Origin of the sequence: Streptomyces sp. NPDC002138 (genome assembly GCF_040296485.1) — a bacterium.
GTDB lineage: Bacteria > Actinomycetota > Actinomycetes > Streptomycetales > Streptomycetaceae > Streptomyces.
On record NZ_JBEOXE010000011.1, the window covers coordinates 113,598 to 168,448 of the forward strand.

Below are 54,851 nucleotides of genomic sequence, written 5' to 3' on the forward strand. Positions count from 1 at the left end.
CATGACCGACGAGCACATCCGGCTCGCCTACGGCCGCCACGACTCCTTCGCGCTCGCCGAGGAGCTGTACGCCCGGGTGCCCCGGTCCTTCCCCGAACCCGCCGAGACCCCCGACCCCTGGAAGGTCTCCCTCACCGCCTGCCTGCTGCGCGGGCTGATCTTCGCCCTGCCCGGGCTCGCCTACATCCTGGGCGCGCCGCTGCTGGAGGGGCCGCCCGACCGGCTCGGGCTGCCCGCCGGGACCCTGACCCTGCTCGCCGGGGCCCTGATCGGCTGGGTCTGGGACCAGACCCTGTCCCACCGCGCCTACTCCTGGCTGGGCCTCGGCGACCGGGCGGCCGCCGGGCGGACCCTGCTGGTCGGCGCCCCGGCGGGCGCCCTGCTGGGCAGCGCGGCGGCGCTGGCCGTGCCCGGTGGGCCCGCCTTCTCCTACGCCTTCGCCGCCGGGCAGGCCGTCTACGTCGGGGCCGCGACGGTCCTGCTCGTCCTGGGCCGGGAGCGGCTGCTGCTCTGCGCCCTGCTGCCGATGGCGGCGGGCGCGGTGGTGTCGCTGACCGTGGGGCTGGCGACCCCGGCCCGGGTGGTCCTGCTCGCACTGTCGCTGCTGGCGGCCTGCGCCCTCGCCCTGCGGGAACTGCCGCTGGCCGAGGGGGTACGGGCGACCGCGCGCCGGGTCCGCGGCTGGGCGCGGCGGGGCTCCGGCGAGGGGATGGTGCGCTGGCGGATGCTGCGGGGCGCCGAGGAGGAGTTCGCGCCGCGCGGGCCCCGGCTCGCGGACTCGGTGCCCTTCGGGGTGTTCGGCCTGGGCACCGGCCTGCTCGTGCTCTACGCCGCCCTCGGCGAGGTGCTCGCGGGCGGCCCCGCCGAGGCGGTCGCGGCCCCCTCGGCGGTGGCCCTCACCCTCAGCATGGGCCCCGCCGAATGGCTGCTCCACCGCTTCCGCAGCGGCTCCCTGGCGGGGCTGCGGGCCGCCCGCTCGCCCCGGGCGTTCGGGGGGCGGATGCTGGTGACCCTGGCCGAGTGCCTGGCCTCGTACCTGGCGGTGCTCCTCGCCCTGGGCGTCGCCGGGACCCTGCTGTGGACCGGGGCGCCCGGGCTCACCGGGGTCCGGGTGGCGACCCTGCTGCTGCTCGGCACCGTGATGTGGACCGGGCTGCTGCTGCAGTCCTTCGGCGCGGTGCGGGCCGCCGCCGCGGTGTGCGCGGCGGCCGCCGCCGCGCAGAGCCTGGCCCTGCTGACCGGCTTCGGGCAGCCCCGGCTGGTCCAGCTGGTGGTGGCGGGGGCGGCGGCGGCCGCGCTGGCCGCGCTGGTCTGCGTACTCCTCGGCCGTGCGACGGCGCACCGCTGACCCGCCCCGCGCAGGCGCGGGCCCGAGACGACCGATGCGCTGACACGACCGAAGAGAAGTGAAGGAAGCCATGCTGCTGGTGCCCTTGTACGAGCATCCCGCCGACCGGCCGGAGGCCTGGGAGACCCTGATCCGCGCCGCCGGGCGGCTGCACTCGGTGGTGCTCAATCCCGACAGCGGCCCGGGCGCCGCTCCCGACGAGCGGTTCGCCGCCGTCGCGGAGCGGCTGCGCGCGGCGGGCGTGCCCGTCCTGGGCTACGCCGACACCGACTACGGGCGGCGCCCGCACGCGGCCGTCGTCCAGGACCTGCTGCGCCACCGCGACTGGTACGGCACCGACGGCGCCTTCCTCGACCAGGTCTCCGCCGACGGGGACCAGCTGGCCCACTACCGGCGGCTCGCCGTCGCCTCCCGGGCCGCGGGCGCCCGTACGCTCGTACTCAACCACGGGGTGCACCCGCATCCCGGCTACGCCGAACTCGCCGATCTGCTGGTCACCTTCGAGGGCCCGTGGGACGCCTACCGGGACGCGGCGGCGGTCCCGCCGTGGACCGCCGACCATCCCGCGCAGCGGTTCTGCCACCTGGTGTACGCGGTCCCGCCGGGCGCTCCGACGGCCGAACTGGCCGCGCAGCGCGGGGCGGCGGTGCACTGCGCGGTCCCGGGCACCGGGGCGCACCCGTGGGGGACCCTGCCGTACGCACTGGAGGCCGCCGGATGAGGAGAACGCCCGTACGGGGCCGGCTGCTGTGGGTGGTGCCGCTGCTGCTCCTCGCGGCCTGTACGGCGGGCCCGGACGACGACGGCGACGACGCCCCGGGCCCGGGTCCGGCGCCCACCCGGGCGCCGGGGGAGCGCTGGCAGCCGAAGCCGGGCACCGGCTGGCAGTGGCAGCTCACCGGCAAGCTGGACACCTCGGTGGACGCGGCCGTGTACGACGTGGACGGGTTCACCACGAGCAAGGAGCAGGTCGCGGGCCTGAAGGAGGACGGCCGGGAGGTGATCTGCTACCTGTCGACCGGCGCGTGGGAGGACTTCCGGCCGGACGCGGGGGACTTCCCGAAGGACATGCTCGGCAAGGGCAACGGCTGGGACGGGGAGCGCTGGCTGGACATCAGGCGCCTGACCGAGCTGGAGCCGCTGATCGCGAAGCGCTTCGACATGTGCCGGGACAAGGGCTTCGACGCGGTGGAGCCGGACAACATGGACGGCTACCGCAACACCTCGGGCTTCCCGCTGACCGCCGACGACCAGCTGCGCTACAACCGGCTGATCGCGAAGCTGGCGCACGACCGGGGGCTGGCGGTGGGCCTCAAGAACGACCTGGACCAGATCCCGCAGCTGGTCGGCGACTTCGACTTCGCGGTCAACGAGCAGTGCGCGCAGTACGCGGAGTGCGAGCGGCTGACGCCCTTCGTCGCGGCGGGCAAGGCGGTCTTCCACGTGGAGTACGAGCTCCCGCTCGGCCGGTTCTGCGCCCGCTCCAAGGAGCTGGGGCTCAGCTCGCTGCAGAAGAAGTACGAGCTGGACGCCTGGCGCAAGGCCTGTTGAGGGGCGCGGGGCCGGGCCGGGGGCTACACCGGCAGGATGACGTGCACCCGGTAGCCGCCCCCGTACCGGGGCCCGGCGAAGCAGGAGCCGCCCAGGGCGCCCGCCCGCTCGCGCATGCCCAGCAGCCCGTGGCCGCCGCCCGGGTCGACGGGCGGGGGCGAGGGGTCCGCGCCGGAGCCGCCGTCGTCGAGCACGGTGACCTCGGCCGACGAGCCGACCCGGACCACGCTGACCTCGGCGCGGGCTCCGGGACCGGCGTGCTTGCGCACGTTCGTCAGCGCTTCCTGGATCACCCGGTACGCGGCCAGGTCCACGGCGGCGGGCAGGGCCGCCCCGGGCTCCGGACCCAGCTGGACGATGACGTCCACCGGCAGCCCGGCGTGACGGAAGGTGTCCACCAGCGCGTCCAGGACGGCGAGTCCCGGCGCCGGTTCGGTCGGGGCCTCCGGGTCACCGGACTGGCGCAGCAGCCCGACGGTGGCCCGCAGTTCGTTGAGCGCGGAGCGGCTGGCCTCGCGGACGTGCGCGAGGGCCTCCTTGGCCTGGTCGGGTCGCTTGTCCATGACGTGCGCCGCCACCCCCGCCTGCACGTTGACCAGGGCGATGTGGTGCGCGACCACGTCGTGCAGGTCGCGGGCGATCCGCAGCCGCTCCTCGGCGACCCGGCGCCGGGCCTCCTCCTCGCGGGTCCGCTCCGCGCGCTCGGCCCGCTCGCGGATCGCGTCGATGAAGGCGCGGCGGCTGCGGACGGCGTCCCCGGCGGCCGCGGCCATCCCGGTCCAGGCGAACAGCCCGAGGTTCTCCTGCGCGTACCAGGGCAGCGGCCCGGCGAGCATCGCGACCCCGGTCAGCCCGGCCATGGTGAGCAGGCCGACGCGCCAGGTCGTCGGCCGGTCGGTGCGCGCGGCCAGCGAGTACAGGGCGACCACGGCGCCCATCGCGACGGGCGCCCGGGGCTCGCCGGTGAGCAGCTCGGTCAGGGTGAGCGCACTGGTCACGGCGAGCACCGCGAGCGGGTGGCGCCGGCGCAGCACCAGGACGGCCGCCGTGAGGACCATCAGCACCAGCGACAGCAGATGGGGCGTCCGGGTGCCGAAGGTGGGCTGCCCGTGCGGCCCGTGCGGGTCGGCGAACGAGCCGAGGACCATGGCGACGAACACCCCGAGGGCCAGCAGGGCATCGGTGGCGAGCGGGTGCGCGCGCATCCAGTGCCGGGTACCGGCCAGGGGCGGCCCGAAGGGTGTGGTCACGGGAACCTACGGTACGGCCTGCGGCCCGCCCGGCGAGGAGCGGGCGGGCGGGGCCCCGGGCGGCGGCGGCCTGCGTCCCGGCGGGACGCGGCGGCGGTCCGATCCCCACGTGGCGCGGACCAGGCACACCGCCATGACGGCGGCGATGGCCGCCAGGTGCTCCTTGCCCGCCAGGTTGTTCTTCACGATCACCTCGATGATCATGACGGCGATCACCAGGCCCCCGGTGACGTACGCCCGGTAGCGCCAGCACACGAAGACGGCGAGCCCCACGACCGCCGCCGACGGCCCGGTGTCGTTGACCACCCGGTCCGTCAGCGGCAGCCCGAAGGGGTGCTCGGGGCTCAGCGAGAGCCCGATCCGCGCGTACGTCGTACCGGCCAGCGTGGCCACGTACCCGATCAGCAGCGTCCGCCACCAGCCGATGCAGATCTCCGCGATCCCGAACACCAGCAGCATCTGGAGCAGCGCGCCCCACACCGGCAGGTCCAGGGCGGGCACGAACAGCGACAGCGGGGTCCGGATCAGGGCCAGCCAGAACGGGTCGGCGGCCTTCACCGACCCGAGGTCCTGCACCGGCTGGAAGCCCCAGGACTGGTTCTGCACGATCTGGAAGACCGTGGTCAGGACGACCGCGCCGAGCGACATCGGGACCGCCCGCCACCCCTTGGCGGCGAGCGTGTCCCGGACGGTCCAGTACAGGGGCCCCCACTCACGGCGGGCGAACCGCCTCAGTGAGGCTGTGGTCAACGGTGCGTCTCCAGGTGTCTGCGGTGCAGCCACTTCGGCAGACCGGGAGCCTCCAGGAAGCCCTCGGCGCGGCCCGCCGCGATACCGATCCGCAGCAGGTCCGAACTCTTCTCGAAGAGCATGAACCGCGGTTCCCAGATCGGCCGGTATTTGGCGTTGGCCCGGTAGAGGGACTCGATCTGCCACCACCGCGAGAAGAAGCTGAGCAGCGAGCGCCACATCCGCAGCACCGGACCCGCGCCGAGCTTGGAGCCCCGCTCGAAGACGGATCGGAACATCGCGAAGTTCAGCGAGACCTGCGTGACCCCGATCTCCTTGGCCCGCTCCAGGAGTTCGATGACCATGAACTCCATCAGGCCGTTCTCGGAATCCCGGTCACGGCGCATCAGGTCGAGCGACAGGCCCTTGGGCCCCCACGGTACGAACGACAGCACCGCCCGCAGCTCGCCCGTGCCGTCGGTGCACTCCAGCATCACGCACTGACCGTCCGCCGGATCACCCAGCCGGCCCAGCGCCATCGAGAAGCCGCGCTCGGTCGCGCCGTCGCGCCAGTCGTCCGCCCGCCGCAGCAGGACGTCCATCTCCGCGGCCGGAATGTCCGCGTGCCGCCGGATCCGCACCTCGTACCCGGCCCGCTTGACCCGGTTGTAGGCCTGCCGGACGGTCCGCATCGCGCGGCCCTCCAGCGTGAACTCGTCGGTCTCCACGATCGCCTCGTCGCCCAGCTCCAGGGCGTCCAGGCCGTGCCGGGCGTAGATCGTGCCCGCCTCCTCGCTCGCGCCCGTCACCGCGGGCACCCAGCCGTGCTCCCGGGCCTCGGCCAGCCACGGCTCGATCGCCCCGGGCCACGCCTCGGGGTCGCCGATCGGGTCGCCGGAGGCCAGCGAGACCCCGCCGATCACCCGGTAGGTGACCGCGGCCTTGCCGGTGGGGGACCAGATCACGCTCTTCTCGCGGCGCAGCGCGAAATAGCCCAGCGAATCGCGGTCGCCCTGCTTGGCGAGGAGCGCGCGCAGCCGCTCCTCGTCCGCCTCGGTGAGCGGGTCCACGGCCCGGCGGGAGCGGAAGGCGGCGAACAGCACCGCCAGCAGCAGCACCGTCGACATCACGTTGATGAAGACGTCCACCCAGGCGGGCGTGGTGATCCCGCTCAGCGCCTGGTCGTCGGGCGCGAGCGTGACCAGCCGCATCACGCCGTAGCGCCAGCGGGTCAGGAACGTCACCCCGGACTGGTCCGGAGCGTTGTTGGTCGCGCCCACCAGCAGCGCGGCGATCAGCGAGGCCGCCAGCAGGCCGACGGCCCCGACCACGGTCGCCAGCTTCGGGTTCGAGCGGTCACCGCGCGCGTAGAACTCCTTGCGGCCCAGCAGCAGCGCCCCGACGAACGAGGCGGTCAGGACCAGCGAGATCCAGTTCTGCGTGTGCGCGCGGAACTCGGGATAGTACGAGGTGCACGTCACCAGGACGAAGGCGATCAGCAGCAGCCCGCTGAGCACCACGTTGAGGATCCACGCGGCCCGCTTGCGGCGGCCCATCGTCACCGCGAGCATCAGCGAGAACAGGCCGGACGCGAAACCGGCCGTGAGCAGGTACGGCGTGTAGAAGTCGGCGGTGTTGTGGTCGCGCAGGTCCTGCCCGAGCGAAAGCCACACCGCGCTGAGGAAGTTGATGAAGGTGACGGCGCGCAGGTACCACACCGCGAACGCGGCGCTGCGCCGCGAACGGGCGCTTCCCCGGCCGGTTTCCCGGCCCCCCGTCTTGCCGGCGTCGCCGGACTCTTTCCTGCCGCTCGGATCGCCGACGGGTGCCCGGTCGGTGCTCCGGTCGGTCTCTGCGCTGGTCAAACGGACCTCTCCCATGAAAAGCGATGATGTGGGGCCCGCCTTCCCCCGGAGAGCAGGAAGACCCCGGGCCTGGTCAGGGCGCCAAGGGTCCCCGACCCACTACTCCGGCGACGGGCCGGTCGATGCCGTCGTCCGTTCCGGGAGGTCCGCCGCGAGCGCGGCGGCCGCCTGGACCAGCGGGAGGGCGAGCAACGCCCCGGTTCCTTCTCCCACTGTGACGCCGTGGTCCAGCACCGGGTTGAGTGCCATCCGGTCGAGCGCCTTCGCCTGCCCCGGTTCGCCGCTCGCCTGGCCCGCCAGCCACCAGTCCGGGGCCCGGAAGGCGGCCCGTTGGGCCACCAGACCGCACGCCGCCGAGACGATCCCGTCAAGGATCACCGGCGTACGGCGCACCGCGCACTGGAGCAGGAAACCGGTCATGGCGGCGACGTCCGGCCCGCCGACCGCGGCCAGCAGCGCCACCTGGTCGCCGAGGACCGGGCGGGCGCGGCGCAGCGCGTCGCGGATCGCGGCGCACTTGCGCATCCAGGTCAGGTCGTCGATGGGCGCGCCACCGCGGCCGGTGACCACGGAGGCGTCCGTGCCGCACAGGGCGGCGACGAGGGTGGCGGCGACGGTGGTCCCGCCGACGCTGAGATCACCGAGGACGACGAGGTCCGTACCGGAGTCCGCCTCCTCGTCCGCGATCGCCATGCCCAGGCGGACGGCGTCCCGCGCCTCCTCGGGCGTCATCGCGTCCTCGGTGTCGATGCGGCCGCTGCCCCGGCGGATCCGGTGCTTGACCACGTCCTCGGGCAGCAGCCCCGGATCGCAGTCCAGACCCGCGTCCACGACCCGCAGCCCCGCGCCGAAGCGGGCGGCCAGGATCGACACCGGGCGCTCGCCGTCGAGCACGGACCGTACGAGGAGGTGGGCGGAGCCGGCGGGGCGCGCGGACACGCCCTCGGCCGCGATCCCGTGGTCGGAGGCGAAGAGGACCACGCGGGGCCGCTCGATCGGCGCGACCGGAACGCGGCCCTGCGCGGCGGCGAGCCAGTCGGCCAGCTCGTCGAGCCGCCCGAGCGCCCCGGCGGGCACGGCCAGCCGTTCGCGGCGATCCTCGGCGTCACGCCGGACGCCCCCGTCGGGGCGCTCGATCAGATCGGAGAAGTCGTCGAGATTCAGCGTGGTCATCTGCCGAAGAGTACCCGTGCCCGCCCGCCGGTTCATGCCCTGCCCGTCGGCCCCGGCGCGGCCCTGAGGGAGCGTCATTCCTTGAGGGTCACCGGCTGGCCCGACACCACCAGCAGGACGTGCTCGCACTCCGCCGCCACCGCCGCGTTCAACCGGCCCAGCTCGTCGCGGAAGCGCCGCCCCGACGCGGTCGCCGGGACGATGCCCGCGCCCACCTCGTTGCTGACGAGCACCACCCGCCGCCGGGTCGAGCGGACGGCCGCCACCAGCGCCGCCGTGCGCCGGCGCAGCTCCTTGCGGCCGCCGCCTTCCCACGTCTCGTCGTCCCACGCCCCGGACCGGTCCATCGCGTCGGTGAGCCACAGCGCCAGACAGTCGATCAGCAGGGCCGGGCCCTGCGGGCCCTCGTCGAGCAGCTCCACCAGGTCGCAGGTCTCCACGGTCCGCCAGGTACCGGGCCGGCGCTCCCGGTGCAGCCCGACCCGCGCCGCCCACTCCGGATCGCCCTCGCGGGTGCCGCTCGTGGCGACGTAGAGCACCTCGGGGAATCCGGCGAGACGCCGCTCCGCCTCCAGGGACTTGCCGGACCGGGCCCCGCCCAGCACCAGGGTGCGCCGCGGCAGGTCCGGTACCGCGTGGTACTCGCCCACCACCAGCGTGGTCCCGTCCGGCACCACCCGCGCACCGACGGCCGCGCACCGGCGCGCCAGCTCCCGGCCGGGCGGGACGTCGTGGTCGAGGTGGACGGCGATCACATCGGTGGCCGGGCCGACCGCGCCGCTCGCCCGCAGCCGGGCCAGTGCCTCGGGCCGCCCCGGCACGTCGAGCAGGACCATGTCGTACGGCCGCTCCGAGACGCCGTTCGTCCCGGCCGGGGCCCCGCCGGGCGGCAGGTACAGCAGCCGGTCGCCGTCGGGCCCGGTCACCTCGTACCCGGTGCCCGGCGCGTCCATCGCCACCGCCCGCACCCGGTGGCCGCTGATCACCGACAGCTGCCGCCCGTCCGGCACCCGGCCCGCGGCGGGCAGCCCCGGCGGGAGCTCCACGGCGGGGCCGTCGTGCGGGTGGGTCAGCAGCACCTGGCGCACCCCGCCCAGGGAATGCCCGGACCGGGCGGCGGCCAGGACGGCCCCGGGGGTGAGATCGAGCAGCAGCGCCCCGTCGACGAGCAGCGCGGTGGCGGCCCGCGCCCGGGTGCCCACGGAGACGGCGCAGGCCGCACAGGGACAGCCGGGGCGGGGCAGTCCTTCGGGTGTGCCGGTGCCCAGCAGAGTCAGTTCCACACAGATGATCCTCCCGCGTCCGCGCGAGTGGTGCGCGCCCGGCTAGTCTGCGGGCAGACTCACGGGGAGTACCCGGACGCGTACCGGCCGGGTACAGGACGAGCAACGGAGGCGGACATGGCGTGGACGTGGCGGTTCGAGGCGGCCGATGGCAGCGAGTCGACCCCGGCGGTGGTCCCGGAGGAGTTCACGACGCAGGGCGACGCGGAGTCCTGGATCGGTGAGTACTGGAAGGAACTGCTCGAGGGCGGTACGGAGCGGGTGAAGCTGTCCGACGACGGCGGCACCGAGCTGTACACGATGAGCCTGAGCGAGGCCCAGCAGGCCTGAGGCCGGCGGGTCCGCGGCCGGCCGGTCTCCGGGGGGCAGCCCCCGGAAGCCGGTCCCGCATCGCAGCCCGTGACCTCAGCCCCGGACCCCGCACAGGTGCAGCAGCGCGGCGACCCCGCGGTAGGGGTCGGTGCGCCCGGCCCGGTCCTCGGCGGCCAGCAGCTGCTCCAGCTCCGCCTCGGGGGGCAGCACCTCGCCCGCCTCGCTGCCGTCGGTGAAGACCCGTACGCCGTACCAGGCCTGCAGCGGCGCGCCGATCCCGGACAGGGTCGCGGTCAGCGTGGAGAGCCGGTCCGCCCGTACGTCCAGGCCCAGCCGGTTCGTGTAGGCGACCCGGTCGAAGGCGGCCAGCGCGGCCGGCCAGTCCCCGCCGAGCGCGGGGCGCATCGCGAGGGCGTCGCCGTTGCGCACGAGCAAGGACAACAGTCCGCCGTGCGCCAGCATCCGGGCCAGCCCGGCGAGCATGCCGTCCGGCTCCGGTACGTACATCAGCACGCCGTGGCAGAGCACCACGTCGAAGCTGCCCGGCACGAAGTGCGCGCCGGTCTCCCGGCCGTCGCCCTCCATCAGCCGGACCCGGTCGCGGATCCCGGCCGGCTCGGCGGCGAGCGCCTCGTGGGCCACGGCCAGCATGCCGGGGTCCTGCTCCAGACCGGTCACCATGTGCCCGGCCCGGGCCAGGCGCAGGGCCTGGGTGCCCTGGCCCATGCCGACGTCGAGGACGCGCAGCCGCTGCCCGACCGGGAAGCGGTGCGCGATCTGCTCGTCGACCTGACGGCCCACGAGTTCCTGGCGGACCGCGTTACGCAGGCCGCCCAAGCCCTCCAGCCACAGCCGGGCACCGCCCGCGAAGCTGTCGCCCGCGGCTGCGGGCGGCGCTCCGGTCAGGGCCGTTCCCCACGCTTGACCTGCGGCTTCGGCAGGCGGAGCCGGCGCATCTGGAGCGTGCGCATCAGGCCGTAGGCGACGGCGCCGCGCTTGGGCTCGTCCGGGAAGCGGGTGTTCAGCGCCTTGCGCAGGCGGATGAACAGGCCGATGGAGTCGACGATGATCAGCACGATCACGCCGAGCCACAGGAGCAGGGCGATGTTCTGGATCGACGGGACCCGGACCATGCTCAGCACCAGGATGATCACCGCGAGGGGCAGGAACATCTCGGCGACGGAGAAGCGGGAGTCCACGAAATCGCGGGCGAACCTGCGGACCGGGCCCTTGTCACGGGCGGGCAGGTAGCGCTCGTCGCCACTGGCGAGGGCCTCTCGCTGCTTGGTCATCTCGATCCGGCGGCGTTCACGGGCGCGCTTGGCATCCTCCTTGCGATTGCCGGTCGAGGCCACCACGGCCTTGCGCTGCGACTGGGCCACAGCACGCTTCGGCGTCGGGCGGCCCTTCGGGGCCTGCGGGTCACGGGTCTGCGAGAGGTCGGCGCTCACCTTGTCGGTGGCGGCGGCCTTCTCTTCCTTGGAGGAGCGGCTACCAAACACAAAACCCAAGCCTACGTGGTCGCGGCCACGGCCCCCACCCCGGCGGGGAACGATCCCGCAACGGCGGGCGTCTTTACCGGTGACGGGTCCGCCCCGTCACGGGTGTGGGCGCCCGCCTCCCGGGGGACCACCTACTCCTCCAGCCTGACGGGCCGGGGGAGAGGTCGTCCTGGAGGAGGAGCGCATCCGTACCCGAACAGTGCGGTAATAGAGGCAGGGCCCGTACTGTGGGTCTTGTAGGTGACCACGAGCCGAAGTCCTTCAGAAGGGGGCGCGCGAAGCCCATGAGCGGTGTCATGAAGCGTATGGGGATGATCTTCCGCGCGAAGGCGAACAAGGCCCTTGACAAGGCCGAGGACCCGCGCGAGACCCTGGACTACTCGTACCAGAAGCAGCTCGAACTGCTCCAGAAGGTCCGCCGCGGAGTCGCCGACGTGGCGACCTCCCGCAAGCGCCTGGAGCTCCAGCTGAACCAGCTGCAGGGCCAGTCCGCCAAGCTGGAGGACCAGGGCCGCAAGGCCCTCGCGCTCGGCCGTGAGGACCTGGCCCGCGAGGCCCTGTCCCGCCGCGCCTCGCTCCAGCAGCAGGTCAGCGACCTGGAAGTGCAGCACCAGACCCTCCAGGGCGAAGAGGAGAAGCTGACCCTCGCGGCGCAGCGCCTCCAGGCCAAGGTGGACGCCTTCCGCACCAAGAAGGAGACCATCAAGGCCACCTACACCGCGGCCCAGGCGCAGACCCGGATCGCGGAGTCCTTCTCTGGCATCTCCGAGGAGATGAGCGACGTCGGCCTCGCCATCCAGCGGGCCGAGGACAAGACCGCCCAGCTCCAGGCGCGCGCGGGCGCGATCGACGAGCTGCTTGCCTCCGGCGCCCTGGACGACCAGAGCGGCCTCGGCACCCGGGACGACATCCAGGTCGAGCTGGACCGCCTCTCCGGCGGCACGAACGTGGAGCTGGAGCTCGCCCGGATGAAGCAGGAGCTGGCCGGCGGCCCGTCCGCGCAGCAGCAGGCCCTCGAGGGCGGCGGCGCGGGCACCTCCCAGCCTTCGCAGACCCAGCACCGGTTCGACAAGCAGTAGAACGGGGCCCGTCATGATTGTCCGCATCATGGGGGAAGGCCAGGTCCGGCTCGACGACGCGCACGTCGCCGAGCTGAACACGCTGGACGACGAGCTGCTCGCGGAGATGGAAGCGGGCGACGAGGAAGGCTTCCGGCGGACGCTGGGGGGCCTCCTCGACGCCGTACGCCGTCTGGGCAGCCCGCTTCCGGACGAGGAGCTGGAGCCCTCCGAGCTGATCCTGCCCGCGCCGGACGCGAGTCTCGACGAGGTCCGGCAGATGCTCAGCGACGACGGGCTGATCCCGGGCTGAGCGCCCGGCCTCCGGCCCGCGGCTCCCTGGAGCGCGGGCCGGAGCCCGGGGAGCGCGGGGCGCGCGGCCTCAGAGCTTGGTGTCCTTGGCCTTCTTGATCCTGGCGCGCACGGCCCTGGTCGCCTTTCCGCCCGCCACCTCGGGGTCCGGGGTCCCGCCGATGAAGTTCTCGAACCGGCGGCGCGGCGCGGCCCAGCGCCGGTCGTGATGGAACGCCCGCAGTCCGGCCTTCGCCCGGGCGTGCGGGCGGTTCGCGTAGAACCTGCGCGCGTACGGCGAACCGGGCCGGGCCAGCCGGACCGCGCCGATCAGTGCCACGAACGGGATGACCGTCCCGAGCAGCGCGGTGCGCGGTTTCCCCTTCCACAGGGCGATCAGGGCCAGGAAGAAGTTCGTGGCCGTGTTCATCACGACCAGCCCCCGGTTCTGCCGCTCGGGGCCGGTCAGCTCGTTGACCCCGAACGGCAGGAACCCGCCGAGCACCAGCGCCACCAGAGCCGCCGTCAGCACCACGACCTCCACGCTCTTGCGGCCCTGCTCGCTCCAGTACACGTCGTCCAGGTGCAGGACCAGCGCGAACTCGTCCAGCACCAGACCGGCGCCCAGCCCGAACAGCACCGCCGAGATCAGCGCGCCCACGCTGTGCCGGCCGCTGCCGACCGCGCCGAAGCCGCCGATGATCGTCAGCACCACGCCCGGCACCACGTGGTGGACGTGCATGCCGCCCGGGGTGATGTTCTTGAAGGGGCCCCGGCCCGCCCGGATCAGCCGCGTGATCGTCCGCGTGACCAGGAAGGACAGTACGAAAGAGAGCAGGGCGAGGAGCAGCGGGAGCTTCCCCGGTTCCAGGATGTTGCGGTACCACCAGTGACCCATGACACGAGCTCCCCATTTGGCATGTAATGGGTAATTTACCGTCAGCAGTGGGCGCGTACCGTTCGGTACCGTTCGCGCGGTGACCGATCCGCTCCCCGATCCGCTTCCGGGTCTGCCCCCGCGCCCGCCCGACGAACGCGCCTCGCTCCGCGACGGCCTGCGCTTCGCCTTCGGCACGCTCACCGTGCTGCCCGCCCGCATCACCCGCTGGGACCGCCCGGCCGCCCGGACCGGGATGGCCTGCGCTCCGCTGGCCGGTCTGGTCGTCGGGCTGTGCGCGGCCGCACTGGGCTGCCTGCTCCTCCTCCTCGGGGCCGGGCCCCTGTTGGCCGCCGTCGCCACCGTCGCCGTGCCCGCCGCGCTCACCCGCGGGCTGCACCTCGACGGGCTGGCCGACACCGCCGACGGCCTGGGCAGTGCCAAGCCCGCCGACACCGCGCTGCGCATCATGAAGCAGTCCGACATCGGGCCCTTCGGGGTCATCTCCCTGGTCCTGGTCCTGCTCCTGCAGGCCGCCGCGCTCGCGCAGGCCTACGCCGACAGCTGGGCCCGCGGCGCCCTCGCCGTGGTGGTCGCCGCCGTCGCCGCCCGGGCCGCCCTGACCCTGGCCTCCCGCGACGGGGTCCCCCCGGCCCGGCACGAGGGTCTCGGCGCGGCCGTCGCGGGCGTGGTCCCGGTGCGGGCCGCCGCCCTGGTCGCCGCGCTCACCGCGGCCGCCGCCGGAGCGGCCGCCCTGCCGCTGGGGCCGGGCGCCGCCGCGCACCACGCCTTGGCGGTCCTGGCCGCGCTCGGCGCCGCCGAACTCCTGCTGCGCCGGTGCGTGCACCGCTTCGACGGGGTCACCGGGGACGTCTTCGGAGCGCTGGCCGAGGTCGCGGCGACCACGGCGCTGGTGGTCCTCGTGCTGGGCTGACCGCGGGCCGGGCGCCGGGCGCCGGGCCCGGCCCGGCGGACCGCCGGGCGCGCCCGGCGACGTACGCTCTCTTCCCGTGGACCACACGATGAGCGACCCGCAGCCCCCCGCCGCGCCCATCCGGGTGCTCCTCGCCGACGACCAGGCCCTGCTGCGCAGCGCCTTCAAGGTGCTCGTCGACTCGGAGCCCGACATGGAGGTCGTGGGGGAGGCCGCCGACGGGGCACAGGCCTACGCGCTCGCCCGCGAGCGGCGCGCCGACGTGGTCCTCATGGACATCCGGATGCCCGGCACCGACGGCCTCGCCGCGACCCGGATGATCAGCGCCGACCCCGAACTCTCGGGCGTGCGCGTGGTGATGCTGACGACCTTCGAGGTCGACGAGTACGTCGCCGCGGCCCTGCGGGCGGGTGCCTCCGGGTTCCTCGGCAAGGGCGCCGAGCCGGACGAGCTGCTGAACGCCATCCGGATCGCCGTCGCGGGCGAGGCCCTGCTCTCCCCGGCCGCCACCAAGGGCCTCATCGCCACCTTCCTGGCCCAGGGCGGCGGCGCGGGCCCGGCCCCCGCGGCCGGCGCGCACGCCGAACGGCTCGCCGCGCTGACCGGCCGCGAGCGCGAGGTGCTCGGCCTGGTCGCGGGCGGCCTGTCCAACGACGAGATCGGCGGCCGCCTGGAGGTCAGCCCGCTCACCGTCAAGACCCACGTGAACCGGGCGATGGCCAAGCTCGGCGCCCGCGACCGGGCGCAATTGGTGGTCATCGCGTACGAATCGGGCCTGGTGCGGCCCCGGTCCGAGGAGCGTGGCGCCCGGACCGAGTAGCCGCGCGTACTGCGAACGCGGTACGCGCCGGACAAGGACGGGACCTGCGGGCGACGTGCGGGCCCACCGGCCCGGGACAGGGTGAGGCAGCCCTCGCTCACGTCTGCAGAGAGATCTCATCCATGTCCTGGCTGTCCCGCTTCAGCCTTGCCCAACGGGCGCTGATCGGCCTCGTGTCGATCGTCGCGCTCCTGTTCGGTGCCATAGCCATCCCGCAGCTCAAGCAGCAACTGCTGCCCTCCATCGAGCTGCCGATGGTGTCCATCCTCGCGCCGTACCAGGGCGCCTCGCCCGACGTGGTCGAGAAGCAGGTCATCGAGCCCATCGAAGCCACCCTCAAGGGCGTCGACGGCATCACCGGCATCACCTCCACGGCCAGCGAGGGCAACGCCCTCATCATGGCCAAGTTCGACTTCGGCGACAGCGGCACCAAGCAGCTCGTCGCCGACGTCCAGCAGGCCGTCAACCGGGCCCGCGTCCGGCTGCCCGCCGAGGTCGACCCCCAGGTCGTGGCCGGTTCCACCGACGACATGCCGACGGTCGTCCTCGCCGCCACTTCCTCCGACAGGGACCAGCAGGCCCTCGCCGACCAGCTGGAACGCACCGTCGTCCCCGTGCTGGAGGACATCAAGGGCGTCGGCCAGGTCAGCGTGAACGGCGTCCAGGACCTCCAGGTCGCCATCACCCCCGACCAGGCCAAGCTGGCGGCCGCGGGCCTGGATACGGCCACCCTCGCCAAGGGCCTGGAAGCGGGCGGGGCCGCCGTCCCCGCCGGTTCCTTCGACGAGGAGGGCAAGAACCGCACCGTCCGCGTCGGCGCCGGCTACACCTCCCTCGCCCAGCTGGAGGACCTGCGCCTGAGCCCCGGACCCGGCAGGCAGCCGGTCCGCCTCGGTGACGTCGCCACCGTCAAGCAGGTGCCAGCCAAGGCAGTCTCCATCACCCGCACCAACGGCAAGCCCAGCCTGGCCGTCGTCGTCACGATGGACAAGGACGGCAGCTCCGTCGCCATCTCCGACGCCGTCAAGGACAAGCTGCCGGCGCTCACCGCCTCGCTCGGCTCCGGCGCGGGCCTGACCATGGTCAGCGACCAGGGCCCGGCCGTCGCCACCGCCATCTCCAGCCTCACCACCGAGGGCCTGCTCGGCCTCGTCTTCGCGGTGATCGTGATCCTGGTCTTCCTCGCCTCGATCCGCTCGACGCTGGTCACCGCGGTCTCCATCCCGCTGTCCATCGTGCTCGCCCTGATCGTGCTGTGGACCCGCGACCTGTCGCTGAACATGCTGACGCTGGGCGCGCTCACCATCGCCATCGGCCGCGTCGTCGACGACTCGATCGTGGTCCTGGAGAACATCAAGCGCCACCTCTCCTACGGTGAGGAGCGCGAGGCCGCGATCATCACCGCGGTCAAGGAAGTCGCCGGAGCGGTCACCTCCTCGACCCTGACCACCGTCGCCGTGTTCCTGCCGATCGGCCTGGTCGGCGGCATGATCGGCGAGCTGTTCAGCTCCTTCTCGCTGACCGTGACGGCGGCCCTGCTGGCGTCGCTGCTGGTCTCCCTGACCGTCGTACCGGTCCTGTCGTACTGGTTCCTCAGCGCCCCCAAGGGCGTGGACGGCGCCCCCGTCGACGCGGCCGCGGTCCGCCGCGCCGCCGAGGAGAAGGAGTCGCACAGCCGCCTCCAGACCTTCTACGTCCGGGTGCTGCGCTTCGTCGCCCGCCGCCGGCTGGCCACCGTGGCCGTCGCCTGTGTGCTCCTGGTCGCCACCTTCGCGATGGCCCCGCTGCTGAAGACGAACTTCTTCGACAAGGGGGAGCAGGACGTCCTGACCATCAAGCAGTCCCTGGCCCCCGGCACCTCCCTGGCCGCGTCCGACGAGGCGAGCCGCAAGGTGGAGGCCGTCCTCGCCTCGACCGACGGCGTCAAGGACTACCAGGTCACCGTCGGCTCCTCCGGCTTCATGGCGGCCTTCGGCGGCGGTACGGGCACCAACCAGGCCTCCTACCAGGTGACCCTGAAGCACGCCAAGGACGGCGAGAGCGTCCAGAAGCGCCTCGAGGAGCGCCTGACCGCGCTCCCCGGCATCGGCCGCACCACCGTCTCGGCGGGCGCCGCCTTCGGCAGCCAGGACCTCAGCGTCGTCGTGAAGTCGGGCGACGCCGAAGTCCTCGCCAAGGCCGCCGAGCAGGTCCGCGCCGAGGTCGCCACGATCAAGGGCGTCACCGACGTCCAGAGCGACCTGTCCCAGTCCGTCCCGCGGATCTCGGTCACCGCCACCGCCAAGGCCGCCGACGCGGGCCTGAACCAGGCCGCGCTCGGCGCGATCGTCGCCCAGGCCGTCCACGGCACCCCGGCGGGCAAGGCCGTCCTCGGCAACGCCGAGCGCGACATCGTCATCGTCTCCGCGCAGCCCGCCGCGACCCTGGCGCAGCTCCAGGCGCTGCCCGTCGGCCCGGTCAAGCTCGGCGACATCGCCGACGTGAAGGTGGTCCCCGGCCCGGTCGCGATGACCCGGATCGACGGCGCCCGCGCCGCCACCATCACGGCCCGGCCGACCGGTGACAACACCGGCGCGGTCAGCACCGAACTCAGCACCAAGCTCAAGGCGCTGCACCTGCCCGCGGGCGCCACCGCCACCATCGGCGGTGTCAGCTCCGACCAGGACGACGCCTTCGGCTCGCTCGGCCTGGCCATGCTCGCGGCCGTCGCGATCGTGTTCATGCTGCTGGTCGCGACCTTCCGCTCGCTCGTCCAGCCGCTGATCCTGCTGGTCTCCGTACCCTTCGCGGCGACCGGCGCGCTCGGCCTGCTCCTCATCACCGGTACCCCGATGGGCGTCCCGGCGATGATCGGCATGCTGATGCTCATCGGCATCGTGGTGACCAACGCGATCGTCCTGATCGACCTGGTCAACCAGTACCGCGCCCAGGGCCTGGGCGTCGTCGAAGCCGTCGTCGAGGGCGGCCGCCACCGGCTCCGCCCGATCCTGATGACGGCGCTGGCGACGATCTTCGCGCTGCTCCCGATGGCGCTCGGCGTCACCGGCGGGGGCGGCTTCATCTCGCAGCCGCTCGCGGTCGTGGTCATCGGCGGCCTGATCAGCTCGACGCTGCTGACCCTGCTCCTGGTCCCGGCCATCTACACGATGGTGGAACTCCGCAAGGAGCGCCGCGCGGCCAAGCGCGCCGCGAAGCGCGCGTCCCGCCTGACGGCGGTCCGCCCGCCCGCCTCCGCGCAGGACGAGAACCAGGTCCCGGTCTGACCGCCTGACCGCCTGACCGGACGGCCGTCCGGCCGTCCGGAACGGCCGAAGGGGCGCTCCTCTGACGAGGGGCGCCCCTTCGGCGTGTACGGCGGTGTGCTGCGGTGCCGTACGGACGGCTACGGCAGGGCGAGCATGCGCTCCAGGGCGAGCTTCGCGAAGCTCTCGGTCTCCTTGTCGACCTGGATCCGGTTGACCAGGTTGCCCTCGGCCAGGGACTCCAGGGTCCACACCAGGTGGGGGAGGTCGATGCGGTTCATCGTCGAGCAGAAGCAGACCGTCTTGTCGAGGAAGACGACTTCCTTGTCCTCGGCGGCGAAACGGTTCGCCAGGCGGCGGACCAGGTTCAGCTCGGTACCGATGGCCCACTTGGAACCGGCCGGGGCCGCCTCCAGCGCCTTGATGATGTACTCCGTCGAGCCGACGTAGTCCGCCGCCGCCACGACCTCGTGCTTGCACTCCGGGTGGACCAGGACGTTCACGCCGGGGATGCGGGCGCGCACGTCGTTGACCGAGTCCACCGAGAAGCGGCCGTGCACCGAGCAGTGCCCGCGCCACAGGATCATCTTGGCGTTCCGCAGCTGCTCGACGGTCAGGCCGCCGTTCGGCTTGTGCGGGTTGTACAGGACGCAGTCGTCCAGGGACATGCCCATGTCGCGGACGGCGGTGTTGCGGCCGAGGTGCTGGTCCGGCAGGAAGAGCACCTTCTCGCCCTGCTCGAAGGCCCAGTCCAGGGCCCGCTTCGCGTTGGACGACGTACAGATCGTGCCGCCGTGCTTGCCGGTGAAGGCCTTGATGTCGGCGGAGGAGTTCATGTACGAGACGGGCACCGTGATGTCGGCGATGCCGGCCTCGGTCAGCACGTCCCAGCACTCCGCGACCTGCTCGGCGGTGGCCATGTCGGCCATGGAGCAGCCCGCGGCGAGGTCCGGCAGGACGACCTTCTGGTCGTCCGTGGTCAGGATGTCCGCGGACTCGGCCATGAAGTGGACGCCGCAGAAGACGATGTACTCCGCCTCCGGCTTGGCGGCCGCGTCCTTGGCCAGCTTGAAGGAGTCACCGGTGACGTCGGCGAACTCGATGACCTCGTCACGCTGGTAGTGGTGGCCGAGGATGAAGACCTTGTCCCCGAGCTTCTCCTTGGCCGCGCGGGCGCGGGCCACCAGGTTCGGGTCCGAGGGCGAGGGCAGGTCGCCGGGACACTCCACCCCGCGCTCGCTCTTGGGGTCGGCCTCGCGGCCGAGCAGCAGCAGGGCAAGGGGCGTCGGCTGGACGTCCAAAGGCTGGGCGGTGGTCACGACACGCACCCTTTCTGTTCTGCGACAAGGGACTTCTGAAGCTTCGGAAGCGAGACGTCCGAAGAGATCACGGCGACTTCTCGTCTATTTGACGTTATCTATCATAACCGCTTCACGTCACTTTGACGATGCCGATAGTGTCGATGTGACGCATTCGCCCGGCCGCCACGGGACCCGCCGCCCGGGCGGCGCCGACGGGGTCCGCCCCCGCGCGCCGGTGTGCGAGCATGAATATCTGGAACAAGCGCCGGACCCGGAATGAATCGGAGGCCGCGCTCGTTGCCACCGACGGCAAGAGTCCGACGTTTCCCTGGCCCCCGCCGGGAAGCCGCCCACTTCGGGAGTGAATGCAGATGTCCGTTCAGGACGAAAAGACCACTGTGAGCGACGGCATCCTCCTGTCCGACGCCGCCGCCGAGAAGGTCAGGACCCTGCTGGAGCAGGAAGGCCGCGAGGACCTGGCGCTCCGCGTCGCCGTCCAGCCCGGTGGCTGCTCCGGCCTGCGCTACCAGCTCTTCTTCGACGAGCGCTCCCTCGACGGTGACGTCGTGAAGGACTTCGACGGTGTGAAGGTCGTCACGGACCGGATGAGCTCCCCGTACCTGCACGGTGCGTCGATCGACTTCGTGGACACCATCGAGAAGCAGGGCTTCACGATCGACAACCCGAACGCCACGGGCTCCTGCGCCTGCGGCGACTCGTTCAGCTAAACCCTGAGCTGTGACAGAGGGGCCCGGCCGTCGGATCGACGGCCGGGCCCCTCTGTCATGTCCGGCGTGCGCGAGCAGCGCCCGGCGTCAGGCGCCTACTGCCGGGGCAGCGGCTTGCCCGTGGTCGCGTCGACCACCTTCCGGGCGCCGAGCGGCTGCTCCAGCGTCACCGTCACGGTCATCTCCTTGGCGAGCATGATGCAGGCCCCGCCCGGGTTCGTCGGCGTGTCGGTGATCTTCACCGTCACCGCCTCGGCGCTCTCCCGGGCCTCGGCGGCGTACGTGCTGCACGCCCCGCCCCAGAAGTTCACGGTCAGCTTCCGGTCCGCCCCGGAGTACGAGAACCCCGGCACCGTACGCCCCGGCTTCGGGGCGGGGGCGCCGTCCCGTGCGGCGGGCTGGGCCACCGTGTGGCCGGCTCCGCCCCCGGTGCCCGCCACCTCGAAGAGCCAGGCGGGCACCAGCCCGCGGTTGCCGTCCACGGTGCCCGGGGCCAGCCCCAGCACCGCCGAGCGGACCGTCTCCGTCCGCGGCGGCTTCATCGGGCGCGGCTCGGGATTGCACGGCGGGACGTCGGTCGGCCCGACGGGGGAGTCCGGCTCCAGCGGTACGGACGTGGCGCACCCGCTCGGTCCGGTGCCCGTACCGCTCCCGCCGCCCGACGCGGCGTTCAGCCGGTCCAGGGCCTCCTTCGCCCCGACCACCGGCTGCTCGGCGGACCGTACCGGCGTCTTCAGCTCGCCGCCCGCGGCCACCGCCTGCCCGTCCGGGCCCACGCTCACGGTGGTCGTCCAGCCCTGGGTGGGCAGCCCGCCGACCACCGGGTCCGCGGTCACCACCCGCACCGAGCCCTGGACCTGCCGGGCGTCCAGCTTCGCGCCGTCCTGGCCCGCCGCGGCGAGCAGCGGAGCCGCCGCGGCCTTCGCCGCCTCCTCGCCGACGGGCGTGCCGGAGGCGGTTGTGCCGGTGCCCGGGGCCGCGCCGGAATCCGTACCCGGGGCCACGCCGGGCGCGGGCGCCTGGCCGGCGCCCGGGGCCTGCGCGCCGTCTCCGGGGAGGGTGGCGGGCCCGCAGGTGTCCTTGCCGCGCTCGCAGTTGTCCGAGCCGCCCGCCAGGTGCCGGGTGAAGGTCCAGGTCCCGGGCGCCTTGAGGGTCACCTGGAGGTGCGGCCCCGACGGGTCCCCGGCCACGCCCGCCTGCCACAGGTCGCCCACGAGCCGCGGGGCGCCCTCGATGCCGAGGGCCTTCGCCAGCCGGGCCACCTCGGCCTCGGTCACGTCGGCGCCCGCCGCGAACGCGGGCGCGCCGGCCGGGCCCTGGGGGAGGGGGCCTTCGGCCCGGTAGGTCACCCCTGAACCGTTCGGGTCCGGTTCTCCCGGCGCGATGCCCCGGGCGGGGGGCGCGGAGGACCCGGGGGAGGCCGCGCGTGCCGCGTCGTGCGCGGAGATCGCCGCCTTCGAGCCCGCGCCGGTGCTGCCGTTGGCGGTGGACGCCCAGTACGCCGTACCGCCCCCGGCGAGCAGCACCGCGGCCGCGACCGAGGCCACGGCCCAGCGCGGGCGCCGTCGGCGGACTGAGTCGCCCTGCTGCGTGGCCTCGACCGCGGCCGGGTCGTCGGCCGGTTCGGTCCTGTCGGTCGGGCCGGAATCCTCGGTGGTCACCGCATCGCTCCTTTGCCTGCCTCGCCGTGCGTGATGCGAGTGGGACGGAACAGGAGCGGAACCGGTTCCCCTGGGTTCCCGGAAGGATCAGTACCCGTACTGCGCGGTGGAGGCGATGAGCCGCGCCGAGGCGGGCGGCACGCTCACTCCGTGGATCTGCGAGGGCGCCACCCGGGCGGGGCGGGGGCCCGCCGGGACCGACCAGTGCGGCGCCATGCGGGCGCAGTCGCCGAGGAGCCGGGCGAATCCTGGCTGACGCGAGACTTCCGCGGTCCGCTCGAGCGCGGTGTACTGCGGGTACCCGAAGCCATCGGTATAGGTCATGGGGGCACCGTAAGCAGCGGAATCGATGCGAAGAAAGACCTACTACGGGGTAGTTTCGGTCGGTCGGCCATTCGCCGGTTACCGGGTAGCTTTGACTGTCCCCTTGCCGCCCCTCGCAGGAGCATCCACGCCGTGCGCATCGCAGTCACCGGCTCCATCGCCACCGACCACCTCATGACCTTCCCCGGCCGCTTCGCCGACCAGCTGGTCGCGGACCAGCTGCACACGGTCTCCCTCTCCTTCCTCGTCGACAACCTCGACGTACGGCGGGGCGGGGTCGGCCCGAACATCTGCTTCGGAATGGGGCAGCTCGGCAGCCGCCCGGTCCTCGTCGGCGCCGCCGGCTACGACTTCGACGAATACCGTGCCTGGCTCGACCGGCACGGTGTGGACACCGCGTCCGTACGGATCTCCGAGGTGCTGCACACCGCGCGCTTCGTGTGCACCACGGACGTCGACCACAACCAGATCGGCTCCTTCTACACCGGCGCCATGAGCGAGGCCCGGCTGATCGAGCTGAAGGCCGTCGCCGACCGCGTGGGCGGTCTGGACCTCGTCCTGATCGGGGCCGACGACCCCGAGGCGATGCTGCGCCACACCGAGGAGTGCCGGACGCGGGGGATCCCCTTCGCCGCCGACTTCTCGCAGCAGATCGCCCGCATGGACGGCGAGAACATCCGCACCCTCATGGAGGGCGCGACCTACCTCTTCTCGAACGAGTACGAGAAGGGCCTCATCGAGTCGAAGTCCGGCTGGACCGACGCGGAGATCCTGGCCAAGGTCGGGACCCGGGTCACCACGCTGGGGTCGAACGGCGTGAAGATCGAGCGCGTCGGGCACGACCCGATCGTGGTCGGCTGCCCCGAGGAGAACGCGAAGGTCGACCCGACGGGTGTCGGTGACGCCTTCCGTGCCGGGTTCCTGACGGGGCTCGGCTGGGGCGTCGGGCTGGAGCGGGCGGCGCAGGTCGGCTGCATGCTGGCGACGCTGGTCATCGAGACGCTGGGCACGCAGGAGTACACCCTGGCCCGCGCCCACTTCATGGAGCGCTTCGCGAAGGCCTACGGCCCGGAGGCCGCCACCGAGGTCCAGGCCCACCTGTCGTAACCCGGCCGGGCGGGCTGGGTTTGCCCCGGGCACATCCAGCCCCGCCGGCGTTCGAGGCGCCGCCGGGGGCAGCGCGCAGCGCTCCCCGGCGGGCCCCGGGGCGGGGTCACCGCAGGCGCCGCACCGTGTAGGCGATGCCGGCGCCGCCGGGGCCAGAGGCTTCGCCCACGTACTCCTGCCCCCGCATCCCGCACCACGCCGGGATGTCCAGCCGCGCCACCTCGTCGTCCGACAGGACCGTGACCGTCCCGCCGACCGCCACGCCCCCGATCGCGTTCCCCAGCTCGATCACCGGCTGCGGGCACCGCAACCCGAGCGCGTCGACGACGAGCGAGTCGGCCGACCCCGCCGGCTGCGCGGACGGCGCCACCCCCAGCCGCTCCCGCACCCCGGCCACCACCCCCGGCAGTACCTCCAGGAAGCCGTTCACGTCCTGCGCCGTCGTCCCCACCGGCAGGGAGACCCGTACGTTCCCCTCCGACAGCACTCCCATCGCCTTCAGCACATGGCTCGGGGTGAGCGTCGAGCTCGTGCACGAGGACCCGGACGACACCGAGAACCCGGCCCGGTCCAGCTCGTGCAGCAGGATCTCCCCGTCGACGTAGAGACAGGAGAAGGTGACCAGGTGCGGCAGCCTGCGCACCGGATCGCCGACCACCTCCACGTCCGGGACCAGCCGCGCCACCCGCCGCCGGATCCGGTCCACCAGCACCCGCAACCGCTCCGACTCGGCCGCCGCGTCCGCCCGTACGGCCCTCAGCGAGGCCGCGGCCGCCACGATGGCCGGGATGTTCTCGAAGCCGGGCGAGCGGCCCGACTCCCGCTCCCCGCCCGGGCCTTGGGGCGCGAACCGGACCCCCTTGCGGACGGCCAGCAGGCCGACCCCCGCCGGACCGCCCCACTTGTGCGCGCTCGCGGTCAGCAGCGACCACCCTTCCGGCGCGGGCCCCCACGGCAACGACTGCGCCGCGTCGACGAGCAGCGGCACCCCCGCGGCCCGGCACCGCTCGGCCACCTCCGGCACCGGCTGGACCGTCCCCACCTCGTGGTTGGCGGACTGCAGGGCGGCCAGCGCGGTGTCCGGACGCAGCGCGCGTTCGAACACCTCCGGGTCCACCGCGCCGCCGCGGTCGACCGGTACCTCGGTGAAGCCGCCCCCGCGTGACTCGACTGCCGCCGCCGAATGGAGGACAGAACTGTGTTCGACGGCGGACACCACCAGGTGCGTTCCGACGCGCCGACGGCCCGCCAGGGCACCCTCGACGCCCGCGTGAACGGCGTGCGTCCCCGAAGGAGTGAAGACGAGTTCGTCCGGCCGGCACCCCACCGCCTCGGCCGCCGCCTCCCGCGCCGCGTCCAGCAGCAGCCGCGCCCGCCTGCCCTCCCGGTAGAGCCGGGCGGGATCGGCCCAGCCCTCGTCCAGCGCGGCCATCAGGGCCTGCCGGGCGACCGGGTGCAGCGGAGCGGCGGAGGCGACGTCGAAGTACGGCATCCGCCCACGCTATCCGCAGGGCCCGAGAGAGCGGACGTCCCCCGAGGTCAGGGCCCGTCAGATAACCACCGGACACCGCCATTCAGGGGCAGACGGGCCTTCCCCCGTACGGCGGATCCACCCCTTCGGGGGCAGTGGCGGCGCGTTGGGCACCCTCCCCGCGCGACCCCAAATTGCGTCCAGTAGGGTTTGGTCCGCATAAACATCCAAACCCCTGCCTGCGTCAGGGCCGGCGACCGACCCGAACACGGCCGCGGCCGACCGCGCGGGCCGAGACTCTCGGGAAGGCGCTACGTGAGTCCCTACGGCTCCGACCGCTCGCCGCGGCGCCCGATGCGGCGGAAGCTGCTGCAGGCGCTGACTGCGGGCGTGGTCCTGGCGACCGCCACTGGTTGCTCGTATTCATATAAGAACTTCCCCAACCTCGGTATGCCGGACCCGGTCACCAAAGAGGCGCCGATCATCCTCTCCCTGTGGCAGGGGTCGTGGGCGGCCGCTCTCATCACGGGCGTCCTGGTCTGGGGTCTGATCATCTGGAGCGTCATCTTCCACCGGCGCAGCCGGACGAAGATCGAGGTTCCGCCGCAGACCCGGTACAACATGCCGATCGAGGCGCTGTACACCGTGGTGCCGCTCATCATCGTCTCGGTGCTGTTCTACTTCACCGCGCGTGACGAGTCGAAGCTGCTGTCCCTCTCCGCGAAGCCGGCGCACACGATCAACGTGATCGGCTTCCAGTGGAGCTGGGGCTTCAACTACGTCGAGAACGTCGACGGCGACGCGGCGACCCCCAAGGCGGGCGTGGTTCCCAAGGAACTGGCCTCCCTCCCGGACCGCTACACCAAGGACTTCCCGGCCGGTGCCGAGGGCGTCTACGACAAGGGCGTCCCGGGTTCGCGCAACCCGGACACCAAGAACCCGGGTCCGACCCTCTGGCTGCCCAAGGGCGAGAAGGTCCGCTTCGTCCTGTCGTCGAACGACGTCATCCACTCCTTCTGGGTGGTCCCCTTCCTGTTCAAGCAGGACGTCATTCCGGGCCACACCAACGTCTTCGAGGTCACTCCGACCGAAGAGGGCACCTTCATGGGCAAGTGCGCCGAGCTCTGCGGCGTCGACCACTCCCGGATGCTCTTCAACGTCAAGGTCGTCTCCCCCGAGGAGTACCGCAAGCACCTCAAGGGCCTTGCGGAACAGGGGCAGACCGGTTACCTCCCGGCCGGCATCAAGCAGACCGACCCGGCCCGTAACGCTGAGGTGAACAAACTGTGAGCATCCTCAATCAGCCTCAGGGTGCCGCCGCCGACTCGTATGAGAACGAGCTGCCGGTACGGCGCAAGCAGCCGGGCAATGTCGTCGTGAAGTGGATGACCACCACCGACCACAAGACCATCGGCACGATGTACCTGGTCACGTCGTTCGTGTTCTTCCTCATCGGCGGGGTCATGGCGCTCTTCATGCGCGCCGAGCTGGCCCGTCCGGGCACGCAGATCATGTCGAACGAGCAGTTCAACCAGGCGTTCACCATGCATGGCACGATCATGCTGCTGATGTTCGCCACCCCGCTGTTCGCGGGCTTCGCGAACTGGATCATGCCGCTGCAGATCGGCGCGCCCGACGTGGCGTTCCCGCGGCTGAACATGTTCGCGTACTGGCTGTACCTCTTCGGCTCGTCCATCGCGGTGGCCGGCTTCGTCACCCCCTCGGGTGCGGCCGACTTCGGCTGGTTCGCCTACTCCCCGCTGTCGGACGCCGTCCGCTCGCCGGGCATCGGCGCCGACATGTGGATCATGGGTCTGGCCTTCTCCGGCTTCGGCACGATCCTCGGTTCGGTCAACTTCATCACCACGATCATCTGCATGCGCGCGCCCGGCATGACGATGTTCCGCATGCCGATCTTCACCTGGAACGTGCTGCTGACCGGTGTTCTGGTCCTGCTCGCCTTCCCGGTGCTGGCCGCCGCGCTCTTCGCGCTGGAGGCCGACCGGAAGTTCGGTGCGCATGTGTTCGACGCGGCCAATGGCGGCGCATTGCTGTGGCAACACCTCTTCTGGTTCTTCGGACACCCAGAGGTGTACATCATCGCCTTGCCCTTCTTCGGCATCATTTCCGAGGTCATCCCGGTCTTCTCGCGCAAGCCGATGTTCGGTTACATCGGTCTCATCGCCGCGACGATCTCGATCGCCGGCCTCTCGGTGACCGTGTGGGCCCACCACATGTACGTCACCGGTGGTGTGCTGCTGCCGTTCTTCTCGTTCATGACCTTCCTGATCGCGGTCCCGACCGGTGTGAAGTTCTTCAACTGGATCGGCACCATGTGGAAGGGCTCGCTGTCCTTCGAGACCCCGATGCTCTGGACGATCGGCTTCCTGGTCACCTTCACCTTCGGTGGTCTGACCGGCGTCATCCTGGCCTCGCCCCCGATGGACTTCCACGTCTCCGACTCGTACTTCGTCGTCGCGCACTTCCACTACGTCGTCTTCGGCACCGTGGTCTTCGCGATGTTCGCCGGCTTCCACTTCTGGTGGCCGAAGTTCACGGGCAAGATGCTGGACGAGCGCCTGGGCAAGATCACCTTCTGGACGCTGTTCATCGGCTTCCACGGCACGTTCCTGGTGCAGCACTGGCTGGGTGCCGAGGGCATGCCGCGTCGTTACGCGGACTACCTCGCCGCCGACGGATTCACCGCGCTGAACACGATCTCGACGATCAGCTCGTTCCTGCTCGGCCTGTCGATCCTCCCCTTCCTGTACAACGTCTGGAAGACGGCGAAGTACGGCGAGAAGATCGAGGTCGACGACCCGTGGGGCTACGGCCGCTCGCTCGAGTGGGCCACGTCCTGCCCGCCGCCGCGGCACAACTTCCTCACCCTGCCGCGGATCCGTTCCGAGTCCCCGGCGTTCGACCTGCACCACCCGGAGATCGCGGCCCTCGACCACCTGACGGACCACGGCGTGGCCCCCCAGGCGGTCACCGGCGGCAAGGAGGCCGGCAAGTGAAGATCCAGGGCAGGATGTTCCTCTGGCTCTCCCTGTTCATTCTGATCATGGCCGTCGTGTACGGCGTCTGGTCGAAGGAACCGGTCGGAACCACCGCTCTCTTCCTGGCCTTCGGCCTGAGCGTCATGATCGGCTACTACCTGGCCTTCACGGCCCGGCGCGTGGACGAGATGGCCCAGGACAACCTGGAGGCCGACGTCGCGGACGAGGCCGGCGAGCTGGGATTCTTCTCCCCGCACAGCTGGCAGCCGCTGTCCCTGGCCATCGGTGGCGCCTTCGCCTTCATGGGCGTCATCTTCGGCTGGTGGCTGATGTACTTCTCCGCGCCGCTGATCCTGATCGGTCTGTGGGGCTGGGTGTACGAGTACTACCGGGGCGAGAACGCCAACCAGTAGGACGGCACCGCGCGTGACCCACTTGGGGCCCGGACACCTCGTCAAGAGGAGTCCGGGCCCCTCGTTTGCAGTCACCCCGCGCGCCGTAATGGACATATCTTCTTAGCGTGGTCTCATGAACCACTCACCGCGTCTTTGGACGGTAATCGGCTGCTCCCTGCTGGTCGCGTCCCTCGGGGCCGGCGCCACCGCATGCGGGTCGGCCGACGACAACCCGCTGTCAGCCCGCCCCTACGACGCGGGCGACGAGGTCGCCTTCAACCAAGCGTCGGGCGGCCGCCCCGTCGACCCCGACCGGCCGCTCGAGGTCACCGCCAAGAAGGGCGACGGCCGGATCACCGACGTGAGCGCCGTCGACGTCCACGGCCGCCGCCTCGCGGGTGAACTCTCCGCCAAGGGCGACCGCTGGCACAGCACCGCGCCGATGGCCGCGGGCGTGCGGTACACGGTCACCGTCGGCACGGAGGACGAACGCGGCGCGCAGGGGCAGCGCACGATGACCTTCGAGACCACACCGGCCAAGAAGGTCCTCCACGTCGAATTCGGCCCGGAGGCGGGCAAATACGGCGTCGGACAGCCCCTGACCGCCGAGCTCACCGAACCGGTCAAGGACAAGGCGGCCCGCGCCGTCGTCGAACGGGGCCTGATCGTGGAGTCCTCCGAGAACGTCCAGGGCGCCTGGCACTGGGTGGACGACAAGAAGCTCCACTTCCGGCCCAAGGAGTACTGGCCCGCCAACTCCACCGTCTCCGTACGGAGCAACCTGGAGGGGGTCAAGATCGGCGACGGCCTCTACGGCGCCGCGGCCAAGTCGCTCAAGCTGGAGATCGGCGACCGCGTCGAGGTCACCACCGACGCCTCCTCGCACTACCTGACGTTCAAGCGCAACGGAGAAGTGATCAACACCATTCCGGTCACCACCGGGAAGCCCGGCTTCTCCACCCGCAACGGCGTCAAGGTGGTGCTGGGCAAGCAGTACTTCGTCCAGATGCGCGGCGACACCGTCGGCATCGGCGGCAGCGAGTACTACAACCTCCCCGTGTACTACGCCACACGGGTGACATGGAGCGGTGAATACGTGCACGCCGCGCCGTGGTCGGTCGGCTCCCAGGGCTACGAGAACGTCAGTCACGGCTGCACCGGCATGAGCACCGGCAACGCCGCCTGGTTCTACGAGAACATCAGCGAGGGCGACATCGTCAAGGTGATCAACAGCATCGGCGACGACATGGACGCCTTCGGCAACGGCTACGGCGACTGGAACCTGGACTGGAAGGAATGGCGCGAGGGCAGCGCCCTGCTCAAGGGCACCCAGGACGGGCGCAGTCCCGTCGACGCCGCCCGTCTGCGTCCGCAGGTCTGAGGCGCCGTCGGATCCGACACGCCCGGCCCCGCCGCGGAAACGGCACAGCGGCCCCTGGAAGCCCGTACGACGGCTCCAGGGGCCGCTCCGTGACGTCCGGGAGCCTTCAGGCGTTCAGGGACAGCCGCGTCCGCAGTACGTCGGCCAGCGCCTCGGGGAAGTCCACCGGGTCCACCGGCAGGGTCACCGCCCGGTCGGCGCGGCTCCAGGTGGCCAGCCAGGCGTCCTGCGGGCGCCCGATCAGCAGCAGCACCGGGGGGCACTGGAAGATCTCGTCCTTGATCTGCCGGCACACACCCATGCCCCCGGCCGGTACGGCCTCGCCGTCCAGCACGCAGGCGTCGATGCCGCCCGCGTCGAGCTCCTTCAGGACGGCGTCCATGGTGGCGCACTCAAGGAATTCCACCGGCGGCAGGTCCGCTGCGGGCCTGCGCCCGGACGCCAGCCGCACCTGCTCCCGGGTGTTGGCGTCATCGCTGTAGAGCAGAACCCGCGCAGTCGCCCGCATTTCGTTCCTCCACGTGTCACATGAATCACGTTGATGATGTCGCGGATGCTACTCCGTCCGACACCCTGTCAACATCGGTTCGCAGGGGCCTCTGATGGGCCGTTCGGGCCTTGCACACGCCCCGGACACTCCGAACGGCACCCCCCGGGGTGAGGGCGGGATAAGCGACCGACATAATGTCGGTCGTGGCGACAGCAACGACAGTAGATACCGGGCACACGCACCCGACGGTCAACAGGCCGAACCTCGTCAGCGTCGGAACGATCATCTGGTTGAGTTCCGAGCTGATGTTCTTCGCGGCCCTCTTCGCGATGTACTTCACCCTGCGATCGGTGATGGGCGCCGAGCATTGGGCAGAACAGGCCGAGGCCTTGAACCTGCCCTTCTCGGCGACGAACACCACCGTCCTGGTGCTTTCCTCGCTCACCTGCCAGCTCGGCGTATTCGCCGCCGAGCGCGGTGACGTGAAGAAGCTCAGGACGTGGTTCATCATCACGTTCGTCATGGGTGCGATCTTCATTGGCGGCCAGGTGTTCGAGTACACCGAGCTGGTCAAGAAGGACGGCCTGAGTCTCTCGTCAGACCCGTACGGCTCGGTGTTCTACCTGACCACCGGCTTCCACGGTCTGCACGTGACGGGCGGCCTCATCGCCTTCCTTCTGGTCCTCGGCCGGACGTACGCGGCCAAGAGGTTCACCCACGAACAGGCCACGTCGGCCATCGTCGTGTCCTACTACTGGCACTTCGTCGATGTTGTCTGGATCGGCCTCTTCGCGACGATCTACCTGATCAAGTAGCGAACACGTCGCCGGGCCCGACCCGGCACTCCATCCAGACACACCGACGCAGAAGATCCTGACACCGGGGTAATCCGTGAAAAAGCTCTCCGCACGACGACGCCATCCGCTGGCGGCGGTCGTCGTTCTACTCTTCGCCCTGGCGGTCACGGGGGGGCTGTACGCCGCCTTCGCGCCCGCGGGCAACGCGCAGGCCGACGAAACCTCCCAGTCCCTCGCCATCGAGGAGGGCAAGAAGCTCTACGCCGTGGGCTGCGCAAGCTGCCACGGAACCGGCGGTCAGGGTTCCTCTGACGGCCCGAGCCTGGTGGGTGTCGGCTCCGCGGCCGTCGACTTCCAGGTGAGCACGGGCCGCATGCCGGCCCAGCAGCCCGGCGCTCAGGTGCCGAAGAAGCCCGTCATCTACACCCAGGCGCAGACCGACCAGCTGGCCGCGTTCATCGCGTCCCTCGGTGCCGGTCCGATCACGCCGGCCGAGAAGCAGTACGACCCGGCCGGTGCCGACATCGCCAAGGGTGGCGAACTGTTCCGCAACAACTGCGCGCAGTGCCACAACTTCACCGGTGAGGGCGGCGCGCTGACGCACGGCAAGTACGCCCCGAACCTCGAGGGCGTCGAGCCGAAGCACATCTACGAGGCCATGCTCACCGGCCCGCAGAACATGCCCTCCTTCCCGGACAGCACCATGCCGGAGAAGCAGAAGAAGGACATCATCGCGTACCTCCAGAACGTGAACGGCGAGAAGTCGAACAGCCCCGGCGGTCTGAAGCTCGGTGGCCTCGGCCCCGTGTCCGAGGGTCTCTTCGGCTGGATCTTCGGACTGGGTGCGCTGATCGCTGTCGCCGTCTGGGTCGCGGCCCACACCGCTAAGGCCAAGAAGTCATGAGTAGCCAAGACATTCCCGAAGAGAAGCACCTGCCGAGCGAGCAGGGCGACACGCACCACGGTGGCGTGGCACTGGCGGACGACCCGTTCGCCGACCCGGGCCTGCCGGCCCACAAGCCCCGTATCCAGGACATCGACGAGCGGGCGGCCAAGCGCAGCGAGCGCACGGTCGCGATGCTGTTCACGCTGTCGATGCTGGCCACGATCGGCTTCATCGCCTCGTACGTGACCCTGCCGGTCGACAAGATCGTGTTCATCTTCCCCATCGGGAAGGTGAGCGCGCTCAACTTCGCGCTCGGCATGACCCTGGGCACGGCGCTCTTCTGCATCGGCGCGGGCGCGGTCCACTGGGCCCGCACCCTGATGTCCGATGTCGAGGTCGCCGCTGAGCGTCACGAGATCGCCGCTCCGCCGGAGGTCAAGGCGCAGGTCCTGCAGGACTTCGCCGACGGCGCCAAGGAGTCGGCCATCGGCCGTCGTCCCCTGATCCGCAACACGATGCTGGGCGCGCTGGCCATGCTGCCGCTGTCCGCCGTCGTGATCCTGCGCGACCTGGGTCCGCTGCCCGAGACGAAGCTCCGCAAGACCCTGTGGGCCAAGGGCAAGCTGCTCATCAACGACAACACCAACGAGCCGCTGCGTCCCGAGGACGTCGTCGTCGGTTCGCTGACCTTCGCCCGGCCGGAAGGCCTGGAGGAGGACCAGCACGACTTCCAGACGCAGATCGCCAAGGCTGCCCTGATGATCGTCCGCCTCAAGCCGGAGGACATCAAGGACAAGCAGGAGCTGGAGTGGTCCCACGACGGGATCGTGGCCTACTCGAAGATCTGCACCCACGTCGGCTGCCCGATCAGCCTGTACGAGCAGCAGACGCACCACGTGCTCTGCCCGTGCCACCAGTCCACCTTCGACCTCTCCGACGGCGCCCGTGTCATCTTCGGCCCGGCCGGTCACGCGCTTCCGCAGCTGCGGATCGGCGTGAATGACGAAGGCTTCCTCGAGGCGCATGGCGACTTCGAAGAGCCCGTCGGTCCTGCATTCTGGGAGCGCGGATGAGCACTGCCACTGAAACGACGGAGCGCAAAGCGCCTGCCGGCGAGCGCGTAGCCGACTGGGCGGACAGCCGCCTGGGCATCTACGGCCTGGCCAAGGCGAACATGCGCAAGATCTTCCCGGACCACTGGTCCTTCATGCTCGGTGAGATCTGCCTCTACAGCTTCATCATCATCATCCTCACGGGTGTGTACCTGACGCTGTTCTTCCACCCGAGCATGAACGAGGTCGTGTACCACGGCTCGTACGTGCCGATGCAGGGCGTCCAGATGTCCGAGGCCTTCGCCTCGACCCTGGACATCAGCTTCGACGTGCGCGGCGGTCTGCTGATCCGCCAGATCCACCACTGGGCGGCGCTGATCTTCGTCGCCGCGATGGTCGTGCACATGATGCGCGTGTTCTTCACCGGTGCGTTCCGCAAGCCGCGTGAGGTCAACTGGGTCTTCGGCTTCCTGCTGCTGTTCCTCGGCATGTTCACCGGTTTCACCGGTTACTCGCTGCCGGACGACCTGCTCTCGGGTACCGGCGTGCGCTTCATGCAGGGCGCCATCCTGTCCGTCCCGGTCGTCGGCACGTACCTGTCGATGTTCCTGTTCGGCGGGGAGTTCCCGGGCGGCGACTTCGTCTCCCGGTTCTACTCGGTGCACATCCTGCTGCTGCCCGGCATCATGATGGGCCTGCTGGTGGCCCACCTGATCCTGGTCTTCTACCACAAGCACACCCAGTTCGCGGGCCCCGGCAAGACGAACAAGAACGTCGTCGGCATGCCGCTGCTGCCGGTCTACATGGCCAAGGCCGGAGGCTTCTTCTTCCTGGTCTTCGGTGTCATCGCGGCCATCGCGGCGATCGCCTCGATCAACCCGATCTGGGCCATCGGCCCGTACCGCCCGGACCACGTGTCCACCGGTGCGCAGCCCGACTGGTACATGGGTATGCCCGAGGGCCTCATCCGTGCGATGCCGGGCTGGGAGATCAACCTCTGGGGTCACACGCTCGTCCTGGGCGTGTTCATCCCGCTGCTGCTCTTCCCGCTGGTGCTCTCGTCGATCGCGGTCTACCCGTTCATCGAGGCCTGGGTCACCGGCGACAAGCGCGAGCACCACATCCTGGACCGCCCGCGCAACGTCCCGACCCGCACGGCGTTCGGTGTCGCCTGGATCGCGGAGTACATCGTGCTCCTCATCGGCGGCGGCAACGACATGTTCGCCCAGTACTTCCACCTGTCGATCAACTCGATCACCTGGTTCGTCCGGATCGGCTTCTTCGTCGTCCCGGTCCTCGCCTTCATCGCCACCAAGCGCGTCTGCCTCGGCCTCCAGCGCCGGGACCGCGACAAGGTGCTGCACGGTCGCGAGACCGGCATCATCAAGCGCCTGCCGCACGGTGAGTTCGTCGAGGTCCACGAGCCGCTCTCGCAGGGCCAGCTGCACACGCTGACCTCGTACGAGCAGTACAAGCCGATCGAGATCGGCCCGACGGTCGACGAGAACGGTGTCGAGCGCAAGGTGAAGGCCCTGGAGAAGCTCCGCGCGAAGCTGAGCAAGGGCTTCTACGGCGAGAACAACCAGATCCCGAAGCCCACGGCGGAGGAGTACAAGGAGATCCAGAGCGGCCACGGCCACCACTGACTCCGCATGACGGACTGATTTCGGTCAGTTCGAGCGTCGCCACGGCAAGAGCCCCGTCCAGTCACTGGACGGGGCTCTTTGCCGTCCCCCGCGCCTGGATAGGCTGGGACCTCACCCATCGACTGTGGACCATCAGGAGCGGACCATGAACGTTGTGACCCCGGCAGGCGGCGACAGCGTGGCGGCCCGCACCTGGCCGGCCGTACTGGACGCCCTGCTGGCCGGCCGTGACCTCGGCGCGGACGACACGGCGTGGGCGATGGACCGGATCATGCACGGCGAGGCGACCGACGCCCAGATCGCGGGCTTCGTGGTCGCCCTGCGGGCCAAGGGCGAGACCGTCGCGGAGATCACCGGCCTCGTGCGGACCATGTACGAACACGCCAACCTCATCGAGGTCCCCGGCCGCACGGTCGACATCGTCGGCACCGGCGGAGACGGCGCCAAGACGGTCAACATCTCCACGATGTCCTCGATCGTGGTGGCCGGTACGGGCGCCAAGGTGGTCAAGCACGGCAACCGCGCCGCGTCCTCCTCCAGCGGCGCCTCGGACGTCCTGGAGAAGCTCGGCGTCAACCTCGAACTGACCCCCGCGCGGGTGGTCGAGGTGGCCGAGGAGGCGGGCATCACCTTCTGCTTCGCCGTCAAGTTCCACCCGGCGCTGCGGTACGTCGCCCACGCCCGCAAAGAGCTGGGCATCCGGACCGTCTTCAACGCCCTGGGCCCCCTCACCAACCCGGCGAAGGTACGGTCCCAGGCGACCGGTGTCGCCGACCCGCGGATGGCCCCCATCGTGGCGGGCGTGCTCGCCGAGCGCGGCTCCTCCGCGCTGGTCTTCCGGGGCGACGACGGCTTCGACGAGCTGACCACGACGGCGACCTCCCGGGTCTGGTGGGTGCGCGACGGCAAGGTCGCCGAGCAGGGCTTCGACCCGCGCGACATCGGCATCCCGCTGGTCGACGTCTCCGCGCTGCGGGGCGCGGACCCCGCGTACAACGCGGACGTGGCCCGCCGCCTGCTGGCGGGGGAGACCGGCCCGGTCCGCGACGCCGTCCTGCTGAACTCGGCGGCGGCGCTGGTGGCCCTGGACCCGGGCAGCGGCACGCTGGAGGAGCAGCTGGCGGAGGGCATCACCCGCGCGGCGCAGTCGATCGACTCGGGCGCGGCGCTGGCCGCGCTGGACCGCTGGGTGAAGGCCAGCAACGCGTAGCGGTGGGCGTCGGTTTTGCGTCAGGCCCCGGTTCCGACATGCGGACCGGGGCTTGTGCGTGCCGGATCATGTGGCAGGATGCTGACCAGGTCACGAGTGACAGCGTTTAGGCCCCGGCTTGCTGTCCGGCAACCCTCCTTCCGTGGCGGGGTGCCCCGGGTGATGACCAGGCCGTAGGCAGCGAGGCTTACGGCAAGCGCGGATCCCTCGATTCCAGGGGTCCTGGTCTCTCGAGGAGTCTTTTCCGTGAGCAAGCGAATGCGATAGGGCGAGTCCGCCCCTTCTTCACCCCCGGAACAGGGTCCTGTCCGCGTACCTCCGTACCGCCGACGCACCTTTCGTCCCCCGGGGCCTTCCCGTACCCCGCCGCATCCGGCCGTGTACGGGCCACCAGAAGCCATTCAGCCCTGCCTGCCGGGAGATACCGCCATGTCCGCTTCCCTGAACGCCGCCACCGCCACCGCTGCCGACGCCTCCGGCGACGCCGCCTGTGACATCGCCTGCGTCGAGCCGCTCCAGGTGCTCGGCCGGGACGTCACCGTGCCGCTCGTCACCGGCGGCGAGGTCACCTACGCGGCCCTCGACTACGCCGCCAGCGCCCCGGCGCTCCAGCGGGTCTGGGACGACGTGGCCGTGTACGCCCCGTACTACGGCAGCGTGCACCGCGGGGCCGGGTACCTCTCGCAGCTCTCCACCGACCTCTTCGAGCAGAGCCGGGTCACGGTCGCGGAGTTCCTCGACTGCCGGCCCGCCGACCAGGTGGTCTTCACCCGGTCCACGACCGACTCGCTGAACCTCCTCGGCCAGGTGCTCCCGGCCGACTGCCAGGTCTTCGTCTTCGAGACCGAGCACCACGCCTCGCTGCTGCCGTGGCGGGGTGCGCGGGTCACCTACCTCAACGCCCCGCGCACCCCGGGCGAGGCCGTCGCCACGCTGGAGCGCGCGCTGGCCGACCGGGAGCCCTACGGTCCGGCGCTGGTGTGCGTGACCGGGGCGTCCAACGTCACCGGTGAACTGTGGCCGGTCAAGGAGCTCGCCGCCGCCGCGCACGCCCACGGCGCGCGGATCGTCCTGGACGCCGCCCAGCTCGCTCCGCACCACCCCGTGTCCGTCCAGGACCTGGACGTCGACTGGGTCGCCTTCTCCGGGCACAAGCTGTACGCGCCCTTCGGCTCCGGCGTCCTCGCCGGGCGGGCCGACTGGCTGCAGGAGGCGGACCCGTACCTCGCGGGCGGCGGCGCCTCCCGCAAGGTGGCCCGGCGCGAGGACGGCGGCGTGGACGTCGAGTGGCACACCACCGCGGCGCGCCACGAGGCCGGTTCGCCGAACGTCATCGGCGTCTACTCCATCGCCTCCGCCTGCCGCGCGCTGACCGAGGCCGGGTTCGACGCGCTGGTCGCTCGCGAGCGGCACCTGATCGCGAAGGTCCGCGAGGGCCTGGCGGAGGTGCCCGCGGTGCGGATCCTGTCGCTCTTCGGCGACGACGCGCCGCGCGTGGGCGTCATCTCGTTCGTGGTGGACGGCTGGAACAGCTCGCACTTCGCCGCGGCGCTGTCGGCCGAATACGGCATTGGCGTCCGGGACGGGCTGTTCTGCGCACACCCGCTGGTGCGGACGCTGCTGGGCAGTGAGCCGCAGGCCCAGGGGGAGTGCGGGGCGCCGGAGGCGGAGCCGGGTGAGCGGTCGCTGAACGCGATCCGCGTCAGCTTCGGGGCCGGTACGCCCGACGAGCACGTGGAGCGGTTCGTGGGGGCCGTGCGGGAGCTGGTGGCCCAGGGGGCGCAGTGGACGTACCGCACGGAAGAGGGCCGCTGCGTCCCGGCCGTCTGATCCCGTGGGGGCGGGTGAGGTATGCCCCCTGGCCCGGGGTGGGCGGGTTCCGGCCGGGCCGGTGCCCCGCACGAGCGTCTCCTCGGCTCGCGGGCAGCGGCCCGTCGGAGATTGCGGCAGGGCCCAGCCGAAACCCGCCGCGGGGCCATGGAACCCGGGGTGACTGCTCGCTCCCGGGCGTCCTCGTCCCGCCGGAGGCCTTCGCGGGGGTCCGGCGTCAGGGTGGGGGAGTCGGGCACCGGAGGAGGGTCCCCGCAAGGCCGAGCGGTCACCCCTGGACGCACGTCTCCGACCCCCCGCGGCCGCGAGCCGAGGAGACACTCCGCAGGGGCCCGGCTCCACCACCCTGACACCTCCGGCCCCCGGGTCAGGGAACCCACCCCAGCCCCGCCGGCGTTTGAGGCGAACCCACCGACCCGGGGCAGGGGTCGGGCCTCGGCCCGGTCCGGCTCGCCGCCAGGCGCTAGGCGTCCAGGCCGATCGCGAACGCCGCCTCCAGGTCGTGCTGGGAGTACGTGCGGAACGCCACGTGGGTGTCCGTCGCCTCCACGCCCGGGATCTTGCTGATGCGGCCGGGGATGATGTCCGCGAGGTTCTCGTGGCGGGGCACCCGGACGAGGGCGATCAGGTCGTACGTCCCCGTGACGGAGTAGACCTCGCTGACGTTCTCCAGCGCGGCGATCGACTCGGCGATCTCGGGGATGCGGTCCACGCTGGTCTTGATGAGCACGATCGCGGTGATCACGGCTGGCTGTCTCCCTCGGTGGCCGTCGCTGGTCGCCTCACTCTAGTCGTACGCCGATATCGCACCCACGCGTAGAGGAACCCGGCCGAGAACCCCACCACGTGGGCCAGGTACGCCACCCCCGGCCCGCTCCCCGCGCGCTGGGCCGCCAGCCACTGCAGGCCGAACCAGAACAGCAGCACGATCCAGGCCGGGAAGCGCAGCGGCACGAAGAACAGGAACGGGAAGAGGCTCGTCACCCGGGCCTTGGGGAAGAGGTACAGGAAGGCCCCCAGGACGGCCGAGATGGCCCCGGAGGCGCCGACCAGGGTCTGGTCGGAGGAGGGGTTGGCCGCCGCGTAGGCGGCCAGGGCGAGGTAGCCGGTGGCGACGTAGAAGACGAGGAACCGCGCCCGGCCCATCCGTTCCTCGGTCATCGCCCCGAAGACGTACAGGAAGAGGCAGTTGCCCAGCAGGTGCAGCCAGCCGCCGTGCACGAAGAGCGCCGTCAGCGGCGTGAGCGCGGCGCGGCGGGTGCCGGAGAAGAGCTCGTCCGGGACCACGCCCCAGTGCCGGAAGTACGCCGTCCCGGCCGCCACCAGCCGCTCGCCCGTCCCGTAGACGGGGTTCAGCCCGGAGGCGGGGCCGAGGACGAAGACCACCGCGCAGGCCGCGATCAGCGCGTACGTCACCACCGGTCCGCGGGCGGTCTCGCGGACGGTCCGCCACCGTTCGGTCATGGGACAGAGCATGGCGTAACCGGAGCGACCGGGGCAGCTCGCCCCGCCGCGTCCCGCATGGAGGACAGGGCCCACGGGAGGGTGACGTCAGGCCGTAGGGTTACGTCCTGAGGCCCCGCCGAGAGGCGCGGGCCGCTTTAATTGAAACAGTGACGAAGGAGTGAGCGGCCTGATGACGGTTCCCCTGCCGACCGAGACGACCCGGTGGCGCTGCACGCTGTGCGGCAACCTCACGCGGTTCGACGTCACCCGCTCGTCGAAGGTCGTGGAGTACGTCCACCTGGACCTCGCCGGGGAGCCCAAGGTCGAGGAGCGCGAGGTGGTCAATGAGACCATCGAGTCGGTCCGCTGCCGCTGGTGCAACGCGGTGGACCAGATCGAACTCGTGGACCGGCCGGGCACGGACTCCTGAGGGAGCCGGTGCCCGCGGTCGAGAAGTAACGGTAGGGGTGACGGACTGTGGAGCCAGCAAGCGGCGCTGAGCCGGCCGACGCGGCGGGCGATGCCGCGGAGGTGCTCGACCGCCCGCTGCCCGAAGGCGTGCGGCGCCGGGTGGTCGCGCTGGTCTCGGACGCCTTCGGCGGGCTGACGGTCGCCGATCTTCCGGGCCAGTTGCGCCAGTACGCCCGCTTCACCCCCACCCGGCGGGCCAAGTTCGCGGGCAACGCCATGGCGGCGGCCGTCGAGACGGACGCCGTCTTCCGCGGCCGGGTCGCCGAGAAGCTGCGCGAGGCCCAGCCGGAGCTGTCCGCCGCGCTGGAGTCCGGCGCGCCCCCGGCCGCCGCGGACCCGCTGGACGTGGCGGCCTCCGCGTACGTCCTGCGGCCCGCGGGCTGGGTCAAGCTCGTGGCCGCGGCCGGCGAGGAGGCGCAGCGCGCCGACGCCGAGCGGGTCGGCGAGGAGACCCAGCGCGAGTTGGAGCGGCTGCGCGAGGAGCTGGCGCACCTGCGCGAGCAGCAGCGCACCGGCGGCGAGCAGGTGCGTACGGAGCTGGAGGCGTCCCGCAAGGAAGCGGAATCGCTTCAGCGCAAGCTGCGCAGCGCGCTGAACGACGTCAAGCGCGGCGAGGCGGCCCTGCGCAAGGTGATCGCCGAGATCGACGGGATCCGCAGCGAGACCGGCGCCCGGGTGGTGGCGGCCGAGAGCGAGTCCCGGCGGCTCAAGTCCCGGCTGGCGGAGGTGGAATCGGCGCTGGAGACCTCGCGCCGGGCCACCCGCGAGGGCCGCAGCATCGAGGACATGCGGCTGCGGCTGCTGCTGGACACGGTGCTCGACGCCGCCCAGGGGCTGCGCCGGGAGCTGGCGCTGCCGCCGGTCTCGACGCGCCCGGCGGACACGGTGGAGGCGGTGGAGCCGGGCCGGATGACCCCGAAGGACATCGCGGCGCGGGCGCTGTCGGAGACCGATCCGGCGCTGCTGGACCAGCTGCTGGCGCTGCCTCAGGCCCATCTGGTGGTGGACGGCTACAACGTCACCAAGACCGGCTATCCGACCATGCCGCTGGAGAAGCAGCGGCTGCGGCTGCTGGGCGGGCTGTCGATGCTGGCCGCCCAGAGCGGCGCGGAGATGACCTGCGTCTTCGACGGGGCCGAGCTGGCCGCGCCGGTGCTGCTGGCGCCGCCGCGCGGCGTGCGGGTGCTGTTCTCCAAGGCGGGCGTCACGGCGGACGAGCTGATCCGGCAGCTGGTGCGCGCGGAGCCGCCCGGGCGGCCGGTGGTCGTGGTCTCCACCGACCGTGAGGTGGCCGACGGGGTGGCCAAGGCGGGGGCGAGGCCGGTTACGTCGGCCTTGTTGCTGAAGCGGCTTTCGCGCGTTTCGTAACTCCTGGGCCGGATCGGCCGATTGTCGGAATTTTCGGAACGTACCGTCAAGTGACCGCTACGGGCCGTGTGCTGTAGGTAAAGAAGCGGGTCGGTGACCGATTTTTTTGTCGTCAGGATTTGAACTGATCACGGCAAGGTCACTAGGGTCGGCCCAAACCTTCGTGCGATGGATCACTCATTCGGGGTGCCGGGCGAAGGGGCTGCCGAGTGTGCGTACTCAGGCGGTTCTAGGAAGAAGGAGCTCGCCCCCGTGGCGTCCCACCGTCGACCCAAGCAGCCGAGCCGCCTTCGCGTGACCGTCCTGACGGCCACCGCCACCGCGGCCGTCGTCCTCTCCGCCAACGGCGCCTCCGCCGCCCCGCAGCCGACCAAGGACGAGGCCAAGGCCAAGGTCGACGCGCTGTACGAGGAGTCCGAGCAGGCCACCGAGAAGTACAACGGGGCCAAGGAGCGCCAGGAGAAGCTGGAGAAGGAGATCAGCCAGATCCAGGACCAGGTGGCGAAGGGGCAGGACGAGCTCAACACCCTGCGCGGCGCCCTCGGTTCGATGGCGAGCGCCCAGTACCGCACCGGCGGCATCGACAACTCGCTGGCGCTCTTCCTCTCCGCGAACCCGGACGACTACCTCGACAAGGCCTCCACGATGGAGCAGCTGAGCGACAAGCAGGTCGCGGCCGTCCAGAAGATCCAGGCGAAGCAGCGCAGCCTGGCGCAGAAGCGCCAGGAGGCCTCGGGCAAGCTCACCGACCTCGACGCCACCCGCAAGGAACTGGACGAGAAGAAGAAGACCTCCCAGAGCAAGCTGGCCGAGGCGCAGGCGGTCCTCAACTCCCTGTCGGCCGACCAGCGCTCGCAGCTCAGCGCCGACGAGAAGCGCGCCAGCGGCGGCGACGCCGACAAGGCGACCGCCGGCGGCGGAGCGAAGGGTTCGGGCCGGGCCGGACAGGCCCTCGAATACGCCAAGCAGCAGCTCGGCGACGCCTACCACATGGGCGACACGGGCATGGACTCGTGGGACTGCTCGGGTCTGGTCCAGTGGGCCTACGGCCAGGCCGGCGTGGACCTCCCGCGCGTCACCTACGACCAGGCGAACGCGGGCCGGCACCTGACCCTGAGCGAACTGCAGCCGGGCGACCTGATCCTGTTCTACGACGACCTGCACCACGTCGGCCTGTACGCGGGCAACGGAATGACCCTGCACGCCTCCAACCCGCGCGGCGGCGTCAAGTACGAGGCCGTCCGCAACATGCCCTTCCAGTTCGGCGTCCGGGTCGGTGGCTGACCCGTCCTCACGGGCGCGCCGTACACCGCCCATCCGGGCGAATTAACCGCCCCCGCTCGGCCCCCTCGCCCCGCCGGTGACCTGCGTCTCCGGCGGGGCGTCACTGTGTGTGCCCGCCGACGGTCGTTGGCCGGTGCGTGGTCACGCCGCTACTGTCTGCCAGCGCGGAACCCGGCACACGGCCGTCCACGGGGGGCGGACCCGGGCCCCGCGCAAGCGGAAGGGAGCGGCTCAACGTGGCATCCCATCGCCGGCCCGCGCCTACGGGGCACGACCGGAACACCAGGGTCACCGTCCTGACCGCCGCCGCCGCGGCCACCGCGGCGGTCGCCATGACGGGCGTACCGGCCACCGCGGCCCCCGCAGAACCGCCCGGCGGCGCCCGGGCCCAGGTGGACCGGCTGTTCGAGGAGGCCGAGCAGGCCACCGAGCGGTTCAACGCGGCGGGGGAGCGCAGCGCGAAGCTGCGCGGCGAGGTCCTGCGCGCCCAGGACGCCGTCGCCCGCGGCCAGGACCGGATCAACACCATGCGCGGGGTGCTCGGCAGCTTCGCCGGGGCCCAGTACAAGTCCGGCGGTCTCGACCCGGCCGTCGAGCTGATGCTCTCCGAGGACCCCGACGAGTACCTCGACAAGGCCAGCGCCCTCGACCGGCTGACCGGCCGCCAGACCCGGCAGCTCGCCGAACTGCGCGAGGAGCAGCGCAAGCTGGACCAGGAGCGGCACGAGGCCTCGCGCAAGCTCGCCGAACTCGACGAGCTGCGGGCCGACACCGCCCGCCAGAAGCGCTCCGTCACCGCGAAGCTCGCCGCCGCCCGGCGGCTGCTCAACGCGATGCCGACGGAGGAGCGGGTCTCCTTCGAGCGGGCCTCGCGCTCCGGCGGCCGCGCCGACGCGCTGCCCGAACTCCCCGGCTCCGGCGGCGCCTCCTCGGGTCGCGCCGCGACCGCCGTGATGGCGGCCCGGGCCGCGGTCGGGCGCCCGTACGTCTGGGGGGCCACCGGGCCCTCCGGCTTCGACTGCTCCGGGCTCATGGTGTGGTCCTACCGGCAGGCGGGCGTCTCCCTGCCGCGCACCTCGCAGGAGCAGCGGCACGCGGGCCGCAGGGTCTCCCTCTCCGAGGCCCGGCCGGGGGACCTGGTGACCTACCGCTCGGACGCCAGCCACGTCGGCATGTACGTCGGCAACGGCCAGGTGGTGCACGCCCCGTACCCGGGGGCCGCGGTGCGCTACGACCCCGTCGGGATGATGCCGGTGTCCTCGGTGACCCGGCCCTGAGGCCGCCGGCGTCCGCGGTGACCCACCGGGCCTGAGGGCGCCGGTGGTCCGCGCGCGTACGATCACCGGATGGTCCGGGGTCCCGTGCGCGCGCTGTTCCTGCTGCTGGCCGCCGTGCTGCTGGCCGGCGGGGCCGCCGGCTGTGGCGGCCCCGGGGCGGCCGCGCGGCCCGACGCCGCCGAGCGGGCCGTCCGGGAGGCGGTGGCCCGGTGGTCGGCCCGGCCGCCCGCGGCGCTGGCCGCCGTCCCGCTGGAGGGCTGGACGTACGGGGTCACCTCGGTACGCCGCGACGGCGCCCGGGCCGTGGTCGGCGCGGAGCTGCGCTACCGGCTCACCGGCTACGACGCCGCTCCGGCGGTCTCGGCCCGCACCCTCTCGCTGAGCGAGGACGGCGACGGCTGGCACGTCACCGGTGACCGGCCCGCGCCCGGAGCGCTGCCGCAGCTGTGGGACCAGGGGCCGGTGAGCGTGGTGCGCGGGGACCACGCCTTGGTGCTGGGCGGCCGGGGGCGGTCCCGGGAGAGCCTGGAGGAGGTCGCGGTGGTGGCCGGGCGGGCCGTCCCCGAGGTGAGCGCGGCCTGGCCGCGGCCGTGGGCGGGCCGCGTGGTGGTGGTCGTCCCCGCCGACCTGGACGCGATGGCGGCGCTGCTGGGGCGGCCCGCCGACTCCTACCGGGGGCTGGCGGCGGTGACCACCGGGCTGGTCGGCGTCTCCCCGGCCCCGGCGGACCGGGTGGTGGTCAACCCGCAGGCGTACGAGGGCCTGAGCGAGCTGGGCCGCCAGGTGGTCCTCACCCACGAGAGCACCCACGTCGCCACCCGCTCCGCGACCACCGCCTCGACCCCGCTGTGGCTCTCCGAGGGCTTCGCGGACTGGGCGGCGTACCGCTCGGCCGGGCGCACCCCGGCACAGGCCGCCCCGGCGCTGCGCCGGGCCGTGGGCCGGGGTGAACTTCCGTCCGCGCTCCCCCCGAACGAGGCGTTCACCTTCGGGGGTGACGCGCAGGCGATGGCCCGCGCCTACGAGGGGGCCTGGCTGGCCTGCCGGCTGATCGCCGACCGCTGGGGCGAGGCGGCCCTGGTCAGGCTCTATGCCGAGGCAGGCCGGAATTCGCTGCCGACGGCGCTGCGGAGCACGCTGGGCACCGACCTCGCCGACCTCACCCGAACGTGGCAATCGAGCCTGCGGGAGGAGCTGCGGTGAGCGGTAGCCTCGCCGCACGATGCACAAGACCCTGATCGTGACCAACGATTTCCCGCCACGTCCGGGCGGCATCCAGGCCTTCCTGCACAACATGGCGCTGCGGCTGGATCCCGGCCGGGTCGTCGTCTACGCCTCCACCTGGAAGCGGGGCGCGGAGGGCGCCGCGGCCACCGCCGCCTTCGACGCGGCGCAGCCCTTCCCCGTCGTGCGGGACGCGGCGACGATGCTCCTGCCGAGCCCCCGGGTGACCCGCCGGGCCACCGCCCTGCTGAGCGAACACGGCTGCGAGTCGGTCTGGTTCGGGGCCGCCGCCCCGCTCGCCCTGATGGGCCCGGCGCTGCGCCGGGCGGGCGCCCGGCGGGTGGTGGCGACCACGCACGGGCACGAGGCGGGCTGGGCCCAGCTGCCCGGCGCCCGCGCCCTGCTGCACCGGATCGGCGAGGGCACGGACACGGTCACCTACCTGGGCGAATACACCCGCTCGCGGATCGCGGGCGCGCTGAGCGAGGCGGCGGCGGCGCGGATGACGCCGCTGCCGCCCGGGGTCGACGAGAAGACCTTCCACCCCGGGTCGGGCGGCGACCTGATCCGGGCCCGGCTGGGGCTGACGGACCGGCCGGTGGTGGTGTGCGTGTCCCGGCTGGTGCCGCGCAAGGGCCAGGACACCCTGATCCGGGCGCTGCCGCTGATCAGGGCCGAGGTGGCGGACACGACGCTGCTGATCGTGGGCGGCGGGCCCTACGAGTCCGCGCTGCGGGCGCTGGCCGCCTCGACCGGGGTCGCGGACGCGGTGCGGTTCACCGGGGCCCTGCCGTGGGGGGAGCTGCCCGCGCACTTCGGGGCGGGGGACGTCTTCGCGATGCCGTGCCGGACCCGGCGCGGCGGGCTGGACGTGGAGGGGCTCGGGATCGTCTACCTGGAGGCCTCGGCCACGGGCCTGCCGGTGGTCGCGGGGGACTCCGGGGGCGCCCCGGACGCGGTCCTGGACGGGGAGACGGGCTGGGTGGTGCGGGGCGGCTCCGTGGCCGACACGGCGGACCGCATCGTGACGCTGCTCCTCGATCCGGCGCTGGCCCGGGCGATGGGGGAGCGGGGCCGGGCCTGGGTGGAGGAGCGCTGGCGCTGGGACCTGCTGGCGGACCGGCTGCGCGGACTGCTGTGACCGGGGGCCGGGCCCGCGCCGCCGCGGCCCAGGGCGTCATATCCGGCCATACCTGACTGTCACTCAGATGTCTGTCAAGACGGCATCTGGGTGGACGGTAGGATTCCGCCCATGATGCCACCATGACATCACAGCTGACGCGCCGTCACCTCCTGGGGCTCGGCGCCCTCCAGACCGCCGCGGCACTCGGGTTCACCCGGATCGGGCTGTCGTCCGCGGCCGCCGCGGAACCGGCCGCCGCGCAGTACGCCCCCGCCATCGTCGTCGGCTCCGGCTACGGCTCCGCCGTCGCCGCCCTGCGGCTCGGGCGGGCGGGCGTACGGACCGTCGTCCTCGAGATGGGACGGCTCTGGGACACCCCCGCCTCGGACGGGAAGATCTTCCCCTCCACCTCCGCGCCCGACCAGCGCTCCATGTGGTACCGCACGCGCACCGAGGCCCCGCTCGCCCAGTTCCTCTGGCTCGACGTGGTCAACCGCGACATCAGCCCCTACCCCGGCGTCCTGGACCGGGTGAACTACGGCGACATGTCCGTGTACGTCGGCCGTGGCGTCGGCGGCGGATCCCTCGTCAACGGCGGTATGGCGCCCACCCCGAAGCGCTCGTACTTCACCGAGGTACTGCCCCGGGTCGACGCCGACGAGATGTACGGGACCTACTACCCGCGGGCCCGCCAGATGCTCGGCGTCAATGACATCGACCCGTCGTGGTTCGAGTCCACCGAGTGGTACCGCTTCGCCCGGATCTCCCGCAAGCACGCCCAGAACACGGGCCTGAAGACCACCTTCGTGCCCAACGTCTACGACTTCGAGTACATGAAGCGCGAGGCCGCCGGCACCGCTACCAGGTCGGCGCTCGCGGGCGAGGTCATCTACGGCAACAACCACGGCAAGAAGAGCGTCGACAAGACCTACCTCGCCGCCGCCCTCGGCACCGGCAACGTCACCATCGAGACCATGCAGCGGGTGGTCGCCGTACGCCCGGACCCGGCCGGCGGGTACGTCCTCACCGTCCTGACCAGCGACCTCACCGGGCGGGTCACCCAGACCCGCGAACTCGGCTGCAGGCAGCTCTTCCTGGGCGCCGGCAGCCTCGGCACCACCGAGATCCTGCTGCGGGCCCGCGAGACCGGCGCGCTGCCCGCGCTCAGCGAGGAGGTCGGCCGCGGCTGGGGCCACAACGGCAACGTGATGACCGCCCGGGCCAACCACCTCTGGGACACGGTCGGCGCCAACCAGGCCACCATGCCCGCCCTGGGCATCGACGACTGGGACAACGCCTCGAACCCGGTCTTCGCCGAGATCGCCCCGCTGCCGATGGGGTTCGAGCACTGGATCTCGATGTACCTGGCGATCACCAAGAACCCCGAGCGCGGGCACTTCATCTACGACGCCGCCAGCGACTCGGCGAAGCTCCAGTGGACCCGGGACCAGAACACCCCGTCCGTGAACGCGGCGAAGCGCCTCTTCGACCGGATCAATCGGGCCAATTTCACGATCTACCGCTACGACCTGTTCGGCGACAACAAGAATTTCGCCGACAACTTCACCTACCACCCGCTCGGCGGCTGCGTGCTGGGCGCCGCCACCGACGACTACGGCCGCGCCAAGGGCTACCAGGGGCTGTACGTCGTCGACGGCTCGCTCGTCCCGGGCTCGCTCGGAGTGAACCCGTTCGTGACGATCACCGCCCTCGCGGAGCGGAACATGGAGCGGATCCTCGCCGACCCCCGATGATCAGCGGCCTCCGGCCGCGGGCCGCGCCGGCACCGCCCCGCTACCGGGCGATCAGCCCCGGTAGAGGGCCTCGACCTCGTCCGCGTAGTCCTTCGCCACCACGTTGCGCTTGAGCTTCAGCGACGGCGTGAGGTGGCCCGACTCCTCCGTGAACTGGGAGGGCAGAATGCGGAATTTCCGCACCGATTCCGCCTTGGAGACCGCCGCGTTGCCATCGTCCACGGCCTGCTGGACGGCGGCGTTCAGGTCCGCGTCCTCGCGCAGCGACGCCGCCGTCGACCCCGCGGGCTTGCCGTGCTCCGCCGCCCACCGGCCGAGGAACTCCTCGTCGATGGTGACCAGGGCGGCCACGAACGGCCTCGCGTCGCCGACCACCATGCACTCGGCGACCAGCGCGTGGGCGCGGATCCGGTCCTCGATCACCGCGGGAGCGACGTTCTTGCCGCCCGCGGTGACGATGAGTTCCTTCTTGCGCCCGGTGATCGCGAGGTAGCCGTCCTCGTCGAGGGTGCCGACGTCGCCCGTGCGGAACCAGCCGTCGGCCAGCGCCTCGGCGGTCGCCGTCTCGTTCTTCCAGTACCCCGTGAAGATGTGCTCGCCGTGCAGCAGCACCTCGCCGTCGTCCGCGATGCGCACGACCGATCCCGGGAGCGGCTGGCCGACCGTACCGATCTTCGTCCGGTCCCACGGGTTGAAGGCGGTCGCCGCGCACGACTCGGTCAGGCCGTAGCCCTCCAGCACGGTGAAGCCGATCCCGCGGAAGAAGTGGCCGAGCCGCTCACCCAGCGGCGCGCCGCCGGAGATCGCGTACTCGCCGCGTCCGCCGAGCACCGTGTGCAGCTTGCTGTAGACCAGCTTCGAGAACACCTTGTGCTTGAGCCGCAGGGCGAGGGACGGGCCGCCCGGGGTGTCCAGCGCGCGGCTGTAGGCGATCGCGGTCTCGGCGGCCGCGTCGAAGATCTTGCCCTTGCCGTCGGCCTGCGCCTTGGCGCGCGCCGAGTTGTAGACCTTCTCGAAGACTCGCGGCACACCGAGGATCAGGGTGGGCCGGAAGGACTGGAGCTCGTCGGTCAGGTTCTTGATGTCCGGTACGCAGCCCAGCCGGATGGGGGCCAGTACGGCCGCCACCTCGACCAGGCGCCCGAAGACGTGGGCCGCCGGGAGGAAGAGCAGGACCGAGCACTCGCCGGTGCGGAAGAGCGGGCTGAGCCGCTCCACCACGTTGCCGCACTCGGCGAAGAAGTTGCGGTGGCTCAGCACGCAGCCCTTGGGGCGGCCGGTGGTGCCCGAGGTGTAGACGATGGTGGCCGGGTCGTCGGCGTTCGCCAGACCGCTGCGCTCGTCGACCTCGGCGTCGGTGACCGAGGCGCCCGCGGCGCGCAGGGTCTCCAGGGCGCCCGCCTCGATCTCCCACACGTCGCGCAGCTCGGGGAGCCGGTCGCGCAGGGAGGCCACGGTCGCGTGGTGGCCCGGGCTCTCCACGATCACGGCGGTCGCGCCGGAGTCGCCGAGGATCCACTGGATCTGCTCGGGCGAGCTGGTCTCGTACACCGGGACGGTGATGCCGCCCGCGCTCCAGATCGCGAAGTCGATCAGGACCCACTCGTAGCGGGTCCGCGAGATGAGGGCGACCCGGTCGCCGGGCCGGACGCCCGCCGCGATCAGGCCCTTGGCCGTGGCCCGGACCTCCGCCAGGAACTCGGTCGCGGTCACGTCCTGCCAGGCGCCGCCGACCTTGCGCGCCATGACGGCGGTGGCCGGATGCTGAGCGGCGTTGCGGCGGATGAGATCCGTCAGGTTCCCGTCCGACGGGACCTCGTACAGGGCCGGAAGGCTGAACTCGCGCAAGACTGCTGCTCCTCTGGGCGCCATCGCCACCATGTGGACCGACCGGACGTTACCCACGAGTAGTGGGTTCCCGATAGAGGGAACCGGCCAGATGTTCCGTGCGTCACACGACGCGGACACACCCGCCCGACAGTAGTCGACGCCTTCCGCGACCCGGAAGTAACCGCAGGTCCGGGCAGCTGTGCGAGATCCTTCCCGGCCCGTCTATGCCAGCTCCCCGTACGCCCCTAGGGTGACGGCATGGGTGGCACGAAAAGCGGCAACGAGCGCACGGCGCACAAAGGCACCAAGAGCGGCACACGGGTCCACGTGGTGAGCGACGTGCACGGCAACAGCGAGGCGCTGGCACGGGCCGGGGAGGGCGCGGACGCGCTGATCTGCCTGGGCGACCTGGTGCTCTTCCTGGACTACGCCGACCATTCGCGCGGCATCTTCCCCGACCTCTTCGGCGTCGAGAACGCCGACCGGATCGTGGCCCTGCGCACCGAGCGGCGCTTCGAGGAGGCCCGCGCGCTGGGCCGCGAGCTGTGGGCGGGCCTGGACCGCGAGCAGGTGATCGAGGGCGCGGTGCGCAGGCAGTACGAGGAGATGTTCGCCGCGTTCCCCACCCCCACCTACGCCACCTACGGCAACGTCGACATCCCGACGCTCTGGCCGCAGTACGCCCGCCCCGGCACCACCGTCCTCGACGGCGAGCGCGTGGAGATCGGCGGCCGGGTATTCGGCTTCGTCGGCGGCGGCCTGCCCTCCCCGATGCGCACCCCCTACGAGGTGGACCCGGAGGAGTACGCGGCCAAGATCGAGGCGCTCGGCGAGGTCGACGTCCTGTGCTCGCACATCCCGCCCGAGGTCCCCGAGCTCTGCTACGACACCGTGGCCCGCCGCTTCGAGCGCGGCAGCGCGGCCCTCCTCGACGCCATCCGCAAAACCCGGCCCCGGTACGCCCTGTTCGGGCACGTGCACCAGCCGATGGCCCGCCGGATGCGCATCGGCGCCACCGAGTGCGTGAACGTCGGGCACTTCGCGGCGACGGGAAGGCCCTGGGCGCTGGAGTGGTGAGGTCCACCCGCGCGGTAGCCTTCACGCGGCGGCCGCAGGCCGCGACGACTTGCTGAACTTCCCCAGCTGCCGCTGGGAGGTGACACCGGCCCGGAGGAGCGACCGCGATGGCGGAACACACCAGCTCGAGCATCACGATCGAAGCGACGCCGGCTGACGTCATGGCCGTGATCGCCGACTTCGGACGCTACCCCGAGTGGACCGGCGAGGTGAAGGAGGCCGAGGTGCTGGCCTCCGACGCCGCGGGCCGCGCCGAGAAGGTGCGACTGCTGCTCGACGCCGGAGCGATCAAGGACGACCACACCCTCAACTACACCTGGAAGGGTGCGGACGAGGTCAGCTGGAGCCTGGACAAGTCCCAGATGCTGCGCCAGCTCGACGGGTCCTACCGGCTGGCCCCGCTGGACGGGGGCAGGAAGACCGAGGTCACCTACCAGCTGACCGTGGACGTCAAGATCCCGATGCTCGGCATGATCAAGCGCAAGGCCGAGAAGGTCATCATCGACCGCGCGCTGGCGGGCCTGAAGAAGCGCGTCGAGGCCGGCGGGGCCTGAGGCCCGGATTCCCCCGCCCCGCCCCGCCCTCGCCGTACCCGACCCGGAGCCGTCGCACGTGCACACCTTGCTGATCACCGGCCCCGGCGGGGCGGGACGCACCACCGTCGCCGCCGCTACCGCCCTCGCGGCGGCCCGGCGCGGACGGCGGGTGCTGGTCCTCTCCGGTGACCCCGGTGACCCGCTGGGCGCGCTCCTCGGCCCGGCCCTCGGGGCGTCGGCCGAGGTGGCGCCCGGGCTGGCCGCCGTACCCGTCGCGGCCGACGGGGTGTGGGCCGCCCGGATCGAGCCCGCGGAGGAGTTCCGCGCCGAACTGGTCACCCTCCAGGAGCGCGGCTCCGCCCTCCTCGGGATGCTGGGGGCGCGGCCGTTGGGCGGCGAGGAGCTCACCGAACTCCCGGGCGCCGAACAGTTCGCCCTGCTGCGCGCGCTGCGCCGGGCGGCCGGGGCGGCCCGGGCGGGCTCCTTCGACCTGGTCGTGGTCGACATGCCGCCCGTCCACCAGGCCATCGCCACCCTCGCGCTCCCGGCCCAGCTGCGCCGCTACCTGGCCCGGCTGCTGCCCGCCCAGCGGCAGGCGGCCCGGGCGCTGAGGCCCGTACTGGCCCAGCTGGCGGGCGTACCGATGCCCGCGCAGTGGCTGTACGAGGCCGCCGCGCGCTGGGACGAGGAGCTGGCCGCCGTCCAGGCCGTCGTGGAGGCGGACACCACCTCCGTCCGCATGGTCGCCGAGCCCGGACCGGGCGCCGACGGTGTGCTGCGGCTCGGGATGCTCGGCCTGGCCCTGTACGAGCTGCCCGTCGGGGCGGTCGTGGCCAACCGGCTCGTGCCCCGGGACGCCGCGGACCCGTGGCTCGCCGGGCTGGCCGCGCAGCAGGACAAGTACGTCACCACCTGGGCCGGAGCCCACCCGGACCTCGCCCGGCCGGGCCTGGAGCACCTGGGCGCGGACCCGCGCGGCCCGCGCGACCTGGCCGCGCTGGACCCGCGCGACGCGCTGGCCGAGCTGCCCTCCGGGGAGCGCCGGGCCTGGGCGGTCGAGGACCGTCTCGCCGACGAGGGCGTCCTCGTCTGGGTGGTGCCGCTGCCCGGCGCGGAGAAGCGGGACCTGGATCTGGTCCGGCGCGGGGACGAGCTGCTGCTCACGGCGGGCCCGTTCCGAAGGATCGTTTCCCTGCCCTCGGCGCTGCGCCGCTGCACCGTCTCGGGCGCGGGCCTCCACGAGGGCGTCCTGCGGATCCGCTTCACGCCGGACCCGGGTCAGTGGCCCCTCTCACCCTGAACGTGACGGGGCCGTTCGGGTAACGTCGAGGGTGTTCCCACCGCCCCGCAGCCGTACCCAGGAGAGTCCGCCATGAGCGAGGCCACCGACCGTCCCGCAGACGACGACGCCTGGGCCAGGGCGTGCGCCGAGGACCTGGCCGCGGAGCGGGAGCGCCGCCGGTCGCAGCAGGGCGGGGGCGCCGGCGAGCCGGGGAGCCCGGCCGAGGAGCTGTTCAAGCTGTTCGAGGCCGTCGCAGACAAGGTCGCCGGGCTGAACAACCCCCTGATCGGCATGGCCGCCCAGGGCGCCGCCCGGCAGTTCGTCAGCCAGGCCAAGAGCGCCGTCAAGCCCGTGATCGAGCGCAACCCCGAGGTCTTCGACCACCTGGCGGCCGCCGGCTCCGAGCTGCTCGCCGCCTACCGCTCGGCCGTCGAGGGCCACGAGCGCCGCTGGAGCCGGGACGAGCCCTCGCCGCGCACGGATCCCGGAGCCGCGGCCGCGGGCGGGACCAAGGGTGACGAGGACGGACCCGGGCCCGCCGAGCGCATCGATCTCGACTGACTCCCGTCCAACGCTCGGGTACCGTTGGCCCCGGCGGGGTTTGACCGGAAACCGAGGGACTAATGGGACTCACCATCGGCGTCGACATCGGCGGCACGAAGATCGCGGCCGGCGTGGTCGACGAAGAGGGCACCATCCTTGAGACGTACAAGGTGCCCACCCCGCCGACCGCGGACGGCGTGACCGACGCGATCTGCGCCGCAGTGTCCGAAGTCAGCAGCAACCACACCATCGACGCCGTCGGCATCGGCGCCGCCGGATACGTGGACGACAAGCGCGCCACCGTGCTCTTCGCGCCCAACATCGACTGGCGGCACGAGCCGCTCAAGGACAAGGTCGAGCAGCGCATCGGCCTGCCGGTCGTCGTCGAGAACGACGCGAACTGCGCGGCCTGGGGCGAATACCGCTTCGGTGCGGGCCAGGGTCACGACGACGTCATCTGCATCACCCTCGGCACGGGCCTGGGCGGCGGCATCATCATCGGCAACAAGCTGCGCCGCGGGCGCTTCGGCGTCGCCGCCGAATTCGGCCACATCCGGGTCGTCCCCGACGGCCTGCTGTGCGGCTGCGGCAGCCAGGGCTGCTGGGAGCAGTACGCCTCCGGGCGCGCGCTCGTCCGGTACGCCCGGCAGCGGGCCAATGCCACCCCCGAGAACGCGTCCGTGCTGCTCGCGCTCGGCGACGGCACCCCCGAGGGCATCGAGGGCAAGCACATCAGCGAGGCCGCGCGTGCCGGCGACCTGGTGGCCATCGACTCCTTCCGGGAGCTGGCCCGCTGGGCCGGAGCCGGTCTCGCCGACCTGGCCTCGCTGTTCGACCCGTCCGCGTTCATCGTGGGCGGCGGGGTCTCGGACGAGGGCGACCTCGTCCTCGACCCGATCCGCAAGTCCTTCAAGCGCTGGCTGATCGGCGGCGCCTGGCGTCCGCACGCGCAGGTGCTGGCCGCTCAGCTGGGCGGCAAGGCCGGTCTCGTCGGCGCGGCCGACCTGGCTCGCCAGGGCTGAGCCCGGCCCGGTCCGCACGCTCGCGCATTCTGCCCGTCGCGCCCCCTGGGGGAGCGGCGGGCGGCTGCGTAGGTTGGCCCGTATGGACCTGTCTCCACTGCCGCGTACGGGGCTGCCTGAGCTGCCCGAGCTGCCCGCGCTGCCCGAATCCCGCACCGAGCCCGACGGTTCCGCCGTGATCCGGGTGCTCGGCTACAACGTGCGCTCGATGCGCGACGACGAGGAAGCGCTGGTCCGGGTCATCCGGGCGTGCGCCCCCGACCTGGTCTTCATCCAGGAAGCCCCGCGGTTCTTCCGCTGGCGCAAACATGCGGCGCGCCTCGCGTCGAAGACGGACCTGGTGGTGCTGAGCGGGGGCGCGACGGCCGCCGGGCCGCTGCTGCTGTGCTCGCTGCGGGCCTTCGTGGAACGTACCGAGGACGTGCTGCTGCCGCTGCGGCCGGGCGAGCACCGGCGGGGCTTCGCGACGGCGGTGGTGCGGATCGGGGGCGTGCGGGTGGGGGTGCTCAGCGCGCACCTGTCGCTGCGGGCGGACGAGCGGTACGAGCAGGCGGGGATGCTGCTGGAGCGGCTGGCCGGGATGGACGTGCCGCACGTGGTGGCGGCCGGTGACATCAACGAACGGCCCGAGGGGGCGGCCTTCCGGCGGCTGGCGGCGGAGCTGCAGGACTGCTGGGCGGTGGCGCCGTGGGGTGGGGAGCTCACGTCGGAGCACGTGCCGGGGGGACAGCGGATCGATGCCGTGTTCGCTTCGCGGGGGGTGGAGGTGCTGGCCTGCGGGGTCCCGGCGGGGCTGCCGGGGGTCACCTCGCGCGATCTCCGCGCGGCCACGGACCACTACCCGGTCCTGGCGGCCCTCCGCCTCCCGGTCACGTAGCCCTCTGCCTCCGGCGGCAGGGTGGCCGGGCGCCGCTGCGGCGGGTCGGCGGCCCGGCGCGGGCGGGGCGCGAGCCGTACGCCCCCCGGGCCGGCGCCGCCCCGGGCGTGCCCTCAAACGCCGCGCGGGGAGCCGGGCGACTTGGCCGACGTACTGCTGGTGCAGCGCCAGATGCTCGCGTACTTGCGGTTGGTGAGCTGTGAAGTGGCCGCGGGGTACGTGCA

At 72.2% G+C, this 54,851-nt stretch carries 50 protein-coding genes and 1 riboswitch (1 of these 51 only partly in view); of the genes, 34 read left to right on the top strand and 16 right to left on the bottom strand.

Features of this window, described 5'->3' with window-relative positions:
* The 3 genes from ABT084_RS10105 to ABT084_RS10115 all read left to right on the top strand — a co-directional run.
* On the top strand, positions 1 to 1,348 hold the 3' portion of the coding sequence (locus tag ABT084_RS10105) for a hypothetical protein (protein WP_351040386.1). The gene continues 185 nt to the left of window position 1, outside the view; the window shows 1,348 of its 1,533 coding nt (coding positions 186–1,533); its start codon lies beyond the left edge, outside the window; its stop codon occupies positions 1,346 to 1,348.
* Positions 1,349 to 1,418: 70 nt separating this feature from the next.
* A complete protein-coding gene (locus ABT084_RS10110) occupies positions 1,419 to 2,069 on the top strand; it encodes a spherulation-specific family 4 protein (protein WP_351040389.1) in 651 nt (216 codons plus the stop codon).
* The gene (locus ABT084_RS10115) at positions 2,066 to 2,899 is read left to right on the top strand and encodes an endo alpha-1,4 polygalactosaminidase (RefSeq protein WP_351040391.1); all 834 of its coding nucleotides are present in this window, start codon (positions 2,066 to 2,068) and stop codon (positions 2,897 to 2,899) included. The genes ABT084_RS10110 and ABT084_RS10115 overlap by 4 nt, the downstream gene beginning before the upstream one ends.
* 23 nt (positions 2,900 to 2,922) lie before the next feature.
* Here ABT084_RS10115 and ABT084_RS10120 read toward each other — a convergent pair whose 3' ends face one another.
* From ABT084_RS10120 to cobU, 5 genes are all read right to left on the bottom strand, one after another.
* Positions 2,923 to 4,104, bottom strand: a complete 1,182-nt coding sequence (locus ABT084_RS10120) for a sensor histidine kinase (protein WP_351040528.1) — start codon at positions 4,102 to 4,104, stop codon at positions 2,923 to 2,925.
* 51 nt (positions 4,105 to 4,155) lie between these two features.
* Positions 4,156 to 4,899 carry a hypothetical protein gene (locus tag ABT084_RS10125; protein WP_351040394.1) on the bottom strand — a complete coding sequence of 248 codons (744 nt, stop codon included), beginning with the start codon at positions 4,897 to 4,899 and terminating at the stop codon, positions 4,156 to 4,158.
* Positions 4,896 to 6,596 (bottom strand): phosphatidylglycerol lysyltransferase domain-containing protein, encoded by a 1,701-nt coding sequence (locus ABT084_RS10130; RefSeq protein ID WP_502968886.1) that lies wholly within the window; start codon positions 6,594 to 6,596, stop codon positions 4,896 to 4,898. Before ABT084_RS10130 ends, ABT084_RS10125 begins: the two co-directional genes overlap by 4 nt.
* A gap of 246 nt (positions 6,597 to 6,842) precedes the next feature.
* Complete coding sequence (cobT, locus tag ABT084_RS10135; protein WP_351040399.1) at positions 6,843 to 7,916, bottom strand: nicotinate-nucleotide--dimethylbenzimidazole phosphoribosyltransferase; 1,074 nt, start codon at positions 7,914 to 7,916, stop codon at positions 6,843 to 6,845.
* A 74-nt stretch (positions 7,917 to 7,990) separates the two neighbouring features.
* Positions 7,991 to 9,199, bottom strand: a complete 1,209-nt coding sequence (gene cobU / locus ABT084_RS10140) for a bifunctional adenosylcobinamide kinase/adenosylcobinamide-phosphate guanylyltransferase (RefSeq protein ID WP_351040402.1) — start codon at positions 9,197 to 9,199, stop codon at positions 7,991 to 7,993.
* Positions 9,200 to 9,316: 117 nt separating this feature from the next.
* Between cobU and ABT084_RS10145 the strand changes: the two genes are divergently transcribed.
* Positions 9,317 to 9,529, top strand: coding sequence for a hypothetical protein (locus ABT084_RS10145; protein ID WP_351040405.1), 213 nt, complete (start codon positions 9,317 to 9,319; stop codon positions 9,527 to 9,529).
* A gap of 75 nt (positions 9,530 to 9,604) precedes the next feature.
* Here the strand turns inward: ABT084_RS10145 and ABT084_RS10150 are convergent, their stop codons facing one another.
* A complete protein-coding gene (locus ABT084_RS10150) occupies positions 9,605 to 10,357 on the bottom strand; it encodes a class I SAM-dependent methyltransferase (protein ID WP_502968887.1) in 753 nt (250 codons plus the stop codon).
* 56 nt (positions 10,358 to 10,413) lie between these two features.
* Positions 10,414 to 11,022 (bottom strand): DUF3043 domain-containing protein, encoded by a 609-nt coding sequence (locus ABT084_RS10155; RefSeq protein ID WP_351040411.1) that lies wholly within the window; start codon positions 11,020 to 11,022, stop codon positions 10,414 to 10,416.
* 275 nt (positions 11,023 to 11,297) lie between these two features.
* On the opposite strand from ABT084_RS10155, the gene ABT084_RS10160 reads away from it, so the two are divergent.
* Positions 11,298 to 12,092, top strand: a complete 795-nt coding sequence (locus tag ABT084_RS10160; RefSeq protein ID WP_351040414.1) for a PspA/IM30 family protein — start codon at positions 11,298 to 11,300, stop codon at positions 12,090 to 12,092.
* Between the two features lie 13 nt (positions 12,093 to 12,105).
* On the top strand, positions 12,106 to 12,384 hold the full coding sequence (pspAA, locus tag ABT084_RS10165) for a PspA-associated protein PspAA (RefSeq protein WP_351040416.1): 279 nt from the start codon (positions 12,106 to 12,108) through the stop codon (positions 12,382 to 12,384).
* Positions 12,385 to 12,453: 69 nt separating this feature from the next.
* Here pspAA and ABT084_RS10170 read toward each other — a convergent pair whose 3' ends face one another.
* A complete protein-coding gene (locus ABT084_RS10170) occupies positions 12,454 to 13,260 on the bottom strand; it encodes a hypothetical protein (RefSeq protein WP_351040419.1) in 807 nt (268 codons plus the stop codon).
* Between the two features lie 79 nt (positions 13,261 to 13,339).
* Between ABT084_RS10170 and ABT084_RS10175 the strand changes: the two genes are divergently transcribed.
* The 3 genes from ABT084_RS10175 to ABT084_RS10185 all read left to right on the top strand — a co-directional run bounded on the left by ABT084_RS10175 (position 13,340) and on the right by ABT084_RS10185 (position 18,256).
* A complete protein-coding gene (locus ABT084_RS10175; RefSeq protein WP_502968884.1) occupies positions 13,340 to 14,173 on the top strand; it encodes an adenosylcobinamide-GDP ribazoletransferase in 834 nt (277 codons plus the stop codon).
* Between the two features lie 88 nt (positions 14,174 to 14,261).
* The gene (locus tag ABT084_RS10180) at positions 14,262 to 14,993 is read left to right on the top strand and encodes a response regulator (protein WP_351040533.1); all 732 of its coding nucleotides are present in this window, start codon (positions 14,262 to 14,264) and stop codon (positions 14,991 to 14,993) included.
* A gap of 122 nt (positions 14,994 to 15,115) precedes the next feature.
* A complete protein-coding gene (locus ABT084_RS10185; RefSeq protein ID WP_351040421.1) occupies positions 15,116 to 18,256 on the top strand; it encodes an efflux RND transporter permease subunit in 3,141 nt (1,046 codons plus the stop codon).
* A 119-nt stretch (positions 18,257 to 18,375) separates the two neighbouring features.
* Here the strand turns inward: ABT084_RS10185 and nadA are convergent, their stop codons facing one another.
* A complete protein-coding gene (nadA, locus tag ABT084_RS10190) occupies positions 18,376 to 19,563 on the bottom strand; it encodes a quinolinate synthase NadA (protein ID WP_351040423.1) in 1,188 nt (395 codons plus the stop codon).
* Positions 19,564 to 19,907: 344 nt separating this feature from the next.
* Between nadA and erpA the strand changes: the two genes are divergently transcribed.
* Positions 19,908 to 20,264 (top strand): iron-sulfur cluster insertion protein ErpA, encoded by a 357-nt coding sequence (erpA, locus tag ABT084_RS10195; RefSeq protein ID WP_214949940.1) that lies wholly within the window; start codon positions 19,908 to 19,910, stop codon positions 20,262 to 20,264.
* A gap of 95 nt (positions 20,265 to 20,359) precedes the next feature.
* Here erpA and ABT084_RS10200 read toward each other — a convergent pair whose 3' ends face one another.
* Complete coding sequence (locus ABT084_RS10200; protein ID WP_351040427.1) at positions 20,360 to 21,925, bottom strand: hypothetical protein; 1,566 nt, start codon at positions 21,923 to 21,925, stop codon at positions 20,360 to 20,362.
* Between the two features lie 87 nt (positions 21,926 to 22,012).
* Entirely contained in the window at positions 22,013 to 22,249 is a 237-nt protein-coding gene (locus ABT084_RS10205; protein WP_351040429.1) for a hypothetical protein, read from the bottom strand.
* A gap of 132 nt (positions 22,250 to 22,381) precedes the next feature.
* Here ABT084_RS10205 and ABT084_RS10210 point away from each other — a divergent pair, with 132 nt between their 5' ends.
* Positions 22,382 to 23,356, top strand: coding sequence for a carbohydrate kinase family protein (locus tag ABT084_RS10210; RefSeq protein WP_351040432.1), 975 nt, complete (start codon positions 22,382 to 22,384; stop codon positions 23,354 to 23,356).
* A gap of 106 nt (positions 23,357 to 23,462) precedes the next feature.
* Here ABT084_RS10210 and ABT084_RS10215 read toward each other — a convergent pair whose 3' ends face one another.
* Entirely contained in the window at positions 23,463 to 24,848 is a 1,386-nt protein-coding gene (locus ABT084_RS10215) for a cysteine desulfurase/sulfurtransferase TusA family protein (protein WP_351040435.1), read from the bottom strand.
* A gap of 294 nt (positions 24,849 to 25,142) precedes the next feature.
* On the opposite strand from ABT084_RS10215, the gene ctaC reads away from it, so the two are divergent.
* The 4 genes from ctaC to ABT084_RS10235 all read left to right on the top strand — a co-directional run bounded on the left by ctaC (position 25,143) and on the right by ABT084_RS10235 (position 29,602).
* Positions 25,143 to 26,117, top strand: coding sequence for an aa3-type cytochrome oxidase subunit II (ctaC, locus tag ABT084_RS10220; protein WP_351040438.1), 975 nt, complete (start codon positions 25,143 to 25,145; stop codon positions 26,115 to 26,117).
* Entirely contained in the window at positions 26,114 to 27,844 is a 1,731-nt protein-coding gene (gene ctaD / locus ABT084_RS10225; RefSeq protein ID WP_351040441.1) for an aa3-type cytochrome oxidase subunit I, read from the top strand. The genes ctaC and ctaD overlap by 4 nt, the downstream gene beginning before the upstream one ends.
* Positions 27,841 to 28,239 carry a cytochrome c oxidase subunit 4 gene (locus ABT084_RS10230; RefSeq protein ID WP_330330035.1) on the top strand — a complete coding sequence of 133 codons (399 nt, stop codon included), beginning with the start codon at positions 27,841 to 27,843 and terminating at the stop codon, positions 28,237 to 28,239. The genes ctaD and ABT084_RS10230 overlap by 4 nt, the downstream gene beginning before the upstream one ends.
* 115 nt (positions 28,240 to 28,354) lie before the next feature.
* Complete coding sequence (locus ABT084_RS10235; RefSeq protein ID WP_351040444.1) at positions 28,355 to 29,602, top strand: L,D-transpeptidase; 1,248 nt, start codon at positions 28,355 to 28,357, stop codon at positions 29,600 to 29,602.
* Positions 29,603 to 29,708: 106 nt separating this feature from the next.
* Here the strand turns inward: ABT084_RS10235 and ABT084_RS10240 are convergent, their stop codons facing one another.
* Positions 29,709 to 30,110: a hypothetical protein gene (locus tag ABT084_RS10240; RefSeq protein WP_351040446.1), complete on the bottom strand. Its 402-nt coding sequence runs from the start codon at positions 30,108 to 30,110 to the stop codon at positions 29,709 to 29,711.
* A gap of 176 nt (positions 30,111 to 30,286) precedes the next feature.
* Between ABT084_RS10240 and ctaE the strand changes: the two genes are divergently transcribed.
* From ctaE to ABT084_RS10270, 6 genes are all read left to right on the top strand, one after another.
* A complete protein-coding gene (gene ctaE, locus ABT084_RS10245) occupies positions 30,287 to 30,907 on the top strand; it encodes an aa3-type cytochrome oxidase subunit III (RefSeq protein WP_351040449.1) in 621 nt (206 codons plus the stop codon).
* 76 nt (positions 30,908 to 30,983) lie between these two features.
* Positions 30,984 to 31,793: a cytochrome bc1 complex diheme cytochrome c subunit gene (qcrC, locus tag ABT084_RS10250; protein WP_351040451.1), complete on the top strand. Its 810-nt coding sequence runs from the start codon at positions 30,984 to 30,986 to the stop codon at positions 31,791 to 31,793.
* Complete coding sequence (qcrA, locus tag ABT084_RS10255) at positions 31,790 to 32,848, top strand: cytochrome bc1 complex Rieske iron-sulfur subunit (RefSeq protein WP_351040454.1); 1,059 nt, start codon at positions 31,790 to 31,792, stop codon at positions 32,846 to 32,848. Before qcrC ends, qcrA begins: the two co-directional genes overlap by 4 nt.
* Positions 32,845 to 34,473, top strand: coding sequence for a cytochrome bc1 complex cytochrome b subunit (qcrB, locus tag ABT084_RS10260; protein ID WP_351040457.1), 1,629 nt, complete (start codon positions 32,845 to 32,847; stop codon positions 34,471 to 34,473). The genes qcrA and qcrB overlap by 4 nt, the downstream gene beginning before the upstream one ends.
* A gap of 145 nt (positions 34,474 to 34,618) precedes the next feature.
* On the top strand, positions 34,619 to 35,683 hold the full coding sequence (gene trpD / locus ABT084_RS10265; protein WP_351040460.1) for an anthranilate phosphoribosyltransferase: 1,065 nt from the start codon (positions 34,619 to 34,621) through the stop codon (positions 35,681 to 35,683).
* An 88-nt stretch (positions 35,684 to 35,771) separates the two neighbouring features.
* Positions 35,772 to 35,888: riboswitch (SAM riboswitch) on the top strand.
* A gap of 224 nt (positions 35,889 to 36,112) precedes the next feature.
* The gene (locus ABT084_RS10270; RefSeq protein WP_351040463.1) at positions 36,113 to 37,513 is read left to right on the top strand and encodes an aminotransferase class V-fold PLP-dependent enzyme; all 1,401 of its coding nucleotides are present in this window, start codon (positions 36,113 to 36,115) and stop codon (positions 37,511 to 37,513) included.
* Between the two features lie 463 nt (positions 37,514 to 37,976).
* On the opposite strand, the gene ABT084_RS10275 is transcribed toward ABT084_RS10270, so the two are convergent.
* Positions 37,977 to 38,258, bottom strand: a complete 282-nt coding sequence (locus ABT084_RS10275; protein WP_351040466.1) for an Lrp/AsnC family transcriptional regulator — start codon at positions 38,256 to 38,258, stop codon at positions 37,977 to 37,979.
* On the bottom strand, positions 38,255 to 38,989 hold the full coding sequence (locus tag ABT084_RS10280; RefSeq protein ID WP_502968885.1) for a rhomboid family intramembrane serine protease: 735 nt from the start codon (positions 38,987 to 38,989) through the stop codon (positions 38,255 to 38,257). Before ABT084_RS10280 ends, ABT084_RS10275 begins: the two co-directional genes overlap by 4 nt.
* A 160-nt stretch (positions 38,990 to 39,149) precedes the next feature.
* Between ABT084_RS10280 and ABT084_RS10285 the strand changes: the two genes are divergently transcribed.
* From ABT084_RS10285 to ABT084_RS10315, 7 genes are all read left to right on the top strand, one after another.
* Positions 39,150 to 39,389 carry a hypothetical protein gene (locus ABT084_RS10285; RefSeq protein ID WP_351040472.1) on the top strand — a complete coding sequence of 80 codons (240 nt, stop codon included), beginning with the start codon at positions 39,150 to 39,152 and terminating at the stop codon, positions 39,387 to 39,389.
* 47 nt (positions 39,390 to 39,436) lie between these two features.
* On the top strand, positions 39,437 to 40,798 hold the full coding sequence (locus tag ABT084_RS10290) for an NYN domain-containing protein (RefSeq protein WP_351040474.1): 1,362 nt from the start codon (positions 39,437 to 39,439) through the stop codon (positions 40,796 to 40,798).
* Between the two features lie 252 nt (positions 40,799 to 41,050).
* Positions 41,051 to 42,082 (top strand): C40 family peptidase, encoded by a 1,032-nt coding sequence (locus tag ABT084_RS10295; RefSeq protein WP_351040477.1) that lies wholly within the window; start codon positions 41,051 to 41,053, stop codon positions 42,080 to 42,082.
* 236 nt (positions 42,083 to 42,318) lie between these two features.
* Positions 42,319 to 43,359 carry a C40 family peptidase gene (locus tag ABT084_RS10300; protein WP_351040480.1) on the top strand — a complete coding sequence of 347 codons (1,041 nt, stop codon included), beginning with the start codon at positions 42,319 to 42,321 and terminating at the stop codon, positions 43,357 to 43,359.
* Between the two features lie 69 nt (positions 43,360 to 43,428).
* Positions 43,429 to 44,562, top strand: coding sequence for a hypothetical protein (locus ABT084_RS10305; RefSeq protein ID WP_351040483.1), 1,134 nt, complete (start codon positions 43,429 to 43,431; stop codon positions 44,560 to 44,562).
* 19 nt (positions 44,563 to 44,581) lie between these two features.
* Positions 44,582 to 45,724 (top strand): glycosyltransferase family 4 protein, encoded by a 1,143-nt coding sequence (locus ABT084_RS10310; protein WP_351040485.1) that lies wholly within the window; start codon positions 44,582 to 44,584, stop codon positions 45,722 to 45,724.
* Positions 45,725 to 45,846: 122 nt separating this feature from the next.
* Positions 45,847 to 47,460, top strand: a complete 1,614-nt coding sequence (locus ABT084_RS10315; RefSeq protein WP_351040488.1) for a GMC oxidoreductase — start codon at positions 45,847 to 45,849, stop codon at positions 47,458 to 47,460.
* A gap of 51 nt (positions 47,461 to 47,511) precedes the next feature.
* Here ABT084_RS10315 and ABT084_RS10320 read toward each other — a convergent pair whose 3' ends face one another.
* Entirely contained in the window at positions 47,512 to 49,308 is a 1,797-nt protein-coding gene (locus tag ABT084_RS10320) for an AMP-dependent synthetase/ligase (protein ID WP_351040491.1), read from the bottom strand.
* Positions 49,309 to 49,548: 240 nt separating this feature from the next.
* Here ABT084_RS10320 and ABT084_RS10325 point away from each other — a divergent pair, with 240 nt between their 5' ends.
* From ABT084_RS10325 to ABT084_RS10350, 6 genes are all read left to right on the top strand, one after another.
* Positions 49,549 to 50,367, top strand: coding sequence for a metallophosphoesterase family protein (locus ABT084_RS10325; protein ID WP_351040494.1), 819 nt, complete (start codon positions 49,549 to 49,551; stop codon positions 50,365 to 50,367).
* 107 nt (positions 50,368 to 50,474) lie between these two features.
* The gene (locus tag ABT084_RS10330; RefSeq protein WP_351040497.1) at positions 50,475 to 50,921 is read left to right on the top strand and encodes an SRPBCC family protein; all 447 of its coding nucleotides are present in this window, start codon (positions 50,475 to 50,477) and stop codon (positions 50,919 to 50,921) included.
* Between the two features lie 58 nt (positions 50,922 to 50,979).
* A complete protein-coding gene (locus ABT084_RS10335) occupies positions 50,980 to 52,203 on the top strand; it encodes an ArsA family ATPase (RefSeq protein WP_351040499.1) in 1,224 nt (407 codons plus the stop codon).
* A 72-nt stretch (positions 52,204 to 52,275) separates the two neighbouring features.
* Entirely contained in the window at positions 52,276 to 52,746 is a 471-nt protein-coding gene (locus tag ABT084_RS10340) for a DUF5304 domain-containing protein (RefSeq protein WP_351040501.1), read from the top strand.
* Between the two features lie 62 nt (positions 52,747 to 52,808).
* Positions 52,809 to 53,750, top strand: a complete 942-nt coding sequence (locus ABT084_RS10345; RefSeq protein WP_351040504.1) for an ROK family glucokinase — start codon at positions 52,809 to 52,811, stop codon at positions 53,748 to 53,750.
* Positions 53,751 to 53,832: 82 nt separating this feature from the next.
* The gene (locus ABT084_RS10350) at positions 53,833 to 54,627 is read left to right on the top strand and encodes an endonuclease/exonuclease/phosphatase family protein (protein ID WP_351040507.1); all 795 of its coding nucleotides are present in this window, start codon (positions 53,833 to 53,835) and stop codon (positions 54,625 to 54,627) included.
* The last annotated feature ends 224 nt before the right edge of the window (positions 54,628 to 54,851 follow it).

Excerpts from the sequence above, each read along its gene's own strand:
- ABT084_RS10110 (WP_351040389.1), top strand. The coding sequence starts at position 1,419 with ATGCTGCTGGTGCCCTTGTACGAGCATCCCGCCGACCGGCCGGAGGCC.
- ABT084_RS10115 (WP_351040391.1), top strand. The coding sequence starts at position 2,066 with ATGAGGAGAACGCCCGTACGGGGCCGGCTGCTGTGGGTGGTGCCGCTG.
- ABT084_RS10120 (WP_351040528.1), bottom strand. The coding sequence starts at position 4,104 with ATGCGCGCGCACCCGCTCGCCACCGATGCCCTGCTGGCCCTCGGGGTG.
- cobT (WP_351040399.1), bottom strand. The coding sequence starts at position 7,916 with ATGACCACGCTGAATCTCGACGACTTCTCCGATCTGATCGAGCGCCCC.
- ABT084_RS10145 (WP_351040405.1), top strand. The coding sequence starts at position 9,317 with ATGGCGTGGACGTGGCGGTTCGAGGCGGCCGATGGCAGCGAGTCGACC.
- ABT084_RS10160 (WP_351040414.1), top strand. The coding sequence starts at position 11,298 with ATGAGCGGTGTCATGAAGCGTATGGGGATGATCTTCCGCGCGAAGGCG.
- pspAA (WP_351040416.1), top strand. The coding sequence starts at position 12,106 with ATGATTGTCCGCATCATGGGGGAAGGCCAGGTCCGGCTCGACGACGCG.
- ABT084_RS10170 (WP_351040419.1), bottom strand. The coding sequence starts at position 13,260 with ATGGGTCACTGGTGGTACCGCAACATCCTGGAACCGGGGAAGCTCCCG.
- ABT084_RS10180 (WP_351040533.1), top strand. The coding sequence starts at position 14,262 with ATGAGCGACCCGCAGCCCCCCGCCGCGCCCATCCGGGTGCTCCTCGCC.
- ABT084_RS10185 (WP_351040421.1), top strand. The coding sequence starts at position 15,116 with ATGTCCTGGCTGTCCCGCTTCAGCCTTGCCCAACGGGCGCTGATCGGC.
- erpA (WP_214949940.1), top strand. The coding sequence starts at position 19,908 with ATGTCCGTTCAGGACGAAAAGACCACTGTGAGCGACGGCATCCTCCTG.
- ABT084_RS10205 (WP_351040429.1), bottom strand. The coding sequence starts at position 22,249 with ATGACCTATACCGATGGCTTCGGGTACCCGCAGTACACCGCGCTCGAG.
- ABT084_RS10215 (WP_351040435.1), bottom strand. The coding sequence starts at position 24,848 with ATGCCGTACTTCGACGTCGCCTCCGCCGCTCCGCTGCACCCGGTCGCC.
- ABT084_RS10235 (WP_351040444.1), top strand. The coding sequence starts at position 28,355 with ATGAACCACTCACCGCGTCTTTGGACGGTAATCGGCTGCTCCCTGCTG.
- ABT084_RS10240 (WP_351040446.1), bottom strand. The coding sequence starts at position 30,110 with ATGCGGGCGACTGCGCGGGTTCTGCTCTACAGCGATGACGCCAACACC.
- ctaE (WP_351040449.1), top strand. The coding sequence starts at position 30,287 with ATGTCGGTCGTGGCGACAGCAACGACAGTAGATACCGGGCACACGCAC.
- qcrA (WP_351040454.1), top strand. The coding sequence starts at position 31,790 with ATGAGTAGCCAAGACATTCCCGAAGAGAAGCACCTGCCGAGCGAGCAG.
- qcrB (WP_351040457.1), top strand. The coding sequence starts at position 32,845 with ATGAGCACTGCCACTGAAACGACGGAGCGCAAAGCGCCTGCCGGCGAG.
- trpD (WP_351040460.1), top strand. The coding sequence starts at position 34,619 with ATGAACGTTGTGACCCCGGCAGGCGGCGACAGCGTGGCGGCCCGCACC.
- ABT084_RS10270 (WP_351040463.1), top strand. The coding sequence starts at position 36,113 with ATGTCCGCTTCCCTGAACGCCGCCACCGCCACCGCTGCCGACGCCTCC.
- ABT084_RS10280 (WP_502968885.1), bottom strand. The coding sequence starts at position 38,989 with ATGCTCTGTCCCATGACCGAACGGTGGCGGACCGTCCGCGAGACCGCC.
- ABT084_RS10285 (WP_351040472.1), top strand. The coding sequence starts at position 39,150 with ATGACGGTTCCCCTGCCGACCGAGACGACCCGGTGGCGCTGCACGCTG.
- ABT084_RS10305 (WP_351040483.1), top strand. The coding sequence starts at position 43,429 with ATGGTCCGGGGTCCCGTGCGCGCGCTGTTCCTGCTGCTGGCCGCCGTG.
- ABT084_RS10310 (WP_351040485.1), top strand. The coding sequence starts at position 44,582 with ATGCACAAGACCCTGATCGTGACCAACGATTTCCCGCCACGTCCGGGC.
- ABT084_RS10315 (WP_351040488.1), top strand. The coding sequence starts at position 45,847 with ATGACATCACAGCTGACGCGCCGTCACCTCCTGGGGCTCGGCGCCCTC.
- ABT084_RS10325 (WP_351040494.1), top strand. The coding sequence starts at position 49,549 with ATGGGTGGCACGAAAAGCGGCAACGAGCGCACGGCGCACAAAGGCACC.
- ABT084_RS10330 (WP_351040497.1), top strand. The coding sequence starts at position 50,475 with ATGGCGGAACACACCAGCTCGAGCATCACGATCGAAGCGACGCCGGCT.
- ABT084_RS10340 (WP_351040501.1), top strand. The coding sequence starts at position 52,276 with ATGAGCGAGGCCACCGACCGTCCCGCAGACGACGACGCCTGGGCCAGG.
- ABT084_RS10345 (WP_351040504.1), top strand. The coding sequence starts at position 52,809 with ATGGGACTCACCATCGGCGTCGACATCGGCGGCACGAAGATCGCGGCC.
- ABT084_RS10350 (WP_351040507.1), top strand. The coding sequence starts at position 53,833 with ATGGACCTGTCTCCACTGCCGCGTACGGGGCTGCCTGAGCTGCCCGAG.